Source organism: Streptomyces sp. NPDC093591 (assembly GCF_044764885.1).
Lineage (GTDB): Bacteria > Actinomycetota > Actinomycetes > Streptomycetales > Streptomycetaceae > Streptomyces.
The window spans coordinates 8,187-65,857 of the sequence record NZ_JBIWIY010000011.1; the positions used below are offsets into that span (position 1 = coordinate 8,187).

General features: G+C 71.8%; 45 protein-coding genes and 1 riboswitch (1 of these 46 only partly in view). Of the genes, 20 read left to right on the top strand and 25 right to left on the bottom strand.

From position 1 onward, the window contains the following. Nucleotides 1-172: 172 nt before the first annotated feature. Nucleotides 173-1,339, bottom strand: coding sequence for an NlpC/P60 family protein (locus ACIREI_RS23450; protein ID WP_403335995.1), 1,167 nt, complete (start codon nt 1,337-1,339; stop codon nt 173-175). An 8-nt stretch (nt 1,340-1,347) separates the two neighbouring features. Further along, nucleotides 1,348-1,515: riboswitch (cyclic di-AMP (ydaO/yuaA leader) on the bottom strand. Between the two features lie 396 nt (nt 1,516-1,911). Here ACIREI_RS23450 and pcrA point away from each other — a divergent pair. Further along, nucleotides 1,912-4,398 (top strand): DNA helicase PcrA, encoded by a 2,487-nt coding sequence (gene pcrA, locus ACIREI_RS23455; protein WP_403335998.1) that lies wholly within the window; start codon nt 1,912-1,914, stop codon nt 4,396-4,398. Between the two features lie 78 nt (nt 4,399-4,476). Here pcrA and ACIREI_RS23460 read toward each other — a convergent pair whose 3' ends face one another. Both ACIREI_RS23460 and ACIREI_RS23465 read right to left on the bottom strand, forming a co-directional pair. Next, nucleotides 4,477-5,979 carry a M23 family metallopeptidase gene (locus ACIREI_RS23460; RefSeq protein ID WP_403336001.1) on the bottom strand — a complete coding sequence of 501 codons (1,503 nt, stop codon included), beginning with the start codon at nt 5,977-5,979 and terminating at the stop codon, nt 4,477-4,479. A 318-nt stretch (nt 5,980-6,297) separates the two neighbouring features. Next, nucleotides 6,298-7,158 (bottom strand): esterase/lipase family protein, encoded by an 861-nt coding sequence (locus ACIREI_RS23465; protein ID WP_403336004.1) that lies wholly within the window; start codon nt 7,156-7,158, stop codon nt 6,298-6,300. Nucleotides 7,159-7,805: 647 nt separating this feature from the next. On the opposite strand from ACIREI_RS23465, the gene ACIREI_RS23470 reads away from it, so the two are divergent. Beyond that, nucleotides 7,806-8,228, top strand: a complete 423-nt coding sequence (locus ACIREI_RS23470; RefSeq protein ID WP_403336007.1) for a cobalamin B12-binding domain-containing protein — start codon at nt 7,806-7,808, stop codon at nt 8,226-8,228. Nucleotides 8,229-8,317: 89 nt separating this feature from the next. Here ACIREI_RS23470 and ACIREI_RS23475 read toward each other — a convergent pair whose 3' ends face one another. Both ACIREI_RS23475 and ACIREI_RS23480 read right to left on the bottom strand, forming a co-directional pair. Beyond that, nucleotides 8,318-9,979: a DUF5691 domain-containing protein gene (locus ACIREI_RS23475; protein ID WP_403336010.1), complete on the bottom strand. Its 1,662-nt coding sequence runs from the start codon at nt 9,977-9,979 to the stop codon at nt 8,318-8,320. Nucleotides 9,980-10,052: 73 nt separating this feature from the next. Continuing rightward, entirely contained in the window at nt 10,053-11,408 is a 1,356-nt protein-coding gene (locus tag ACIREI_RS23480; protein WP_403336013.1) for an SWIM zinc finger family protein, read from the bottom strand. A gap of 166 nt (nt 11,409-11,574) precedes the next feature. Here ACIREI_RS23480 and ACIREI_RS23485 point away from each other — a divergent pair, with 166 nt between their 5' ends. From ACIREI_RS23485 to sucD, 7 genes are all read left to right on the top strand, one after another. Continuing rightward, nucleotides 11,575-12,705 (top strand): AAA family ATPase, encoded by a 1,131-nt coding sequence (locus ACIREI_RS23485; protein ID WP_403336016.1) that lies wholly within the window; start codon nt 11,575-11,577, stop codon nt 12,703-12,705. 302 nt (nt 12,706-13,007) lie between these two features. Beyond that, nucleotides 13,008-15,770, top strand: a complete 2,763-nt coding sequence (locus ACIREI_RS23490) for a DUF5682 family protein (RefSeq protein ID WP_403336018.1) — start codon at nt 13,008-13,010, stop codon at nt 15,768-15,770. A gap of 175 nt (nt 15,771-15,945) precedes the next feature. Then, nucleotides 15,946-17,109 (top strand): VWA domain-containing protein, encoded by a 1,164-nt coding sequence (locus tag ACIREI_RS23495; protein WP_403336021.1) that lies wholly within the window; start codon nt 15,946-15,948, stop codon nt 17,107-17,109. 297 nt (nt 17,110-17,406) lie between these two features. Further along, on the top strand, nt 17,407-18,516 hold the full coding sequence (locus tag ACIREI_RS23500) for a hypothetical protein (RefSeq protein ID WP_403336024.1): 1,110 nt from the start codon (nt 17,407-17,409) through the stop codon (nt 18,514-18,516). 273 nt (nt 18,517-18,789) lie between these two features. Beyond that, on the top strand, nt 18,790-20,925 hold the full coding sequence (locus ACIREI_RS23505) for a hypothetical protein (RefSeq protein ID WP_403336027.1): 2,136 nt from the start codon (nt 18,790-18,792) through the stop codon (nt 20,923-20,925). 606 nt (nt 20,926-21,531) lie between these two features. After that, nucleotides 21,532-22,713: an ADP-forming succinate--CoA ligase subunit beta gene (sucC, locus tag ACIREI_RS23510; protein WP_403336030.1), complete on the top strand. Its 1,182-nt coding sequence runs from the start codon at nt 21,532-21,534 to the stop codon at nt 22,711-22,713. A gap of 27 nt (nt 22,714-22,740) precedes the next feature. Beyond that, complete coding sequence (gene sucD / locus ACIREI_RS23515; RefSeq protein WP_403336033.1) at nt 22,741-23,625, top strand: succinate--CoA ligase subunit alpha; 885 nt, start codon at nt 22,741-22,743, stop codon at nt 23,623-23,625. Nucleotides 23,626-23,730: 105 nt separating this feature from the next. On the opposite strand, the gene ACIREI_RS23520 is transcribed toward sucD, so the two are convergent. Then, nucleotides 23,731-24,555: an RNA polymerase subunit sigma-70 gene (locus ACIREI_RS23520; protein ID WP_403336735.1), complete on the bottom strand. Its 825-nt coding sequence runs from the start codon at nt 24,553-24,555 to the stop codon at nt 23,731-23,733. Nucleotides 24,556-24,783: 228 nt separating this feature from the next. On the opposite strand from ACIREI_RS23520, the gene ACIREI_RS23525 reads away from it, so the two are divergent. Next, nucleotides 24,784-26,700: a DUF6350 family protein gene (locus ACIREI_RS23525; protein ID WP_403336035.1), complete on the top strand. Its 1,917-nt coding sequence runs from the start codon at nt 24,784-24,786 to the stop codon at nt 26,698-26,700. Between the two features lie 75 nt (nt 26,701-26,775). On the opposite strand, the gene ACIREI_RS23530 is transcribed toward ACIREI_RS23525, so the two are convergent. Next, entirely contained in the window at nt 26,776-27,558 is a 783-nt protein-coding gene (locus tag ACIREI_RS23530) for a hypothetical protein (protein WP_403336038.1), read from the bottom strand. Between the two features lie 336 nt (nt 27,559-27,894). On the opposite strand from ACIREI_RS23530, the gene purN reads away from it, so the two are divergent. Both purN and purH read left to right on the top strand, forming a co-directional pair. Then, a complete protein-coding gene (purN, locus tag ACIREI_RS23535; protein ID WP_403336041.1) occupies nt 27,895-28,533 on the top strand; it encodes a phosphoribosylglycinamide formyltransferase in 639 nt (212 codons plus the stop codon). Beyond that, complete coding sequence (purH, locus tag ACIREI_RS23540) at nt 28,530-30,095, top strand: bifunctional phosphoribosylaminoimidazolecarboxamide formyltransferase/IMP cyclohydrolase (RefSeq protein WP_403336044.1); 1,566 nt, start codon at nt 28,530-28,532, stop codon at nt 30,093-30,095. The genes purN and purH overlap by 4 nt, the downstream gene beginning before the upstream one ends. An 81-nt stretch (nt 30,096-30,176) precedes the next feature. Here the strand turns inward: purH and ACIREI_RS23545 are convergent, their stop codons facing one another. Both ACIREI_RS23545 and ACIREI_RS23550 read right to left on the bottom strand, forming a co-directional pair. After that, a complete protein-coding gene (locus tag ACIREI_RS23545) occupies nt 30,177-30,575 on the bottom strand; it encodes a peptidase inhibitor family I36 protein (RefSeq protein ID WP_403336047.1) in 399 nt (132 codons plus the stop codon). Between the two features lie 166 nt (nt 30,576-30,741). Continuing rightward, nucleotides 30,742-32,595 carry a protein kinase gene (locus tag ACIREI_RS23550; RefSeq protein WP_403336050.1) on the bottom strand — a complete coding sequence of 618 codons (1,854 nt, stop codon included), beginning with the start codon at nt 32,593-32,595 and terminating at the stop codon, nt 30,742-30,744. A gap of 357 nt (nt 32,596-32,952) precedes the next feature. Between ACIREI_RS23550 and ACIREI_RS23555 the strand changes: the two genes are divergently transcribed. Further along, nucleotides 32,953-34,377, top strand: a complete 1,425-nt coding sequence (locus ACIREI_RS23555) for a hypothetical protein (RefSeq protein ID WP_403336052.1) — start codon at nt 32,953-32,955, stop codon at nt 34,375-34,377. Between the two features lie 62 nt (nt 34,378-34,439). On the opposite strand, the gene ACIREI_RS23560 is transcribed toward ACIREI_RS23555, so the two are convergent. After that, the gene (locus tag ACIREI_RS23560) at nt 34,440-34,814 is read right to left on the bottom strand and encodes an ATP-binding protein (RefSeq protein WP_403336055.1); all 375 of its coding nucleotides are present in this window, start codon (nt 34,812-34,814) and stop codon (nt 34,440-34,442) included. After that, the gene (locus ACIREI_RS23565) at nt 34,811-35,017 is read right to left on the bottom strand and encodes a hypothetical protein (protein ID WP_403336057.1); all 207 of its coding nucleotides are present in this window, start codon (nt 35,015-35,017) and stop codon (nt 34,811-34,813) included. Before ACIREI_RS23565 ends, ACIREI_RS23560 begins: the two co-directional genes overlap by 4 nt. A 116-nt stretch (nt 35,018-35,133) precedes the next feature. On the opposite strand from ACIREI_RS23565, the gene ACIREI_RS23570 reads away from it, so the two are divergent. Further along, nucleotides 35,134-36,000 (top strand): helix-turn-helix domain-containing protein, encoded by an 867-nt coding sequence (locus ACIREI_RS23570; protein ID WP_403336737.1) that lies wholly within the window; start codon nt 35,134-35,136, stop codon nt 35,998-36,000. Then, complete coding sequence (locus tag ACIREI_RS23575; protein ID WP_403336059.1) at nt 35,963-36,160, top strand: DUF397 domain-containing protein; 198 nt, start codon at nt 35,963-35,965, stop codon at nt 36,158-36,160. Before ACIREI_RS23570 ends, ACIREI_RS23575 begins: the two co-directional genes overlap by 38 nt. Nucleotide 36,161: 1 nt before the next feature. Here the strand turns inward: ACIREI_RS23575 and ACIREI_RS23580 are convergent, their stop codons facing one another. From ACIREI_RS23580 to ACIREI_RS23615, 8 genes are all read right to left on the bottom strand, one after another. Next, nucleotides 36,162-36,767: an ALF repeat-containing protein gene (locus ACIREI_RS23580; protein ID WP_403336062.1), complete on the bottom strand. Its 606-nt coding sequence runs from the start codon at nt 36,765-36,767 to the stop codon at nt 36,162-36,164. A 138-nt stretch (nt 36,768-36,905) separates the two neighbouring features. Continuing rightward, nucleotides 36,906-37,541: a M23 family metallopeptidase gene (locus tag ACIREI_RS23585; RefSeq protein WP_403336065.1), complete on the bottom strand. Its 636-nt coding sequence runs from the start codon at nt 37,539-37,541 to the stop codon at nt 36,906-36,908. Between the two features lie 82 nt (nt 37,542-37,623). Continuing rightward, nucleotides 37,624-39,036, bottom strand: coding sequence for a protein kinase (locus ACIREI_RS23590; RefSeq protein WP_403336068.1), 1,413 nt, complete (start codon nt 39,034-39,036; stop codon nt 37,624-37,626). Beyond that, nucleotides 39,033-39,776, bottom strand: a complete 744-nt coding sequence (locus ACIREI_RS23595) for an FHA domain-containing protein (RefSeq protein WP_403336071.1) — start codon at nt 39,774-39,776, stop codon at nt 39,033-39,035. The genes ACIREI_RS23590 and ACIREI_RS23595 overlap by 4 nt, the downstream gene beginning before the upstream one ends. 178 nt (nt 39,777-39,954) lie before the next feature. After that, nucleotides 39,955-40,368, bottom strand: a complete 414-nt coding sequence (locus tag ACIREI_RS23600; protein ID WP_403336074.1) for a hypothetical protein — start codon at nt 40,366-40,368, stop codon at nt 39,955-39,957. A 92-nt stretch (nt 40,369-40,460) separates the two neighbouring features. Then, complete coding sequence (locus ACIREI_RS23605) at nt 40,461-42,035, bottom strand: protein kinase (protein WP_403336076.1); 1,575 nt, start codon at nt 42,033-42,035, stop codon at nt 40,461-40,463. Beyond that, nucleotides 42,032-42,808, bottom strand: a complete 777-nt coding sequence (locus tag ACIREI_RS23610; RefSeq protein ID WP_403336079.1) for an FHA domain-containing protein — start codon at nt 42,806-42,808, stop codon at nt 42,032-42,034. The genes ACIREI_RS23605 and ACIREI_RS23610 overlap by 4 nt, the downstream gene beginning before the upstream one ends. Nucleotides 42,809-42,963: 155 nt before the next feature. Continuing rightward, nucleotides 42,964-43,590, bottom strand: a complete 627-nt coding sequence (locus ACIREI_RS23615) for an RDD family protein (protein WP_403336082.1) — start codon at nt 43,588-43,590, stop codon at nt 42,964-42,966. A 277-nt stretch (nt 43,591-43,867) separates the two neighbouring features. Here ACIREI_RS23615 and ACIREI_RS23620 point away from each other — a divergent pair, with 277 nt between their 5' ends. The 5 genes from ACIREI_RS23620 (at nt 43,868) to ACIREI_RS23640 (ending at nt 48,943) form a co-directional block, all read left to right on the top strand. After that, complete coding sequence (locus ACIREI_RS23620; RefSeq protein WP_403336085.1) at nt 43,868-44,722, top strand: bifunctional methylenetetrahydrofolate dehydrogenase/methenyltetrahydrofolate cyclohydrolase; 855 nt, start codon at nt 43,868-43,870, stop codon at nt 44,720-44,722. Further along, nucleotides 44,712-45,206, top strand: a complete 495-nt coding sequence (locus ACIREI_RS23625) for a DUF3017 domain-containing protein (RefSeq protein ID WP_403336087.1) — start codon at nt 44,712-44,714, stop codon at nt 45,204-45,206. Before ACIREI_RS23620 ends, ACIREI_RS23625 begins: the two co-directional genes overlap by 11 nt. 159 nt (nt 45,207-45,365) lie before the next feature. Further along, nucleotides 45,366-45,821 (top strand): helix-turn-helix domain-containing protein, encoded by a 456-nt coding sequence (locus ACIREI_RS23630; protein WP_403336090.1) that lies wholly within the window; start codon nt 45,366-45,368, stop codon nt 45,819-45,821. Between the two features lie 391 nt (nt 45,822-46,212). After that, nucleotides 46,213-47,391, top strand: coding sequence for a helix-turn-helix domain-containing protein (locus ACIREI_RS23635; protein WP_403336093.1), 1,179 nt, complete (start codon nt 46,213-46,215; stop codon nt 47,389-47,391). Between the two features lie 562 nt (nt 47,392-47,953). Further along, nucleotides 47,954-48,943 carry a malate dehydrogenase gene (locus ACIREI_RS23640; RefSeq protein ID WP_301997485.1) on the top strand — a complete coding sequence of 330 codons (990 nt, stop codon included), beginning with the start codon at nt 47,954-47,956 and terminating at the stop codon, nt 48,941-48,943. 88 nt (nt 48,944-49,031) lie between these two features. Here ACIREI_RS23640 and ACIREI_RS23645 read toward each other — a convergent pair whose 3' ends face one another. The 6 genes from ACIREI_RS23645 to ACIREI_RS23670 form a co-directional block, all read right to left on the bottom strand. Beyond that, on the bottom strand, nt 49,032-52,424 hold the full coding sequence (locus tag ACIREI_RS23645; RefSeq protein WP_403336096.1) for an SAV_2336 N-terminal domain-related protein: 3,393 nt from the start codon (nt 52,422-52,424) through the stop codon (nt 49,032-49,034). Further along, nucleotides 52,421-53,371, bottom strand: coding sequence for an AAA family ATPase (locus tag ACIREI_RS23650; RefSeq protein WP_403336098.1), 951 nt, complete (start codon nt 53,369-53,371; stop codon nt 52,421-52,423). Before ACIREI_RS23650 ends, ACIREI_RS23645 begins: the two co-directional genes overlap by 4 nt. Continuing rightward, a complete protein-coding gene (locus ACIREI_RS23655; protein ID WP_403336101.1) occupies nt 53,368-55,530 on the bottom strand; it encodes a trypsin-like peptidase domain-containing protein in 2,163 nt (720 codons plus the stop codon). The genes ACIREI_RS23650 and ACIREI_RS23655 overlap by 4 nt, the downstream gene beginning before the upstream one ends. Nucleotides 55,531-55,532: 2 nt before the next feature. Beyond that, nucleotides 55,533-55,904, bottom strand: a complete 372-nt coding sequence (locus tag ACIREI_RS23660; RefSeq protein ID WP_403336103.1) for a CU044_2847 family protein — start codon at nt 55,902-55,904, stop codon at nt 55,533-55,535. An 88-nt stretch (nt 55,905-55,992) separates the two neighbouring features. Next, nucleotides 55,993-56,925: a GNAT family N-acetyltransferase gene (locus tag ACIREI_RS23665; RefSeq protein ID WP_403336105.1), complete on the bottom strand. Its 933-nt coding sequence runs from the start codon at nt 56,923-56,925 to the stop codon at nt 55,993-55,995. 12 nt (nt 56,926-56,937) lie between these two features. Next, nucleotides 56,938-57,671, bottom strand: partial view of a helix-turn-helix transcriptional regulator gene (locus tag ACIREI_RS23670; protein ID WP_403336107.1) — the 3' portion only. The gene runs 247 nt beyond the window's last position; only the last 734 of its 981 coding nucleotides appear in the window; its start codon lies off the right edge, out of view — the gene reads right to left on this strand; the stop codon is at nt 56,938-56,940.

Below are 57,671 nucleotides of genomic sequence, written 5' to 3' on the forward strand. Positions count from 1 at the left end.
GGTGTCCGTCCTCGGTCCGGTGGTGGGCGTTGGGCTGGAGGTGCCGTTTGTTGACACCGGACTCTGCGGGCGGACACCCCCCGGCACGTCCCCTTCCCGCCGTACGCGGCTGCGGCGACGTGGGGCTGCTCTCACGCGTGCGTGTCGGGAAGTGCGCCACGCGTGTGCGGTGTCAGGCCGGGCGGACCACGCTGTGGATCGACGACTCTCCGTCGTAGTAGATCGACTCCTCGCGGACGTAGGCGCCGGGCTTCGGGGCGTGGATCATCATGCCGTTGCCGATGTAGATGCCCACGTGGGTGACGTCGTCGTAGAAGAAGATCAGGTCGCCGGGCTGGGCGTTGGAGAGGGAGACCGTGGTGCCGGCGTTGACCTGGTCGTAGGTGACGCGGGGGATGTCGACGCCTGCGGCCTTCCAGGCGGCCTGGGTGAGGCCGGAGCAGTCGTAGGAGTCGGGGCCGGTGGCGCCCCAGACGTACGGCTTGCCTATCTGGGAGCGGGCGAAGGCCAGGGCTTTGTCGGCCTTCGTGGCGTACGAGGAGTCCGAGGTGGACGAGTCCGAGGTGCTGGAGTCGGACGAGGACTCGCTGCTCTCCTGCTGCTGGGCCGCCTCCTGGCGTTGGCGCTCCGCCTCGGCCTGTTGGCGGGCCAGTTCCGCCGCCTTGCGTGCGGCCTCCTCCTGCTTGCGCTTCTCGATCGCGGCGAGGCGTGCCTTCTCCTCCGCCGTCAGCTTCGAGAGGAGCTCGCGTGCGTCGGCGAGCTTCCTCTGGACGGTGGTCTTGGCGGTCTGCAGGTCGTTCTGCGACTCGGTGAGCGTCTCGAGGCTCTGGGTGGCCTCCTGGCGCTTCGTCATCGTCGCGGACTGCTGCGTGAAGTAGTCGTCGACCGCTTCCTTCTGACGGCCGGTCATACGGTCCATCAGCTGGGTCTGGTCGAAGTAGTCCTGCGGGGTGTCCGCGAGGAGGAAGGTCGCCGTGTCGGGGGCTGCGGCGCCGGTGCGGTACTGGGCGGCGGCGTTGCGGCCGAGTTCCTCGCGCGCGTCGTTCAGCTTCTGGGTGCGCTTGGCCACGTCGTCGAGGAGGGTGTCGACGCGCTTGCGCTGCTTCGCGGTCTTCTCCTTGGCCGCGTTGTACTTCTCGGTGGCCGACTCCGCCTGGCGGTAGAGGTCGTCGACCTTCTTCTCGACCTCTTCGAGGCTCGGCTTGTCGTCCGCCGAGGGGCTCGCGTTGGCCGTCTGGGACAGCAGGGCCACGGAGGTGAGGGCCGCCGTGGCGAGGGCGGGGGTCCGTATGCCTGCTACGCGCGTACCCGCGGGACGCGACTTGCGGTGCGACGCCAAGGGAGGCGACTCCTTCCGTACTCCGCCTACCGAGTTAGCTGTCGGGTTCGGGCGGGTGGTCCGGAAGGGTTGCCCTACGGCCTGTCCCTGGACGGGATCGGGCCGATTCACCCCAAGTTCGGTGGGTCCCCGGCTCCGGCAGCGCGGCGGCGTACCGGACTCGGCGGAGGCCGTGCGGCCCGGCGACGTTCGCCGGTGGGGGTCGTACGGCCTGCCCGGCACGGTAGCCAACTCGTGTGGCCCCTGTGAAGGTTGATGTTCGATATGCCCGATACATTTTCGTGACCTTGGGTCAGGGCGTTGGGGGCGGGGGGTGGTGGGGGTGGGTGTGGGGTGGTGTGTGACTGGTTGGGTGGAGTGTGGACTTTTAGTCGTCTTTGGTCGTCGGTGAGGGGTCAGGGGCTTGGCGGGTAGTGCGGGTTCGGGTTGGTTTCGGACCGTGACGGGGTGGGTGTGGAGGGTGAGGGGGGTGTCGGCGGTGGTCGGGCCTGGAAGATCATCTGGTTGTGAAACCGACGATGTTCTCGGGGTGGCCGCGGGCTGTCAGTGGGGCGCCCTAGACTCGGAGAGCGATGAGCAGCCTCTTTGATGACAGCTTCCTGGCGGACCTCCAGGCCCCTCGCGGCCACGAGGAAGAACTTCCGCCGCCGCCCGAGGACGATCACACTCCGGAGCCGGTTCCGGACGATCTGTTCGGCGGGAAGTTCGACGTGCCTCCGGACCGGGACGCCTACTACCGCGACGGCGCCCCGCGCCCGGCCATCGACGCGGCCGCGCTGCTGGAGGGGCTGAACGAGAACCAGCGTGCGGCCGTCGTCCACGCCGGCGGCCCGCTGCTCATCGTGGCCGGTGCCGGGTCCGGCAAGACGCGGGTGCTCACCCACCGCATCGCCCATCTGCTCGCCGAGCGGAATGTGCACCCGGGGCAGATCCTCGCGATCACCTTCACCAACAAGGCCGCGGGCGAGATGAAGGAGCGTGTCGAGCAGCTCGTCGGCCCGCGCGCGAACGCGATGTGGGTGATGACCTTCCACAGTGCGTGCGTGCGCATCCTGCGCAGAGAGAGCAAGAAGCTCGGGTTCACGTCTTCCTTCTCGATCTACGACGCCGCCGACAGCAAGCGGCTCATGGCGCTCGTCTGCCGGGATCTGGATCTTGACCCGAAGAGGTTCCCGCCCAAGTCCTTCAGCGCCAAGATCAGCAACCTGAAGAACGAGCTGATCGACGAGGAGGACTTCGCCGCTCAGGCGACGGACGGCTTCGAGAAGACCCTCGCCCAGGCCTACGCCATGTACCAGTCGCGGTTGCGGGAGGCCAACGCCCTCGACTTCGACGACCTGATCATGACGACGGTCAACCTGCTGCGCGCCTTCCCGGACGTCGCCGAGCACTACCGCCGTCGCTTCCGCCATGTGCTGGTGGACGAGTACCAGGACACCAACCACGCGCAGTACGCCCTCGTGCGCGAGCTCGTCGGGACCAGCGAGCACCCGGTCGACGTACCGCCCAGCGAGGACGACATCCCGCCCGCCGAGCTGTGTGTCGTGGGCGACGCCGACCAGTCGATCTACGCCTTCCGCGGCGCGACCATCCGCAACATCCTCCAGTTCGAGGAGGACTACCCGGACGCGACGACCATCCTGCTGGAGCAGAACTACCGTTCCACGCAGACGATCCTGACCGCCGCCAACGCGGTCATCGAGCGCAACGAGTCGCGCCGCCCCAAGAACCTGTGGACCAACGCGGGCGCGGGCGCCCGCATCACCGGCTATGTCGCCGACACCGAGCACGACGAGGCACAGTTCGTCGCCGACGAGATAGACCGACTGACCGATGCGGGGGAGGCGAAGGCCGGCGACGTCGCGGTCTTCTACCGTACGAACGCCCAGTCCCGTGTCTTCGAAGAAGTCTTCATCCGCGTCGGCCTGCCCTACAAGGTCGTCGGCGGGGTGCGGTTCTACGAGCGCAAGGAGGTCCGGGACGTCCTGGCCTACCTGCGGGTGCTGGCCAATCCCGAGGACTCCGTGCCACTGCGGCGGATTCTGAACGTGCCCAAGCGGGGCATCGGCGAGCGTGCCGAGGCGATGATCGACGCCCTGTCCCAGCGCGAGAAGATCAGCTTCCCGCAGGCGCTCAAGCGCGTCGACGAGGCGTACGGCATGGCCGCGCGCTCGACCAACGCCGTCAAGCGGTTCAACACGCTGATGGAGGAGCTCCGTACGATCGTCGAGTCCGGCGTGGGACCGGCGACCGTCCTGGAAGCGGTGCTCGAACGCACCGGCTATCTCGCCGAGTTGCAGGCCTCCACCGACCCGCAGGACGAGACCCGGATCGAAAACCTCCAGGAACTCGCCGCCGTGGCGCTGGAGTTCGAGCAGGAGTCGGAGGAGGGGGAGGCGTCAGCCGGCCTCGCCGCCTTCCTGGAGCGGGTTGCACTGGTCGCCGACTCCGACCAGATCCCCGACGAGGACGAGGACGGCTCCGGCGTCATCACCCTGATGACCCTGCACACCGCCAAGGGCCTGGAGTTCCCGGTCGTCTTCCTCACCGGCATGGAGGACGGCGTCTTCCCGCACATGCGTGCCCTCGGCCAGACCAAGGAGCTGGAGGAGGAGCGGCGGCTCGCCTACGTGGGCATCACGCGCGCGCGTGAGCGGCTTTATCTGACGCGGTCGTCGATGCGGAGCGCGTGGGGGCAGCCGTCGTACAACCCGCCGTCCCGCTTCCTGGAGGAGATCCCGGCGCAGCACGTCGACTGGAAGCGCACGGGCGCGTCCGCGCTGGTCTCCTCCGGCCCGGCGTCCGGTGTGGCCGCCTCACTGTCCTCGTCCCGCTCGCGCTCCGCGGCCTCGGGCGCGTCCGGTTTCGCCACGCGCCGTACCTCGGAGAAGCCGGTCGCCCAATTGGCGGTCGGGGACCGGGTCACGCACGACCAGTTCGGGCTGGGCACCGTGATGGCGGTCAAGGGCACCGGCGCGAACGCCGAGGCGACGATCGACTTCGGGGACACCAAGCCGAAGCGGTTGCTGTTGCGGTACGCGCCGGTGGAGAAGCTCTAGCAGCGCTGACAAGTGTGCGCCCCCGTTGTAGATCGGGGGCGCACATCGAAGTCGATGAAGTCGTCGGCCGTCGGCCGGTTACGACGGGTCGAGGCCGTGGCTGCGCAGCCAGGGAAGCGGGTCTATGGCCGAGCTGCCACCCGGCCGTACCTCGAAGTGCAGGTGCGGGCCGGTCGAGTTGCCGGAGTTGCCGGAGTACGCGATCGGGTCGCCGGCCTTCACCGTCGTACCGGAGGCGACGCGGTAGCTGGAGAGGTGGCAGTACCACGTCTCCGTGCCGTCCTTCGCGGTCACGATCATCATGTTGCCGTAGGCGCTGTTCCACTGCGTCCGGACGGTGCCGTCGGTCGCGGCCATCACCGTCGTGCCGTACGAGACGGGGAAGTCGATGCCGGTGTGAACCGACATCCAGTTGATGCCGGCCTGGCCGTAGTAGGCGCTGAGGCCGTGCTGCGCCACCGGGAGGGCGAATTTGGGGCGCAGCCGCTCCTTGCGGGCCGCTTCCTCCGCCGCCTTCTTCTTCTCGGCCACCTGCTGGGCCTTGAGGTCGATGCGCTCCTGCGTGCGGCTGGCCCGGTCGGCGAAGTCGTCGGCGCCGGCGGAGAGGCTCTCGAGCTGGGTGTCCAGCTTGTTGTTCGCGGTGGACGGCTTCACGGCCTGGGCGTCCGAGGCCGTCGTCGCCGTGTCCTTGTCGTCGGTCGTCAGGGTGCCGACGGAGGCGGCGGCGATCCCCGCGACGCCCATCACACACGCCGAGGGCACGGCGACCGTCAGCAGCGCGGAGCGCTTGGGAGGCGTACGGCGGCGGGAGCGGGACCCGCTGCGGGAGGCGGCGCGTGGGGAGGGGGCAGCAGTGGACTCCTCCTGGCCGTCGAGGAGCGGGGACGCGGCGGGGAGATCGCCGGTGGCGCTCAACTCGGCGTCGTGCTGGGCGGGATCGCCGTACGCGGCGGGGTCGTCGTACGACGTGGGGGCGGCGTGGTCGATCTGCTCGAAGTGCGCGGTCGCCTGCTGATCGAAGGATTCTGCTGACTGCTCGTACTCGTCGGCTGCCTGCGCGGTGGTGCCGGTGCCGCCGTCGGAGTTCCACTGGGTGGCGTCGTACGTCCCGGTGTCGAAGGTCTGCGTGCCCCATTCCCACTGCTGGGTCTGGTCGGCCGGGGCGCCGGACTGGTCGGGCTGGAGCCAAGCGCTCGCGTCCCAGTGACCGGAGGTGTCGTGGCCGGTGGCCTGCTGCGGGACGAAGGCGAGCCGCTCGTGTTCGGCCGTCCAGGCCGTGGTGTCGTACGCGCCGGTGTCGTAGGCGGCGTGGTGCTGGGCCGCGTAGGCGTCGTAGTTCACGGTGTGGTGGTTGCCGGTGGACCACTGAGTGGTGTCGTACGCGCCTGTGTTCTCGCCGGGAAGGCTGCCGAACAGGGGGTCCGCGTCGAAGGTCGGGGCCGCGTGGGCGTGGTCGGCGGCGCCGAATTGAGTGGCGTCGTAGGTGCCGTAGGTGGTGGAGTCACCGTAGTGGGCTTCCTGGGCGCCGTACGACGCGTAGTGCGCCGAGGCGGCATCGGAAGCCGTAGCCGGGGAGGTCATGGTCCCCGACGGGTGACGATCGTTCACCAACTTCTCTCTCGCCTCGACAACAGGGGCTGCCAGAGCAGTGCGGCGACTGTACCCGGCGGTACGCGGGCACGACAATCTTCGGCAGGTTTCGCGCGCGAAGGAAACGGGCATTCGGCCGTGTTTTGGCGGACTGTGGGCGCGAGTTTGGCCTTGTGTTCGAAGATTGTTCGATGTCGGTGGGCTGTCCTGAGGCTGTGTGCCGAGTGTGAGTCGGGTGTTGGGCTGCTGTCGGGGCGTCGTGGGAGCCGTGTCGCGGGAGCTGTTGTGGGAGCTGTTGAGGGGCGGCTGTCACGCCACTGTCAGGCCGTCGGCCTGTGCGGTGGTCTCCGTTCCTGTCCGCGCGGTGTCGAGGGCCTGCCGTATCCCGGTCGCCACGGCGGGGTGCACGGGCAGGGCGAGGTGACCGATGCCGGTCACGCGGACGTTCTGCGCCATCAGGTCCGGGTGGTCGATGCAGGCCGTCTCCAGCGGGTCCATCAGATGGTCGAGGTCGCTCCAGAAGCTCACGAAGTGGGTGCGGCAGCCGGGCGCGGGCCTGGCCAGTTCCTCGAGGACCGGTGAGCCGGGGCGCATCTGACGCACGATGGGATGCGCGTTCGCCAGGGGGGCGACGAGCGTGCCGGAGTGCGGCGTGCCGAGCGTGACGAGCGTGCGGACCCTGAGGTCGCCGCCGAGGCGCTGCACGTAGTAACGCGCTATCAGCCCGCCGAGGCTGTGTCCGACGATGTCGACCTGGCTGCTGCCGGTGCGCTCGCAGATCCCCTCTATATGCCGGCCGAGCAGTTCGGCGGCGGTGCGGATGTCGCAGGTCAGCGGGGAGTAGTTGAGCGACTCGACCTGGTGCCTGCCGTGCTGGGCGAGGCTGCGGCGCAGCAGGACGAAGACCGAGCGGTTGTCTATGAAGCCGTGCAGCAGGACGACCGGGGGTTTCGACTCCGTCGGCAGCTGGGCGGTGTCCCGGGTGGGGAGTGCGGGGGTGGTCCGGCGCTCCTGGGTGATGCCGGAGGGGTACAGGAGCAGGTGTCCGGCGAGGATCGCGATCTCCAGCGCGGTCGCCTTCAGCAGGGCCAGGGAGAGGCCGGCGAGTCTGCTCGGGAGCAGGCGCTGGCAGAGCGGAAGAAAGGGGAGTGCTGCCCCGGTGACCTTCATGGCCGACCTCCTTGCGGCACGCGGGAGGACGGCTTCGGCCCCCGTGTGCCCTCGTGGGAAGTCGCGGCGGAGGTGGCCGGCGGGGCATGAGGGAAGCGCGTGGGGTGAGTGAGGCGCGTGGCATGAGCCAGTGCTGTCGGCCAGGGTGCGCCGAAGACCTGGCGGGGCTCCCTGCCGGTGTGACGACGAGGCCCCCCGCTGTCGTGCCTTACCTGCCCTGCGTGCCCTTCGTGCGACCGTCGATGCGCCGCGCCGCCACGGCGCGCGGTCTGCGGCGCGGTGGTGCGGCGACCTCGTTGCGGCTCCCGTTGCGCGTGGTTCCGCTGCGACGCGGGTGCCGCAGACTGCTGCGGCCCGTGTGCCGCAGAGATGTGGAACGGTGCGCGGCGAACGTGTCCCACCGTGTGATTTCCCCCTCGGTCTGCACCGCGAAACTGCCGGTTGCGGGATGCTGGAGATAACGTTCGTTCACCTCTTCGGGCAGCGTGGCCCGGGGCGTCCGTACCGTGGCGGCATGTCCGATGCGGTGAGCAGCGGAAAAGTGCCATACGCGCACCATGTATGGGATGTGCCGTGTGTGCGGCATAACTCATACATGAGCGGTACTTGTCGGTACGGATGGATCTAGTCGCTTCATGGAGGCAGTGATGGGTGTGGCAGCCGGTCCGATCCGCGTGGTGGTGGCCAAGCCGGGACTCGACGGCCACGATCGGGGCGCCAAGGTCATCGCGCGGGCACTGCGCGACGCCGGTATGGAGGTCATCTACACCGGCCTTCACCAGACTCCCGAGCAGATCGTCGACACCGCGATCCAGGAGGACGCCGACGCGATCGGCCTGTCCATCCTCTCCGGCGCCCACAACACCCTGTTCGCCGCAGTGATCGAACTCCTCAAGGAGCGCGACGCGGAGGACATCCTGGTCTTCGGCGGCGGGATCATCCCCGAGGCGGACATCGCCCCGCTGAAGGAGCAGGGCGTCGCGGAGATCTTCACGCCCGGGGCAACGACGCAGGCGATCGTGGACTGGGTGCGGGCGAACGTGCGTCAGCCGGCTGCCTCCGGCGGTTGAGCCGACTTCCCGTGCGGGCCGGTGGGGGTGACCGTCCCTGAGGGCTGCCGCCCCCCGACCCCCGCTTCGGCCTTGAACGGGCCTCGTCCTCAAGCGCCGGACGGGCCGAGTGGTTCCAGCTCCTCGATCATGGCCGCCCGCAGCCGCAGCGTCGTGGCCAGCCGCTGGAACGCCTCCGCCCAGTACCCCCCGGCCCCCGGCGACGAGTCCTCCGACTCGTCCGGCACCGCCTGCAGACCGTCGAGGCGGCCGGCCTCGGCCGGGTCGAGGCAGCGCTCGGCCAGGCCCATCACTCCACTGAAACTCCATGGATAACTCCCTGCGTCCCGCGCGATGTTGAGCGCGTCGACCACCGCCCGCCCGAGCGGCGCGGCCCACGGCACCGCACACACCCCGAGCAGCTGAAACGCCTCGGACAGACCGTGCGTCGCGATGAACCCGGCGACCCACTCGGCCCGCTCGGCGGAGCCCAGCGTGCCGAGGAGCTTCGCCCGCTCGGCCAACGACACCGCTCCCGGCCCGCCCGCTTCCGGAGCCGAGGGCGACCCGAGGAGCGCCCTCGCCCACTCACCGTCCCGCTGCCGTACCGCCGCCCGGCACCACGCCGCGTGCAGCTCACCCTGCCAGTCGTCCGCCACCGGCAGCGCCACGATCTCCTGAGGCGTACGCCCCCCGAGCCGCCCCGGCCATGTGCCGAGCGGCGCCGCCTCCACCAACTGGCCGAACCACCACGACCGTTCACCCCGCCCGGCCGGAGCCTTGGCCACGACCCCGTCGCGCTCCATGCCCGCGTCGCACTCGTGCGGCGCCTCGACACTGATCGTCGGCGCCTTCCGCGTGTGGTCCAGCGCCACGCACGCCCCGGCGCGCACCGCCATCCGCGCGGCGAGCGCCGAACCCGGCAGTGCCGAGAGCAACTCGGCTGCCGTCGCCCGGACATTGCGGCTCCGGTCGGTCAGTGCCTGCTCCAGGAACGGCTCGTCCTGCGGACCCAGCCCGGTCCGCAGCGAGTCGAGGAACATCAGCCGGTCCTCGGCCCGCTCCGTGGCCCATGTCGCGGTCAGCAGCTCGCGGGCGGCGGCGGGCTCACGGGCGCGTATCACGGAGAGAAGGGAGACCCGCTCGGCGAACAACCCCTCCTGCCACAGCTGTCGGATCCTGGCAGAGTCCTCCAGGTGCGGCACCGCCGCGCCGCCGCCGGGCGCCGCGCGCAGGGCGAACCGCCAGTCCGGGTTCAGCCGGGCCAGCCACACCGCCCTCGGGCCCGCGAACGCCAGCGCCGCCGGCCGTAGATCCGTACGCCCCCGTGCCGCGTCCAGCAGTGCGGGCAGCGACTGAGGGGGTGGAGCGAAACCGCGCTCGTTCGCCGTCGCGAGCCACTGGGGCAGCAGCTCCATGAGGTCCGGTGCCGTGCCTCTGCGGCCGCCGCCCGCCGCGCCGGGGCGGTCGGCCAGCAGCATCGCCAGCCTGCGCGCCGCCGCCGGAGGCAGCTTCGGCCGCAGGTCCTCCGGGGCAGGCTGCGGACGCTGCGCCGCTCGCGCCGGCCGCAGTCCCGCCCGCCGCCGTACGGTCTCCACGGCCGCCGCGTCCAGCAGCGCCGCCGGCGCCTCCCGGCCCGGTGCGCAGCCGGGGGGTGTACGCCGGTCCGTGCCGAGCAGTGCCGCTGTGACGAGCTCCTCCCAGGCGCCGGGCGGGGACGACTCCACGGCTCCCGGCGCGGGTGAATCCACGGGAACGGAGGGCCTGTTCATACGGTTCCTTCCTGGATTCCTGGTTGGTGGGTGCCGTGGAGGTTCGTCCCACGGTCGGTGCGAGAGGTGCCGCTCAGCACAGCTGCACCGCCTCTCCCTCCCCCTCCGGCCAGGCCGTCAACGGGGTGAAGCCACGGTGGCCGCACTCGCCGAAGACCTTGACCGGTGCGCCGCCCGACAGTGCGACCAGGCGCCACAGGCCGGGGCGGGCGCGGGCGGCCGGGGTCAGCGGCAGTGCCGTGTCCGCGTCGGCGTCCGCCAACTGCCACGAACCCTCGTCCGGAGTCGGTATGACCCGCTCCAGGGTCACCGGAACGGAGTCCAGCCACGGGTCGTCGCGGAGCGCCTCGCCGTAACGGGCGGTCGCCTCGGTCGTCGTCACACCCGGCGGCCGGGTCGCCGTCGGCGCGGGCGGTGCGAACTGCTCGCCCAGAGCCGCGCGCAGCTGCCCGGCGCCCGGGTACGCGGCCACCTCCGCCTCCAGGGCCAGCCCCACCGGCAGCGCCAGCTCCGGGGCACGGCCGGCGGCACCGTAAGAGAGGAGCAGTGCCGTGCGGTGCGAGTCGGCGCCGTACAGCCATATCCGGCGCGTCGTCAGTTTGGTGTCCGCCGTGTCGTACTGGGCGAGCACCAGCCAGCGGTCCCGCACCGGAGGGCTATCCGCCGATGCGGGCAGGCCGACGCGGGAGCGGACCGTGGCCGCCAGGCCGTCGGGCAGCCGCTCGCGGCCGAGCCAGCCCTGGTCGAGAAGGTACAGAAGGGCGCACTCCTCCAGCAGGCGTACCGGCCAGCCCGGACCGGACGCGGGGATCGCCCCCAGATCCCGCACTCGCGCGGCCAGCCCGGGGGCCTGGGCGTCGACCATGCGGGCCGCCGTCTCCTCCCACGGCCCGTACCCCGCCTGTTCCGCGCCGGCCAGGCCGCCGCGCAGCAGGTCCGCCAGGCGCTGCTCCAGCTCTGTCGCGCCCGCCGTGACCCGCACGGCCCGGCGCTCCGCCCTGCGCCGCGCCGCCTCCGGATCACCGGACCCGGAATCGGAACCGGACACGCCCCCTGCCCGCTTCTCTTCCGCGCGCTGCCTTCTCCCCTTTATCCACTGCTCCGCCCAGTCCGGCGGCGATCCGGGCGGCACCGCGCCGTCGCCCTCCGCCCAGAGCAGCAGCAGCCCGAGCGCGTGCTTGCACGGGAACTTCCGGCTCGGGCAACTGCACTTGTACGCGGGCCCGGACGCGTCCGCGATGTCGATGACCGTCTGATACGGCTTGCTGCCACTGCCCTTGCACAGCCCCCACACCGTCCCCTCGCCGGAACTCCCCGCCTCGGACCACGGCCCCGCCGAGCCGAGTTTGCTTCCCGCTTTGCGTGACGCGGTGTCAGGCGCAAGTGCCAGCACCTGGTCCGCGGTCCAGCGCACCCCCTGCTGAGTCATGCCATCGAAGGTAGATCCCACCACTGACAATCGGCCGGGGCCGAGATCCCAGCAGCGGGCTCACGAGCGCGTTTGCGCAGGTCGGAACGCATTGTCAGTGGCGTGGTGCAACGTGGATGCCGGATCCGAAACGGCTGAACCGGCCGAGCTGGAGGGGGACTTTGCCATGCCTGTGTCCGTAGAACCGACATCCGTCGAAGCGGGGGAGACGGAACCGGCCGAGGCGTTGCGGCCGCACGCCGAGGACGCCTTCGCCCATGAACTCGCCGCGCTGGCGGCGCAGGACGACCGCCCGCGCCCGGCCCGCTGGAAGTTGTCGCCGTGGGCGGTGGCCACGTATCTGCTCGGCGGCACGCTGCCGGACGGCACGGTGATCTCACCGAAGTACGTGGGGCCGCGCCGCCTGGTCGAGGTTGCCGTCACCACGCTCGCCACGGACCGCGCCCTGCTCCTGCTCGGCGTGCCCGGCACCGCCAAGACCTGGGTCTCCGAGCACCTGGCCGCGGCGGTCAGCGGCGACTCGACATTGCTGGTGCAGGGCACGGCGGGCACGCCGGAGGAGGCGATCCGGTACGGCTGGAACTACGCGCAGCTGCTCGCGCACGGGCCGAGCCGGAACGCCCTCGTGCCCAGCCCCGTCATGCGGGCCATGGCGGAGGGGATGACGGCGCGGGTCGAGGAGCTGACCCGGATTCCGGCGGATGTGCAGGACACGTTGATCACGATCCTGTCGGAGAAGACGCTGCCGATACCGGAGTTGGGTCAGGAGGTGCAGGCGGTCCGCGGCTTCAACGTCATCGCCACGGCCAACGACCGCGACCGTGGGGTCAACGATCTCTCCAGTGCCCTGCGCCGTCGCTTCAACACGGTGGTGCTGCCATTGCCGGAGAGCGTCGAGGCCGAGGTGGACATCGTCTCCCGCCGGGTCGACCAGATCGGCCGCTCCCTCGACCTGCCCGCCGCGCCCGACGGCATCGACGAGATCCGCCGCGTCGTGACGGTCTTCCGCGAGCTGCGGGACGGGGTGACGTCCGACGGCCGCACGAAGCTGAAGTCGCCGAGCGGCACGCTGTCGACGGCCGAGGCGATCTCCGTCGTCACCAACGGCCTCGCACTGGCCGCCCACTTCGGCGACGGCGTGCTGCGGTCCGGCGACGTGGCCGCGGGCATTCTCGGCGCCGTCGTCCGCGATCCGGCGGCGGACCGGACGATCTGGCAGGAGTACCTGGAGGCGGTCGTGCGTGAGCGGGACGGCTGGACGGACTTCTACCGGGCGTGCCGGGAGGTGAGCGCGTGAACGACGACCTTGGGTGGGGTCGGCCTGGTGGCGGACCGAAGGCAGGTGGTGGATCGAAGGCAGGTGGTGGGTCGACGGCGGGCGGCTCGTGAGGGGCGTGACCGGCGGTCCGGCTGGACGCGGCTCGGAGCACGCGGTGCGGGGTGCGACCGGGGCGGTGGCTGAGAGGCGCGCGTGGCGGTCGCGGGGGTGAGTGGGTGTGCGGCGGTGTGGTGATGGCGGTTCCGTGCCCGTGCGGCACTGCGAGGTCGGGAGGGCGTCCGGTGAGGGCATGCGGTGGCAGCGGAGGCGAGGGGGACGGTGTGACAGGCGTTGACGAGGTAGGGAGCGGGGGCTTGGAGACCGGCGTCCACGGGGCGGGCGGCGTGCCGACGGCGTGCTCGGACACCTCGACTGCACCCGCTCCGGTGTCGAAGCCGCCGGGACCCTTGCTGCTCGGTGTGCGGCACCACGGGCCGGGCTCGGCGCGGGCCGTGCGGGCGGCCCTGGACGCGGCCCGGCCGCGGGTCCTGCTGATCGAGGGGCCGCCGGAGGCAGACGCACTGATCCCGCTCGCCGCCGACGAGGACATGCGACCGCCCGTCGCGCTCCTCGCTCACGCCGTCGATGAGCCCGGCCGCTCGGCCTTCTGGCCGCTGGCCGAGTTCTCCCCGGAGTGGGTCGCGATCCGCTGGGCCCTGGAGCACCAGGTCCCGGCCCGCTTCATCGACCTGCCGGCCACGCACACGCTGGCCTGGGGCAGGCAGGACGAGACCGCGCTCGATACGGGCGCCGAAGCCCGGCCAGGCACCGAGAGCGGAGGCCAGGAGGGCGGGGTGGCTGACGCCGGTGGAGCGGGGGGCCGTACGCCGGTGCCCGACTCGGCCGACGGCGCGGCAGACGGGGCCGACCCTCGTGCCGATGTCCGGGTGGATCCGCTCGCCGTGCTCGCCGATGTGGCCGGCTACGACGATCCCGAGCGGTGGTGGGAGGACGTCGTCGAGCACCGGGGAGTTGGGGACGGGGACGCGTTCGCGCCGTTTCTCGGGCTCGAAGAGGCCATGGGGGCGTTGCGGGAGGCGTACGGCAGCGGAGGGCATGAGCGGGACCTCGTGCGGGAGGCGTATATGCGGCTCCAAGTGCGCTCTGCTCAGCGGGAATTCGGCGACGAGGTGGCCGTGGTGTGCGGGGCCTGGCATGTGCCCGCGCTGCGGCGGAAGAGCACTGTGGCCGCCGACAAGGCGCTGCTGAAGGGGTTGCCCAAGGTCAAGGCCGACATGACGTGGGTGCCGTGGACGTACCGCCGGCTGGCTCGGGTCAGTGGGTACGGGGCGGGGATCGACTCGCCGGGGTGGTACGGGCACCTCTTCGGCGCGCCGGACCGGCCCGTCGAGCGGTGGATGACCAAGGTGGCGGGGCTGCTGCGGGACGAGGACCGGATCGTGTCGTCGGCGCACGTCATCGAGGCGGTGCGGCTGGCGGAGACGCTCGCGGTGATGCGCGGGCGGCCGTTGCCGGGGCTGAGCGAGACGACCGACGCGGTGCGGGCGGTGATGTGCGAGGGCTCGGACGTGCCGTTGGCGCTGGTGCACGACCGGCTCGTGGTGGGGGACGTGCTGGGGGAGGTGCCGCCGTCGGCGCCGGCGGTGCCGTTGCAGCGGGACCTCGACCGGATCCAGCGCCGACTGCGGCTCAAGCCGGAGGCGCTCCAGCGGGAGTTGGAGCTCGACCTGCGCAAGGAGAACGACGCCGAGCGCAGCAGGCTGCTGCACCGGCTGCGGCTGCTCGGCGTGGCGTGGGGAGAGCCGGTCACGTCGCGGGGCAGTACGGGGACGTTCCGGGAGACGTGGCGGCTGCGGTGGGAGCCCGAGCTGTCCGTGCGGGTCGCGGAGGCCGGGGTGTGGGGGACCACCGTGTTCGCCGCGGCGACCGCCAAGGCGGAGGCGGACGCCGTCGCCGCGCAGAGCCTGGCGGACGTCACCGCCCTCGCCGAGCACTGCCTGCTGGCCGAACTGCCGGACGCGTTGCCCGTGGTGATGCGGATCCTCGCGGACCGGGCCGCCCTCGACGCGGACGTCGGCCATCTCGCCCAGGCCCTGCCCGCACTGGTTCGTTCCCTGCGATACGGCGATGTGCGCGGCACGGACACCGGAGCGCTCACGGAGGTCGCCGCGGGGCTCGCCGAGCGCATCTTCGTCGGCCTGCCCCCGGCCTGCGCGGCCCTGGACGCGGACGCGGCCGAGGAGATGCGGCGCCATGTGGACGCCGTGCACGGGGCGGTGGGGTTGCTGGGCGACGCGGTGGCTTCGGAACAGGTCACGGGGCGCGGGGCATCCGCGTCGGATGGGGACATGCTGGGTGAGGTGTCCGCGTCGGATGGGGGCACGGTGGGTGAGGTGTCCGCGTCGGATGGGGGCACGGTGGGTGAGGTGTCCGCGTCGGATCAGGACACGCTGGATGAGGTGTCCGCCGGCCTGCCGCCTACCGCACCGGACCGGGGTGCCCGGGACGAGGCCGCCGTACCGGTCCACGGTGACCTGCGCAAGCGGTGGCACAGGGTGCTTCGGGTGCTGTCCGTGCGGGACGCCGTGCCCGGTGTCGTTCGGGGGCGTGCAGTACGACTGCTGCTGGACGGAGGGGAGTTGGCGCAGGACGAGGCGGCGCGGCTGATGGGGCTCGCGTTGTCGCCGGGTACGCCGCCGGGGGACGCGGCCGCGTGGATCGAGGGGTTCGTCGGGGGCGGGTCCGGTGGCGGGATGCTGCTCGTCCATGACGAGCGGCTGCTCGGGTTGGTCGATGCGTGGCTGACGGGAGTACCGGTGGAGGCGTTCACGGACGTACTGCCGTTGCTGAGGCGCACGTTCTCGGCGTATGAGCCGGGGGTGCGGCGGACCTTGGGCGAGCTGGTTCGGCGCGGGCCGGGGCAGCGGGGGAGTACGAGGGCCGGCGGCTCCGGCATACCCGGCTTCGCCGCCGAGCTCGACCTGGAGCGGGCGGATGCCGTGGTGCCGGTGGTGCGGTTGCTGCTGGGGCTGGACCGTGTGGAAGAGGACGTCGAGAACGACCTTGTGGGGGCGACGGGATGACGACCGACTGTGTGACGGAGCCGAGGGAATGGGTCGGCGTGCTGGGCGCCGGCGGGCAAGCGCATGAGTTCCTGGTGCGGGGCGGGCCAACGGTGACGACCGTCCCGGTGACCGCGGTGAACCCGGTAACTCCGGTGATCCCGTTGTGGGAGCGGCCTCGCCAGGGAGCGTGCCGATGACGAGCGAGGCGATGGATCCGGGCCGGGAGCGGCTGCGGCGGTGGCGGATGGTGCTGGGCGGGGACGACGCCGACGGCACCGGGTGCGCGCTTTCCGGGCGGGACGCCGCGATGGACGGGGCGCTGTCCGCCCTGTACGGCAAGGGGGACAAGGCGCAGTCGGGGAGAGACCGTTCCGCGGGGCTCGGGGCGTCGGCGCCGTCCGTGGCGCGATGGCTCGGGGACATCCGGAGGTACTTCCCGTCGTCCGTGGTCCAGGTCATGCAGCGGGACGCCATCGACCGGCTCGGGCTGAACACTTTGCTGCTGGAGCCGGAGATGCTGGAGGCCGTGGAGGCGGACGTCCATCTCGTCGGCACGCTGCTGTCGCTCAACAAGGCGATGCCGGAGACCACCAAGGAGACGGCAAGAGCCGTCGTGCGCAAGGTCGTCCAGGACCTGGAGAAGCGGCTCGCCACCCGCACCCGGGCCACGCTCACCGGCGCCCTGGACCGCAGCGCCCGTATCAATCGGCCACGTCACCACGACATCGACTGGAACCGGACGATCGCGGCCAACCTCAAGCACTACCTGCCGGAGTACCGGACGGTCGTGCCGGAGCGGCTCATCGGGTACGGGCGGGCCTCGCAGTCAGTGAAGAAGGAGGTCGTCCTCTGCATCGACCAGTCGGGGTCGATGGCGGCGTCCGTCGTGTACGCCTCGGTCTTCGGGGCCGTGCTGGCCTCCATGCGGTCCATCAGCACGCGGCTCGTCGTCTTCGACACATCCGTCGTCGACCTCACCGACCAGCTCGACGATCCGGTCGACGTCCTGTTCGGCACCCAGCTCGGCGGCGGCACGGACATCAACCGGGCGCTGGCGTACTGCCAGTCGCAGATCACCCGGCCTGCGGAGACGGTGGTCGTGCTGATCAGCGACCTGTACGAGGGAGGGATACGGAACGAGATGCTGAAGCGGGTCGCCGCGATGAAGGCGTCGGGGGTGCAGTTCGTGGCGCTGCTGGCGCTGTCGGACGAGGGAGCGCCGGCCTACGACCGGGAGCACGCTGCCGCGCTCGCGGCGCTCGGCGCACCGGCCTTCGCCTGTACGCCCGACCTGTTCCCGGACGTGATGGCGGCGGCCATCGAGAAGCGGCCGATTCCGGTGCCGGACACGGTGTGAGGCGGCGACGTGCGGAGGCGGTGCGAGGAGATCGCCGGCGTGGCGCAATGGCGCGGAATGGCTGGTGATTTGTCGACCTGGTGACGTCCGACTTGGGCCAGCAAAAGGGACATGAGGCGCATCGGGAACGGGGGGCTTGCGCAACCTCGGGAGGGCCGTGCGAGTATCGGACACCTGTTCAGCGGTGCGCCGCGCTCCGCTCGTCCGTACCGCGTCGCATCGACTCGCCGCTCATCACGCGTACTTCGCTGCACCCCACGCGTACTTCGTTCCGTCGCACGGGAGGACCGTCGCCCCTTGACCTGGCCAGCCGCTCTGCCGGGTGCCGCTCTGCGCGTCGTGCGCACGGCGGCCGGGCGGCGTGCGCTGCAGGCGCTGCTGGTGGTGGGCGGTCTGTTCGTGCTCGGGTTCCTGTTCGGAGAGCGGGCGTACGCGGCTGACGGGGCGTCGGTGGGCGCTGGGGCCGTGTCATCCGTGTCCTCCGAGTCATCCGTCTCCTCCGAGTCACCTGCGTCGTCCGGGTCGCCGACCTCGTCTGTGTCGCCGACCTCGTCCGCGTCGTCAACCTCGTCCGCAACCTCCGCCGATCTCCGGTCGGCGACGGAGAGTGCCGTCGAGGGGCTCGTGGCCGGACCGGCCAAGCCCAGCGTTCACGACGGGTCGACCGCTCCGGCCAAGCCGGCGGCTCCCCGGCATCCGGCGCCTCAGGACCAGGCACCCCTGGGCCGGCCGGCCGGCGACGTCGTGCGGACGGTGACCGAGGACCTGACCGGAGGGCTGACCGAGGGGCTGGCCGACGTGCAGGCGAAGGTGCCGCCGCTGGCGTCGCTGCCCAAGTTGCCCGCGCTGCCCGTCCTGCCCACCGCACCCGAGTCGCCCGAGTGGCCGAGCATGCCGGGGCTGGAATTCCCCGGTCTGCCAGAGCTTCCGGGCACGGAGCTTCCCGGCGCCGACCTCCCCGGCGCCGACGTTCCCGCTCTGCCCGCCGTGCCCGGGCAGACGTTGCCCGCTCCCGTCACCGGGGCTCCGCAGCCGGGGTCCCCGGCGCCCGCCGCGGGAGCAGGGCGCGACGGCGAGGGGCGGCGTACCGGCAAGGAGGCGGCGGGCGTCGTCTTCGGGCCTCGGTTCGGTGCCGAGGCCGCCGCGTCCCATGCCCCCGTCGCCGACGGCGCGCACCGCGACGCGACCTCCGGCTACGCCCCCGCCCGATCGGCGCCGGTCGATCACCCGGGCGGTGCGCTGGGCAACCGTTCGGCGGGCGACAGCGGTACGTCGCGGCACGGTGACGCGCACGCCGTCTCGCTGAGCCAGCGGGCTCCGCTGCGGCTGGTGCCCGGCGCCGCCGCCCGCGTCGACGCGGACGAGATCCAGGACAGGCACCGGGACATTCCGGTTTCCCCCGCCTAGGCCAGTAGGCCGACCCTCCCCGCCGTAGACCTGCCGCGCGGGGGCGGAAACAGGTCTGCCCGCCCGTCCGGACACCCCCCAACTCCCGGATGTCCCCCGACATCCCCCGGACGGAAGCCGCTGGAGCCGTACCCGGTCCCGCTGGTCCTCAACTCCCCGGACCGCGACCGCAACCGGCGCCGCAATCTCCCAACCGTCCGAAGCCCGGAGCTCATCGCAACTCCGTTCCTCCGGGACCTTCGGAGCCCCAAGATCTAGGGATCCGACGCACGCATGAACAAGAACATCCGCCGTTCGATCGTCATAGCCGCCGGTGTCACCGGCGCCTGGGCGCTCGGTTCGACCGCCGCCAGCGCGGACGAGCTGCCCGCCTCCACCCTCTCGGTACCGGACACCACCACCGACGCGACCGCCGCGGCCGACAGCGCTGACGACCCCGGCCTGCTCGGCGCCGTCACCGGCACCGTCAACGGCGTCGTCTCCGACGTGACCGACACCGTCTCCGGCGCCACCGGCACGGTCACCGAAACGGTCGACGACACCGCCGGTACGGCCCGGACGGCGCCCGCGAGCGCCGCCGAGCAGGCCCGCCGTTACGTCGACGCCAAGGTCACCGTCCCGTCCGCGCCCCAGGCCGCCAAGGCCACCAAGGCGAAGGGCACCGCCCAGGTCATCCAGGGCGCCAAGGCCGCCCGCGCGGACAAGGCGGCCGCGCACGCCGAGGCACACCTCTCCGCGGGCGCCGCCGATGCCGTCACCGACATCCGGAACGCCCCCCAGGACGCGCCGGACGCCCCGGACGTCCCCAGCTCCATCGACTACCTCTTCGGCCCCCTCTCCGCCTTCGCCCCCGAGTTGGAGAAGGCGCTCGCCGCGGCCCAGACGAGGCTTCAGGGCACGCAGGCGGCGGCCCGTTCGCAGGCGCAGGGCGTCGAGGGCGTCGTACGGACGAAGGCGCAGTACGCCGTCGCGGGCGCGGGCCGCACCGCGGCGGGGGTGCAGGGCGCCGGACAGGCTGCCGTCGCCTACGCCGACAGCAGGACCGCGGGCGCGGCAACGACCGCAAAGTCCACCGCCACCGGCAAGGCCACCGCCGCCAAGACGGCCGCCCAGGCCTCCGTCTCCGCCGTCCCCAGCCATGTCACCGGCACGGTCGGCGGCGTCGAGCAGCGGGTCGTCGGCACGGTCAGCACCGTCCCCGGCACGGTCACCCCGGTCGTCGAGCAGACCGCCGACGCGGTCGTCCCGCCCATCGCCACCGAGGCAGTGCACGGTGTGCTCCCGGTTGCCGGGTACGCCGTCGCGGGCGTGGCCCCCGCGGCCCAGCACGCCGTCGCCGGTGTCGCCCCCACCGCCACCCACGCCGTGGCCGGGGTGACCCCGGTCGCCGGGAACGCGGTGGCCGGCGTCCAGCCGGTGGCCGTCGGCGCGGTGGCCGGGGCCACCCCGGTCGTCGGTCAGGCGGTGGACGGCGTCGTGCCGGTCGCCCAGGGTGCCGTGGCCGGAATCGCCCGGACCGCCGGGCACACGGTCGACGCCGCGACGGCGCTGGCGTACGGCGTCGTCGCCGACGTGCAGCCCGTGGCCGGCCAGGCCGTCGCCGGCGTCCAGCCGGTCGCCGCCGGTGCCGTTCAGGGGGTCCAGCCGGTCGTCGGCGGGGCCGTCCAGGGCGTGCAGCCGGTGGCCCACGGCGCGGTCGCCGACGTGAACGGCTTCGCCACCGGCACCGTCGCCGACGTACAGCCCCTCGCCTACGGCGCCGTCTCCGACGTGCAGCCGGTCGTCCAGGGCGTCACCGCGGACGTGCCCCCGTACGCCACCGGCCTGGTCGGCCAGGTCACCGGCGACGGCACCGGTGCCGTCCTGCCGCCGGTCGCGGAGACGGCCGTGCACGGTGTCGCGCCGGTCGCCGGGCAGGCCGTCCGGGACGCGGGCGCGCTGGCGTACGGCGTGAGCGGCGACGTCCGGCCCTTCGCGGGCGGTGTCGCCGGCCAGGTCGACCCCTTCGCACACGGCGTGGCCGGGCAGGCCGTGCCCTTCGCGGAGGGCGTCACCGAGCACGTGCAGCCGTTCGCGTACGGCGTCACCGGCGCCGTCCAGCCCGTCGTCGACACGGTCATGGACACCGTCCAGCCGGTCGCGCAGGGCGTCGGAGGCAGCGCCACGACGTTCGCGTACGGCGTGGCGGGCGACGTACAGCCCTTCGCGGGCGGTGTCGTCGGCGAGGCCGACCCCTTCGCCCACGGCGTCGCGGGCCAGGTCGCGCCCTTCGCCGGGGACCTGACGGGAACGGTCCAGTACTCGGCGGACCCGCTGGCCGGCAACGCCGTCACCGGCGCGCAGGGCGTCGCCCAGTCGATCACCCCGGGTTACGCGCAGGACCTCCACCACGGCGCGCCCGGCATCTGACCGCACCACCCAGCACCACCCAGCACCATCCCGCACCACCGCCGCCACGGCGAGCGCGACCGCCGCGGTCTCACGCACCGCATGCGACCGCGGCCCGCGCTTGCCGAGGCGACCGACCGACTCCGCAGGGGCGGACGGACCCGGACGGCCGAACACCGTCGGCCGATCCGGCCGGAACCCCGCGGAAGGGCCGGTGACCCCCATTGGGGTGGGGGTCACCGGCCCAGAGCCCACAGGGGCGGCCCATTCGTGCCCCTTCGGGCTGTTCAGGGGACCTCACCGGGTCAACCCCAGCCCGGTGGGGTCCTTTCTCTTCGCGCTGCCGGACGCCGCCGTGCGCTACCGGTGCGCTACCGAAACCTCACATGCGGCACGCCGTGCCAGAGATCTTTGCTGATGGCGGCATCATGTGACAGGTATCACCGCTCAGGTGTGACCCTCGATTTAGGGGCCTCCTGCAAGCAGCGATAACCTGCGAGACGGACATGCCGCGCGCTCGGACACCGTGTGCGCCTCCCTTGTGACAGACGGCGGACGTCACGTTGCCCTTCGCGGCACGCCCACGCATCCAACGAACCGCGAGATCACTGATAGGGACGGAAGCGCGTGGACCTGTTCGAGTACCAGGCGAGGGACCTCTTCGCCAAGCACGATGTACCGGTGCTGGCCGGTGAAGTCATCGACACGCCTGAGGCGGCCCGCGCAGCCACTGAGCGCCTCGGTGGCAAGTCCGTCGTCAAGGCACAGGTGAAGGTCGGCGGCCGTGGCAAGGCCGGTGGCGTCAAGCTCGCCGCGAACGCGGACGAGGCCGTCGCCCGTGCGACGGACATCCTCGGCATGGACATCAAGGGCCACACGGTCCACAAGGTGATGATCGCCGAGACGGCCCCGGAGATCCTGGAGGAGTACTACGTCTCCTTCCTCCTCGACCGTGCCAACCGCACCTTCCTCTCCATCGCCTCCGTCGAGGGCGGCATGGAGATCGAGGAGGTGGCGGCTACCCGTCCGGAGGCCGTCGCCAAGATCGCCATCGACGCCATCGACGGCGTGGACGAGGCCAAGGCCCGCGAGATCGTCGAGGCCGCCAAGTTCCCGGCCGAGGTCGCGGACAAGGTCGCCAACGTCCTGATCAAGCTGTGGGACACCTTCATCAAGTCGGACGCCCTCCTCGTCGAGGTCAACCCGCTCGCGAAGGTCGCCTCCGGTGACGTCATCGCCCTCGACGGCAAGGTGTCGCTCGACGAGAACGCCGAGTTCCGCCACCCCGAGTACGAAGAGCTCCACGACAAGGACGCGGCCAACCCGCTCGAGGCCGCCGCCAAGGCGAAGGGCCTCAACTACGTCAAGCTCGAGGGCGAGGTCGGCATCATCGGCAACGGCGCGGGTCTCGTCATGAGCACCCTGGACGTCGTCGCGTACGCCGGTGAGAAGCACGGCAACGTCAAGCCGGCCAACTTCCTGGACATCGGCGGTGGCGCCTCCGCCCAGGTCATGGCCAACGGTCTGGAGATCATCCTCGGCGACCCGGACGTCAAGTCCGTCTTCGTCAACGTCTTCGGTGGCATCACCGCCTGTGACGAGGTCGCCAACGGCATCGTCCAGGCCCTGAAGCTCCTCGAGGACCGCGGCGAGGAGGTCACCAAGCCCCTCGTCGTCCGTCTCGACGGCAACAACGCCGAGCTCGGCCGACAGATCCTCACCGACGCCAACCACCCGCTGGTCCAGCGCGTCGACACCATGGACGGCGCGGCCGACAAGGCCGCCGAGCTGGCCCACGCCGCCAAGTAAGCACTCAGGACGAGGACACAACACACCATGGCTATCTGGCTCAACAAGGACAGCAAGGTCATCGTCCAGGGCATGACCGGCTCCACCGGCATGAAGCACACCAAGCTCATGCTCGGTGACGGCACCGAGGTCGTGGGCGGCGTGAACCCGCGCAAGGCGGGCACCTCCGTGGACTTCGACGGCACCGACGTACCGGTCTTCGGTACCGTCAAGGAGGCCATCGAGAAGACCGGCGCCAACGTCTCCGTCATCTTCGTGCCGGAGAAGTTCACCAAGGACGCGGTCGTCGAGGCCATCGACGCCGAGATCCCGCTGGCCGTCGTGATCACCGAGGGCATCGCCGTGCACGACACGGCCGCCTTCTGGGCGTACGCCGGCAAGAAGGGCAACAAGACCCGCATCATCGGCCCGAACTGCCCCGGCATCATCACCCCGGGTCAGTCGAACGTCGGCATCATCCCGGGCGACATCACCAAGCCGGGCCGTATCGGCCTGGTCTCGAAGTCCGGCACGCTGACGTACCAGATGATGTACGAGCTGCGTGACATCGGCTTCTCGACCGCCGTCGGCATCGGTGGCGACCCGATCATCGGCACCACGCACATCGACGCGCTCGCCGCGTTCCAGGCCGACCCCGAGACCGACCTGATCGTCATGATCGGTGAGATCGGTGGCGACGCCGAGGAGCGGGCCGCGGCCTTCATCAAGGACAACGTGACCAAGCCGGTCGTCGGCTACGTCGCGGGCTTCACCGCGCCCGAGGGCAAGACCATGGGTCACGCGGGTGCCATCGTCTCCGGTTCGTCGGGCACCGCCCAGGCGAAGAAGGAGGCCCTGGAGGCCGCCGGCGTCAAGGTCGGCAAGACGCCGACCGAGACGGCCAAGCTCGCGCGCGAGATCCTGGGCGGCTGAAGGTAGTCACGGCTGTCGGCTGAACGCCGGTGGGCCCGTTCCCTGCGTGGGGGCGGGCCCACCGGCGTTTACGCTCGCCCGCGCCGGCGGGGTGCCGCCGCCCTCTCATCTGGTCTCCGGTACGAGCCTCACTGGGCCGCTTGCCGTTGCCTTCCGCAGCTTCTCCCGCAGTTTCACTTCCTTCTCCGACAACGGCCCCGGCGCCACCCTCGGCGGTACGCCGAGCACCGTCTGCCCCGGCGGCACCGGCGGCTCGTACTGTGTCGGAGCCGTCCGCAGCGTGAGCGCCGTCGTGCCGATGAGCGCCACCGTGAACGCGATCGCCGCCCGCGTCCAGAAGCGGGCCCGGCGTTCGCTGCCCTCGCGTACCGTCATCGGCTTGGCCGCGCGCAGGCGCTCCGCGGAGGCCAGTTCGGCCAGGCGCCGGTTGAGTTCGACGGGGTCGGACAGGTCCGGCAGACGGGCGGCGACCGCGGCGCGGGCATGGAGCAGACGGTTCGCGGTCGCCGGAGTGCTCGCCTCCGTCTCCGCCGCGGTATCGGGCAGGTCGAGGCCCACACCGTCGTAGAGGAGAAGCGTGCGGCGCTGGGGTGCCGGGAGTTCGAGGAGTACGTCCAGCAGGGCGCGGTCGGACGCGTCCGGCGGCGGGGGTTCGGGGTGCCGGTAGCGGGGGCGGAACCGGTGCCAGGGGGAGAGGGCGCAGTCGTACGCCGTCGCCCGCACCCAGCCCGCCGGGTCCCGGTCGCGGGCCACCTCCGGCCAGCGCTGCCAGGCGAGTTGGAAGGCCCACTCGACCGATTCACGGGCGAGTTCACGGCGCCCGGTGAGCAGGTACGTCTGCCGTACGAGGGCGGGGGCGCAGAAGGCGTAGAGCGCGTCGAAGGCCTGAGCGGGGGTCAGGGCAGACCTCGGCCGGGGCTGATCTGCCATCACCTCGTGCTCTGCCGCACTCTCCTGATTCCCCGTCTCCTGATTCCCCGTCTCCTGACCCTGCGTCCCCTGACCCTCCGTCTTCTCCGCGAGCGAGCTGAGCAGTTCCGCGTACGCGTCCCTCTGCGTCACAGCACGCCCTTTCGTGGGAAAAAGTACATAAACATATATTGAGCGACACATCGGAGCTTCGCCTGTTACGACGGAAAAGCGCGTGTCGTTGGGAGCATGGCGGGCGTGATTGACATGACCGCTCGCAGAACGCCCCCGTCGTCCCTGCTCACGAGGCTGCGTGGCCGAACGCCCGGGCTGGGCGCCAGCCTTATGTCCGGCGCCGTGGCGGCGGGGCTGGGGCTGGGTGTGTTCGCCGTACTGGTGATGGTGCTCTGGGTCAGTTCGCCGTATCCGGACAGCGGGCCGGGGGGCGCCCTGCGGATCGCCGCCGTGCTGTGGTTGCTGGCGCACGGCGCCGAACTGGTCCGCACCGACACCCTCTCCGGCGTGCCCGCGCCCGTGGGGGTCACGCCGTTGCTGCTGTTCGTCCTGCCGGTGCTGCTGGTGCACCGGGCGGCGCGGGACACGGCGGCGGACGGGGGCGAGGGGGCGCCGCTGGTGGCGGGGCGCACGGCATGGGCGGGTGTCGTGCTCGGCTACCTCGGGATCGGGGCGGCGGCCGCGCTGTACGCGGCCGGGGGCGAGCTGCGGCCGGCGTGGTGGTGGACCGCGCTGTGGGTGCCGGCGGTCGTGATGGGGGCGGCGGGGGCGGGGGTGTGGACGGCGTGCGGTCGGCCGCCCGAGGTGGTGGAGCGGGTGCTGGCCGGCCTGCCGAGGTGGGTGCGGCGGCTGGTGCCCGGGGTGCGGGCCCGCGCCCGTTTCGGTGCGGCGGCGCGCGCGGCCACGGCCGGGGCGGCTGCCCTTGTCGGGGGCGGGGCCCTGCTGGTGGGCGGGTCGCTGGTGTGGCACGGCAGGGCGACGCAGGCGTCCTTCCTGCAGCTGACGGAGGGGTGGTCCGGGCGGTTCGCGGTGCTGCTGCTGTGCCTGGCGCTCGTGCCGAACGCGGCGGTGTGGGCGGCGGCGTACGCGCTGGGACCGGGCTTCGTGCTCGGGGCGGGGCATGTGGTGGCGCCGGCGTCCTCGGCCCCCGCGCCCCTGCTGCCGCCGCTCCCCTTGCTGGAGGCGGTGCCGGGCGCGGGGGGTGCGGGGCCGGTGCAGTGGGCGGTCGGGGCGTTGCCTGTGGTGGCGGGGGTGGTGGTCGGGTGGTTCGTGGCGGGGGCGGCGGTGCGCGGTGGGGGAGCTGGATCCGCGGGGGTGGGGACGCAGGGCGGTCGGGCCGCCGAGGTCTGGTCGGCCGGGCGGACCGCCGCGATCGCGGTGCTGGCCGCCGTGCTCTGCGCGGTGGTGGTCGCGATGCTGGCCGCTCAGTCGGGCGGACCGCTGGGGGTCGGGATGCTCGCGGACTTCGGGCCGGTGTGGTGGCAGGTGGGGGCGGCGACGCTGGCGTGGGTCGCGGTGGTGGCCGTGCCCGTGGCGGTGCTCGCGCGGGCGTGGCGGTGTCGGGCCGGCGCGGTGCGCCGGGCGGAGCGGGTGAGCGAGACGCAGGGGGCGCGGATCGGCAAGCCGCGGGTGGAGACGTCGGGGGAACGTGGTTCGCGGGACAGCGGCTCGGGGGAGGACGGCTCGGAGGCGGGTGGACGCCGGTTCCGGGAGCGGCTGCCGCTGGTCGGAGGCTGGTTGTCGCGGGCGTCGGAGCCGGGGGAACGCGAGGGGGCGCCGACGGACTCGAAGACGGGCGCGACGACTGGCTCGCAGGCGGACTCGAAGACGGGCGCGAAGGCAGATTCAAAGGCGGACTCGAAGACGCGGCACAAGGCCTACGGGCAGGACGCCCCGCTCACGGTCCCGGTACCGGCGCCGGACCAGCCCGTCCCGCATCAGGGCAAGGACCACAACGCCCGGTCCGCGCAGTACGCCGAGGACGCTCCGTACGAGGGCTCCGACCAGGAGATCCCGCACGTGGAGTACGACCACGACACGACCTTCGAGCCGTACGACTACCCGCCCGCCGAGCCGTCCCCGGAGCCGCCGGCGAAGCAGTCGCCGGAACCGTCACCGGAGGCGTCGGATCCACCGGAGCCCGCACCCTGAGCGCACTCCGAAGCCGGACCCGGAGCGAGCCCGAACCGAACCGGCTGAACCCGAACGAAACCCGAACCGAACCCCTCAGTCCGTCGTCCCCAGAACCCCCCGCAGCTCCTTCGGCAGAAGCTCATTGCACGCCTGCTTCGCCTCGTTCGTCAGCGCGTCATTGGTGCAGGTGTAGTAGTCGCTGTAGACCACCTGCGCCGTGAACCCGGCCGCGACCACCGCTATGGCGAGGGACGCCGTGACCAGGCCGCTCACCGCCGCCGTCGCCTGGGGTCGGCCGCCCGGCCGGGGGGCCGGGGTGTCCGGGTCGGGGGTGCGGGGCTTGGTGCGGAGGCTGGTGATGCCCCAGTAGAGGGCCAGCGCGCCGAGCAGCAGGGCGACGTACGGCCAGCTGAAGAGGGCGAAGAAGAAGGCCCACATGCCGCAGAGCAGCGCGTAGCGAGCGCGGCGCTGGGCGGGGTCCGTGGGGTCCCAGCGCATGCCCGAGCCCGGGCCGCCGTTTCCGGGGCCCTCGGATCCGCCGCGGGGACGCTCTCCGAAGCCGTCGGGAGAGCGGCCCGGCTGGCGGTCGCTCCACTGGCTGCCCCACGGCGAGTGCCCGCCGCCCTGGCCCGACCCCTGCGCGCCGTCCTCGTCCGAGGGGCGCCGCGGCTGCCACGGGCGGTCCGGTGTGCCCTCCGGCGGGGGGGCGAAGGGGTTGTCGTCCCGGGCGCCGCCGCTCTGTTCGTCGCCGGGCTTCTTGCCCGAGGGCGCGTCGGGAGGCGAGGCGGGCCGCTCTCGCAGCAGGACGGCGCCACGCTTCCCTCCCTGCGCGGACTGCGGAGGGAGAGTGAGGAGTCGCAGGCTGCGGTCCGACATCAAGTGAGCGTCTTCCCCTTGGTGAACAACTGATCTTGCTGAACGGCGGGTCTTGCTGGCTACTGATCTTGGTGAACGACTGATCCGGCATGAGCTGTCACTTCGTGAACGCACCGCACCACCACCGCGTTCCCGAGCCGGCTCCCCCAGACGCTACCTTCCGGCCACGCCCCCGTCCCGTGGGGGCTGTCCGTAGTGCCGGTATCGTTGCTGACGGTCGGCCGCTTCGTAGACTTCCCCGTATCCCGGGGCGTGATGCATTCGTACGAATATACAAAGCGAAGATACGAAGCACCGCCCGCACGAAGAACGCACCCCCGAGAAAGGGCCTCCACTGTGGCCGCCAAGCCCGTGGCCGAGCGTGCCAAGCGCCTCGTCGTGCTGGTCTCCGGATCCGGCACCAATCTGCAGGCGCTCCTCGACGAGATCGCCGCCGTCGGGCCCGAGGCTTATGGCGCCGAGATCGTGGCCGTCGGTGCCGACCGCGAGAACATCGAGGGGCTCGCGCGGGCCGAGCGCGCCGGACTGCCGACCTTCGTGCGGAAGGTCAGGGACTACGGCAGCCGGGAGGAGTGGGACGCGGCTCTCGCCGAGGCCGTCGCCTCCTACGAGCCCGACCTCGTCGTCTCCGCCGGGTTCATGAAGATCGTGGGCAAGGAGTTCCTCGCGCGCTTCGGCGGGCGGTTCGTGAACACCCACCCGGCCCTTCTGCCGAGTTTTCCCGGCGCCCACGGCGTCCGTGACGCCCTCGCGTACGGCGCCCGGGTCACCGGCTGCACCGTCCACTTCGTCGACGACGGCGTCGACACCGGGCCGATCATCGCGCAGGGCGTGGTGGAGGTCCGGGACGAGGACGACGAGAGCGCTCTGCACGAGCGCATCAAGGAAGTCGAGCGAAGGCTGCTCGTCGAGGTCGTGGGGCGGCTCGCCCGCAACGGCTATCGCATTGAGGGACGAAAGGTAGTTATCCAGTGACCGCCACCGCCGAGAGCAACAAGCGGCCCCTTCGCCGGGCGCTCGTCAGCGTCTACGACAAGACCGGGCTGGAGGAGCTCGCGCGCGGGCTGCACGAGGCCGGTGTCGAGCTCGTCTCCACCGGTTCCACGGCCGCGAAGATCGCCGCGGCGGGCGTCCCCGTCACCAAGGTCGAGGAGCTCACCGGCTTCCCCGAGTGCCTGGACGGCCGCGTCAAGACGCTGCACCCGCGCGTGCACGCGGGCATCCTCGCCGACCTGCGCCTGGAGGACCACCAGCGGCAGCTGGCCGAGCTGGGCGTCGAGCCGTTCGACCTGGTTGTCGTCAACCTCTACCCGTTCGAGGAGACCGTCGCTTCCGGCGCGAGCCACGACGAGTGTGTGGAGCAGATCGACATCGGCGGGCCGTCGATGGTGCGCGCCGCCGCCAAGAACCACCCGTCCGTCGCCGTGGTCACCAGCCCGGACCGGTACGGCGACATTCTCCAGGCGGTCAAGGAGGGCGGCTTCACACTGGCGATGCGCAAGCGGCTGGCCGCGGAGGCGTTCCGGCACACCGCCGAGTACGACGTGGCCGTCGCCGGCTGGTTCGCATCCGACTACGCCGGCGAGGGTGAGGAGTTCCCGGACTTCATCGGCGTGACGTACCGGCGCAAGCAGGTGCTGCGCTACGGCGAGAACCCGCACCAGCCCGCCGCTCTCTACACCGGCGGCTGCGGCGGCCTCGCCGAGGCCGAGCAGCTGCACGGCAAGGAGATGTCGTACAACAACTACACGGACACGGACGCCGCCCGCCGTGCCGCGTACGACCACGACGAGCCGGCCGTCGCGATCATCAAGCACGCCAACCCGTGCGGCATCGCGATCGGCGCGGACGTCGCCGAGGCGCACCGCAAGGCGCACGCCTGCGACCCGCTGTCGGCCTTCGGCGGTGTGATCGCCGTCAACCGGCCGGTCAGCAAGGCGATGGCCGAGCAGGTCGCCGAGATCTTCACCGAGGTCATCGTCGCGCCCGACTACGAGGAGGGCGCCCTCGAAGCCCTCACCAAGAAGAAGAACATCCGCGTGCTGCGCTGCCCGCAGGCACCGGAGCTCGTGGCGGAGTTCAAGCCGATCGACGGCGGCGGACTCGCGCAGATGACGGACGTCTTCCAGGCCGAGGGCGACGACCCCGCCAACTGGACCCTCGCGACGGGCGACGCCCTCAGCGCCGAGGAGCTCTCCGAACTCGCCTTCGCCTGGAAGGCCTGCCGGGCCGTCAAGTCCAACGCCATCCTGCTCGCCAAGGACGGCGCGTCGGTGGGCGTCGGCATGGGGCAGGTCAACCGGGTCGACTCCGCGAAGCTGGCCGTCGAGCGGGCCGGCGCCGAGCGCGCGCAGGGTTCGTACGCCGCCTCCGACGCCTTCTTCCCCTTCCCCGACGGTCTGGAGATCCTGACCGAGGCCGGGGTCAAGGCCGTGGTCCAGCCCGGCGGTTCGGTCCGTGACGAGCTGGTGGTGGAGGCCGCGAAGAAGGCCGGCGTCACGATGTACTTCACGGGGACGCGGCACTTCTTCCACTGAGGCCGTCGGGCCGGGGCCGGTGCTGCCAAAGGCCTGGGCCCCACCGATGCCGCATCGGTGGGGCCCAGGCCTATGTCCGGTTCAGCAGCTGTTGACCCACTTGTGGGAGCGGAGCTTGTAGGTGCCGGCCAGGTTGCCCTTCACACCCTTCTTGGTGCAGCCCTTGCGCGTCTCGTAGTTGGCGCCGGAGTAGTAGACGACCGACATGCCGCTGGTGCCGTTGTTGTAGACGGACCTCACGTTGTTGTCCGCGGCCCAGGAACACTGGACGGCCCCGTTGCGCCAGTCGCTGTCGTTGCCGTCCCAGGCACACATCTTGCCCGTGCCGTTGTCGCCCGTGTAGAAGCAGATCTCTCCGCTCTCGCAGTCGGAGTAGGCGGCGTGCGCGGGAGTCGCGGCGATGCCGAGGCCGACGCCGGCGAGCAGTGTGGAACCCGCGATGACGGCTGCCTTGCTGCGGAGCGCCCGTACTCGCTTCATGTGGTGTTTCCTCCTGGTCAGGGATGGCTGAGGGCGGTGAACCGCTGATTCGTCCTCGCCCCGTTTCGTGACGCCGTATGGCGCCTGATCACTCTCCCGGGAGGAGTGGATGAGCGGAACCTGAAAGATTCCAGGGTGCGCATCGAAGCGTTCGGTGCATGCGGCCTTACGTGGAACTGCGCAGCGCCGACCAGGTGTTGGGGCCCACGACGCCGTCGGCATCCAGGCCCTTGGCGCTTTGGAACTCCTTGACCGCGGCCAGGGTGGCGTCGCCGAACTGGCCGTCCACGCCGGCGCTGCCGACGCTGTAGCCGCGCTTTTCCAGCATGCACTGCACCTGTGTGACGCGCCGGTTCTTGTCGCCGTACCGCGTCAGTTCGGTGCCGGAGTAGTGCGTGCACTGGGTGTTCCAAGGCGGTTCAGCGGGCGTCGTGGCGGTCTCGGTCGGAGATGTGCCGGCGCCGCCGCTGCTTCCGCTGCCGGAGGTGGCGGTGACGGTGACCGTGGGCTGCGCACCGCCAGTGCCGCCGCCGGCCCCGGACGCATCGCCGCTGCCGTCGGCTGCTCCGCCCGTGGCCTGCTCGTCCTCGCCTTGCTTCTCGCCCTTCTCCTTGTCCGTCTCCGTCTCCGTCTCCTTCTCTTTCTCCTCGACGGAGGGGGAGGCGGAGGGGCTGGGAGAAGCTGACGCCGGCTCATTGTCGGAGGCAGTGCTGCTGGAGGTGCTGGAGTTCGTCGGGGAGGCGGAGGCTCTTTCATCGAGTTCGGGGCGGGTGAGCAGGAAGGCGCCGACGGCCACGGCGACCACGGCGATGCCTGTGACGACTGCGAGATACGGCTTCCGTCGTGATCGTCGCGTGTGCGCCAGGGACGTGGCCGTGCCGTACGCGCCCTGTGGGGTGGATGGAGCGCCGTACTGACCGGGAGGCGTGGGCGGGGTGCCGTATCCGCCCGGAGGCGTCGCAGATCCGAAGGCGGGGCCGGGGGCGGGGAAGGCCACGCGTTCCGTGGGGGCTCGGAAATGACCGGTCTGCTGGGCGGAGGCGCGGTCCAGTACCTCGCTGGCCTGTTGCCGGGAGAGCAGCCGGCCGTGCAGTGGCTCCCGCCAGGAGGGCGCGTGGCCGTGCCCGGCGGCTGTGGCCGCGTCGATCAACTGCCGCGGGGTGGGCCGTGCGGCCGGGTCCTTGGCGAGGCAGGCCGACAGGAGCGTGGCCAACGCGGGGGCCGCCCTCACGAGTTCGGCCATGACCTCCGGCTTGGGCTCCTCGAATGCGACCCGGTGCATCACGTCCACGCCCGTTCCGTCACCGAAGGGGGCGCTGCCGGTGGCGGCGTAGGTAAGGCTCCCTGCGAGCGAGAAGACGTCGGAGGCGGTTTCGCAGCGGCCCTCGCGCAAGTACTCGGGCGCCATGTAGGCGGGCGTGCCGACCCTGCTCCCGGTCGAGGTGATCGCGCTGCTGTCGGCGGCCTGCGCGATGCCGAAGTCGATGACGTGCGCGCCCTGCGGGGACAGGATCACGTTGGACGGCTTGAGATCCCGGTGTACGACATCGGCGGCGGCCATCGCCGACAGGACCTGCCCGAGGTCGGCGACCAGCCGCCACACCCCGGCCGGCTCCAGTACGCCGTACTCGCGTACGGCGTCGGCGAGGTTGAGGCCGGGCACGTACTGCGTGGCCATCCACAGCAGCGTGTCGTCGAACCCGGTGCCGAGCAGCTGCGGCGCGCGCGGGGTGTGCACGCGGGCGTGCAGCGAGGCCTCCCGCTCGAAGCGCCGCCGGAACCTCGGATCTTCGGCGTACTCCGGGCGGATCACCTTGACGGCGGCGAGGCCGGGGGAGTTGTCGGCGGGGCGGGCGAGATAGACGCGGCCCATGCCGCCGCTGCCGAGGAGGCCGAGGGGGACGTAGGGTCCGATGCGGCCGGGATCGGTCGGCTGCAGCGGTGTCGCGCCCGCCTCCTGCAGGGCGGCGTCACCGGACGCCGGGGTGTGGGGCGGCACGGGCTGCCGCTGGTCTGTCATCGATCCCCCGAGGGCTGTTCTGCCTGCCTCCCCAACGTGCGCTTGTGTCACGCCAGTTGAAGCGAGGCTATCGCGTGGGGGCGGGGGAGTGGCCCCGAGGCGCCGGGAAAACCGGAATTCCCGGGGCAGGGGTACGGCCCCAGGTGAAGGGAGCGGCGGGCGCGGCGGTGGCCAGGCTGAGACCGGCGCCGGACAGCGGGACGGCGGCGGAGCCCGGGAAGGACACGACCCTGCAACATCGCAGGGTCGTCGAGACCGCAGGGTCGTGGAGACACTGTGGACGGCCGCCTGAGCCGAGCGGCAACTGCTAGCGTTCGGGCCGATCAATACCGGGTCTACCAGGGGGAGTAACCCAAGATGAAGCGTCCGATGGCCGTTGTCGGCGTCGCCACCGCCGTCGTTCTACTCGCAGGTTGCGGCGGCGGCAACGACGACAAGTCCGACTCGAAACCTGACAGTGATGGCAGCACCGCAGCCGCCACACCGTCAGCTCCGGCAGCCGCTTCCTTCGACCCGCCCAAGGCATTCGCCGCGCTGTCGGCGTTCGGGATCGAGCGCACCGACAAGGACAACCAGTATTCGCTCCACGCCGGCATGGTGGGCCAGAGCTCCCTGATCGCGGGACGCACCGGCGTCACCGGCCGCAACATCGCGGCGCAGGGCGAGCCGTGGACCGTCCCGTCCGCCGGGGCACCCACCACCGAGACGCTGGACGTGACCGCACCGATGGGCGTCCAACTGGACGGCAAGGACGTCGTGGCGATCGCCTACGTTCAGAACGACAAGGGCAACGGCACCCAGAAGGCCAAGGGCCAGGTGGTGTTCCAGTGGCTCAACGCGACCGACGGCAAGAAGGTCGCCGAGGTCACCGCGGACCTCACCCCCGCCCTCGGCGCGGGTCAGGGCGGCGACAACGTGGTGAGCCAGGCATACGACGCCGCCACCGGGCAGATCGTCGTCGGTGTCGGAGCCGACGGCGAGGAGGCCGCCAAGAAGGGCGGCGAGGTGTTCACGGTCTATGCCGACCCGAAGACCAAGAAGTCGAACGTCATCCCGTTCGTCACCCCTGCGGGCGTGCTGAACGGTGTCGTCGCCGGCGCGAAGGGCAACAACCGGGAGGGTGCGGCCGACGGCACGATCGTGATCGCCGATGGCCCCACCGGCAAGATCACCAAGCAGACCCCGACCAAGCAGGACTACCTGAACCCGGCAGGCAGCGGCTCCAAGCGCGCCTACCTCGCCTCCAACTCGTACGTGGACGACGACAAATACAACAACGTCCTCTACTCGGTGGACATCGCCAGCGGCGCCGTCGTAGAGACCAAGTCGCAGGTCGTGGACGAGCGGGTGAGCACCTTCACCTGCTGGGGTGATCAGGCCAAGGCCGTGGTCTGCACCTCCGGCCAGTCCGGCGGCCCGGAGATCATCGGCTTCGACGACACCACCGGCAAGAAGACCTGGGGGTACACCGACGAGTCGGCGAGCCGGGTGGTCCCGACGGTCACCGCGGCGTACCACGGCATCGTCTACGCCCAGTCCGAGGTCCAGCCGGTGCTGATGAACGCGGCGACCGGCGAGGACGTCAGCACGCCGAGCGCGACCTCGAGGCCTTCGTACACCAAGGACCCGAGCACCACGAACGGTTCGGACATGTCGCTGTACGACGGCAAGCTGAAGTCGCCGACGGCGGTCACGCAGTACGGCGGCGCCTACCTGCAGGACCCGACCGGCAGCAACTACGACCTCGAGTCGGTCCTGATCGCGCTGGCACCCAGGGCCTGATCACCTGAGAGCGGGTCGGAGGGCCGGGTCGTCCGGCCCTCCGGTCAGCACCGGGACGGCGGCTAACAGCCGCCGGGCAGTTCGCACCACACGGTCTTGCCGGCCGGGGGCAGCCACACGCCCCAGCGCCGTGTGACGGCGTCGAGCAGGAGGAGGCCGCGGCCGGTCTCGTCGTCCTCGCCGGGGTTGCGTGCGATGAGCCAGGCGTGTGCGTCGGGGTCGGTGACCTCCAGGCGCGTACAGCCGTCCGGGGCGCGGAACAGGCTGACGCTCACCGGTGTCGCCTCGCCGACGTGGTCGATCACGTTCGTCAGCAACTCGGTGACACAGAGCAGGACTTCGGAACAGGGCGCGCCCAGGTGCTCGCGGACGGCGCGGCGTACCTCCGGTACGGCCTTCGGGAGCGCGAGTAGTTCGAGGGTGAGCGGTCCGGTCACTGGACGGCCGCCTTGCGCAGGGCGTCGACGAGGGCGCGGGCGGTGGCCTGGTTGCAGTTGCCGAGCGCGATGAGGGGCCGGGTGGGGAGGGTGCTCGCGAAGGACGGCAGGTCGACACCGAGGGAGGGGAGGGTGATGCCGTTCGCCTCCAGTGCGGCGCGGAGGTCTTCGACGCAGGCGTCGGTTTCGTGGTGGGGGTTCATGGGGGTGCGCCTCCGTGTGCGTTCTGTGATGAATCGCTCACAGCGTGGCGTCGGGTTGCGTAGCGTGAAAGGGGTTTTGGGTGCGCATGCAACAAGAGAAACGGCGGTGGTGGGTTGTGCCCGCGAAGAAGGACCCTGACGCGTCGACGAGTGTTCCCTGCTTCTACGGTGCCGAGTTGCGCTATCGGAGGGAGCAAGCTGGCCTGACGCTGGAGCAGTTGGCGGAGGGCAGCTTCCGGGGGATCTCGTTCCTCAGTCAGATCGAGCGGGGCGAGCGGGGGATGCCGATGGATCTGGCCCTGCATGTGGACAAGCGGCTGGGCACGGACGGCTTTTTCCAACGGCGTTGTGAAGACGCGGCCAAGGCACGGCGAGTGGGCATCGCCCCGCACTTCGCGGACGCCGCCGACCTGGAGAAGCAGGCGCGGAGCATCGAGGACTGGGCTCCCTTGCTGGTGCCCGGACTGCTCCAGACCAGGGCGTACGCGACGGTGATCGCTCGGTCGGCGATGCCGCGAGCCTCGGAGGCCAAGGTCGAGGAGGTCGTGAAAGCCCGTCTGGAACGGGCGACGCTCTTCGCGAGGGAGTCGCCGCCGAAGTTCTGGGCGATCCTCGACGAGTCGGTCATCCGGCGGCGGGCGCTGCCTCCTGCGGGGATGGCCGAACTGCTGGACCACATCGCCGCGGTGGTCAGGGCCACGCGGTCGCTTGTGCAGATCGTCCCGGAAACCTCGGTGCACCCGTTCATGATGGGGCTGACGCGGATCATGACCTTCCATGACGCACCACCGTTGGTGTACACGGAGGGCCTGCACAGCGGCCAAGTGATCGACTATCCGGCCCTCGTGATGGAGTACCGCGAGTCGTACGATCTGCTCAGGGCCGCCGCGCTGTCACCGGAGGCCTCCCTGGCCATGATTGAGGCAGCAGCAGAGGATTACCGGAATGAATCCGAACAGCAGGACCGACCTGAGCTCCGTTGAGTGGCGCAAGAGCAGCTACAGCAGCGGAACCGGCGGTGAGTGCCTCGAAGTAGCCCACAACCTCCCCGGCATCACCCCCGTCCGCGACTCCAAGAACCCCGAGGGCCCGGCCCTGGTGTTCCCCACCCGAGCCTGGGCCCTCTTCGTCAAGTCCCTCTAGCTCAGCCGTCCACCTCGTACTGCCCGACCTCCAGGAAGTACCGCATCTCCTCCGGCGTACCCTCGATGGCCTGCTCGGCCGCCGCGCGCAGGGCGTCGCTGATGGTCGGGTCGGCGAGGATGCGGGCGATGCGGACGCGGTCGTCCTCGGCCACGGCGAGGCGGTAGCCGGTCTCCAGGAAGGCGCGCAGGGCCTCCGGGGTGTTGGCGTCGAGGGCCTCGTTGGCCTCCCTGATGACCGCCTTGTCGGTCTTCGGGTCCGCGGAGGCGAGGATGCGGGCGATGGCCACGCGGTCGTCCTCGGCCTGGGCTATCCAGCGGCCCGTCTCCAGGAAGTACCGCTGGTCCTCGATGGTGCCGTCCAGGGCCGCCTGTGCGGCGGCGTAGACGGCCCTGCCGGTGTCCGGGTCGGCGATGATGCGCGCGATCGCGACGCGGACGTCGTCGTCGGACATCTCGTCGACGCCGGGGTCGTCCGTCGTGGACGCGGTCGCCACGGTGGTGGGCGACGACGCGGTCGACTCGACGGCGAAGGCCGGCGTGGTGAGCAGGACGGCCGACGTCAGGGCGGTGGCCGCCACGGTCAGGGCGGCGCGGGTCAATCTCACGGTGAACCTTCCTCGTGTGCCTGGGCAACAGGGATGGAGCGAAGAACCGGCGGATGACGCGCAGGCCCCCGAAACGTCCCCAAGCCCCGTGCGTCATCTGCCGGTACGGACATTCTCGCTTCGGCCCGCCGCGGTCGCCTAGCAGTTCTTGCTGACGACGTCCTTCCACATCTGCCCCGTGCCCGTGTACTCCGTGCCGTTGAAGTGCACGGACTCGCGGTCGGCCTCCGTGGGGATGCCGGTGAGCTTGTAGCGCTGCTCGTAGTGCAGGTGTGCCCAGTTGCCGCTGTTGCTGCCGGTCGCGCCGATGCTGCCGATCCTGGTCTTCGCGGTGACCACGTCGCCCACCTGGACGTATGTGTCGTGCTTTTCCTTGAGGTGGTAGTACGCCGTGTACCAGCCGGCACCGTGGTTGATGACGATGACGTTGCCGGCGCCCCGGTCCCAGAAGGTGCGGGCCACCGTGCCCAGGTAGCCGGGGTACACCGCCTTGCCCGACGACCCCGTGTTGTCCTTCACCACGATGTCCACCGCCGGGTTGTGGCCGCTGTCGTAGGTGTCGATCCGCCAGTGCGTGTCGCAGGCGAACGGCATCTGGAACCTGGGCTTGGTCAGATCCGCGACCACGTCGGTCACCTGGTCCGTGGCCGGAGCCGCCGTTGCCGTGGTGATGGCGGTGAGCTGGAAGCCGAGTGCGAGTGCGAGGGCGCCGGCCGCGAGGGCGGCGGGCGTCCTGCGGTGCCGGGTCAGGGCGGTCGTCTTCAGCGTCTTCATGTGCGTCTCCCCGTTTTCTCGTTCTCGTTCTTCTTCGTCGTTCTTCGTGTTGGTGGGGCGGACCGGCGCGACGGCCGGTGGCTCAGCAGGACTTCACCCACTCGTGCGAGCGGATCACCAGGCCGCCCGGGTCTGGGAAGTTGACCTTCTGGAGCTCCTGGATGCAGCCGAAAGGCTCCTTCCACTGGGCCTCGCGGAAGAGCTTGACGTCGTGGTGCGGATCCCCGACGTAGCCGTTGTTGAAGGCCGACCTCGGCCTGACGGTCTTCGCCCAGTCGCAGACGATGACGCCGCCGATCCAGTCGTGGTCCCGCTCGTACCAGGCACACATCTCGCCCTGCCCGTCCGGCTTCGTGAAGAAGCAGACGTCGCCCTGGTCGCAGCGGGCGTACCCCTGCGGCGCCGGTTCGCGCAGGGAGAGGAGGCCGGCGGTGGCCAGCGACACCACCGCCACCGCCGCGAGCGAGATGAGGATGGCCGGATGCGGGCCGCGCCGCGGCTTCAGGCGGGGCAGTCGCGGGGAGCGTGCCGCCCCGGCGGCGGCCTCGACCCGGCGCAGCAGAGCCTGCGCGGTGTGCGGGGCCCGGGCGGCGTGGGTGGGGGCGAGGCAGTCGGCGACGATCTGCCGCCAGACGTCCGGGAGTTCGGGCGAGAGACGGAGCTCGTCGCGGCCCTTGGCGTAGCGCTGGACCGCTTCCCGGCGGGCCGTCGGGTTCGTCCCGGGGAACGGCAGACTGCCGGTCAGCACCAGGTGGGCGATGATGCCGAAGGCCCAGATGTCGGCGGTGGGACGGGTCTGGTGGCCGCGTTCGCCGACCTCGGCCCACAGCAGTTCGGGCGGGGTGTAGTCGGAGGTCGTGAACGCGGGGGAGTAGGCGTGGGTGCCGTCCAGTTCGGCGGCCAGGTTGAAGTCCGCGAGCCGGACCGAACCGTCCGCCATCAGCAGCACGTTGGCGGGCTTGAGGTCGCCGTGCACCCAGCCCGCGTGGTGGAGGTGGGCCACCCCTTCGCAGATCTGGGCGACCAGGGAGGGCCCGCCCGGGACGGCGACGGCATGGCCGGCGGGCGCGCTCCTGCGGCCCCGCAGCCGGGCCGACAACTGGTCGAGCAGCTGGTCGAGGGAGCCCTCGGCGCGTTCCAGTACGAGGACCGTGGCGCCGTCGAGGCCGGGGCGGGCGGGGTCGTCCACGGTCAGCGCCTCGTACATCCGGATCAGGCGCGGACGCTGCAGTCGGCGCAGCAACTCGGTCTCCCGCTCGGCGAGTTCCCGCAAGTGGTGCAGTTGGCGTGGCGTTTGGGTACCTGTGGGCAGGAACTTCAGTGCGACCTCGGACGGCAGGTCCTCGGCGGACTCGGCGGACTCGGCGGACTCGGCGCGCTGGGCGGCGTACACACTGCCGAAGCCCCCGGACGCGATGGGTTCGCGCACCTCCCAGGCACCGACGCGGTAACCCCGTGGGACCTCCACGGCGTGGGTCGACGACTCGCCGCTCATCGGACGAGGCTCCTGTCCCCGTTCAGCAGGACCAGGTCGTCCTCGCGTACGAGGTCGAAGCGCAGGGCCAGGGAGACCAGGCGCTCCTTCTTGCCGTTGAGGCGGGGGCCGCCGCAGGGCGTCGAGTCCGGAGCGGGTTTGAGGCGCAGCTTGACCGCCAGGTAGTCGATGTTCCACGCCACCGACGCGCGGGAGACCGACGGCCACAGGGGGCGCAGCCGCTCGACCAGTTCCTCGGCGGTGGGCAGCGGGGCGTGCGGCTCGCCGCGCAGGCGCTCGGCGCACAGGGCGACCAGGACCTGGAAGTACCGCTTGCCGCGGTCGAGTGGGAAGGCGCACGTCGTGGCCGCCCCGTCGCGCGGGCCGGGGCGGTCCAGGAAGTCGTGGCGCGGTGCCCAGACGTCGAAGCTCAGCAGGTCGCTCCCGGCGGGCAGGACCACGCGGGCGAACTCGAAGGGCACCGGGGCGTCGAGCCGGCCCGGCGCGACCTTGATGTGCTCACCCGCGCCCTCCGGGTTCTCGACCACGTACGTCTGCGCGCTGCTCAGGTTGCTGAGCCGCCAGTAGGCGCCCGCGGCGGTGATCTCTCCGGCCGTACGGGAGACGCCCTCGTGCGCGATGGTCAGGTGCGGGCCGTGCGGTGGTGCCATGCGGCCGAACGGCAAGGAGTCGCCCGGCTCCAGGTGAAGGTGATCGTCCGGGCACGCGCTGTGCATGGGCACGACGATGATGCTGTGCATGACTGTTTCCTCCCCCGACAGAAACTGGGGCCAGGGTAGGAAGAGAAAGCGCGGGCATTCCAAGAGCATGCAAAAACGGCGTGTCGTGCACAAAATATGCGAGGTTATGCGATAAAGGCGAACGGCCTCCGGCCCTCCCCCGAGGGAGCCGGAGGCCGCGGATCGGCCGGTCAGCAGGTCAGCAGACCGGCAGCCCCGGCACGGGCTCGTAGTTGTTGCCGCCCGAGACCTTGGTCGCCGGGAACCAGCCCCAGGCCTTGTGCTCGCTGCCGGTGTCGCCCTGGGTGTAGAGCCACCAGTCGTTACGGGCGTTGCCGACGGGCGGGTTCGGGAAGCTCGGGTCCTTCGTCTGGCAGACGAACCAGTTGTCGCCCGCGTACAGGTAGCCGATCTTGTTGCGGTACCAGATGATGTCGCCACCCTGGTAGTTGTGGCAGTAGCGGGCCGTGAACGTGCGCCCGTCGGGGTCGGTCTTCGTGCCGGCGTTCCCCCAGCAGCCGTTCGGTGCCGCGGACGCGCCCGTCGGTGTCAGGGCGACGGCGCCCGTGGCCAGTACGGCCGCCGCACCCAGCGAGGCGAGCATGCGCTTCATGGTCGGTGTCCTTCCGGTGTTGCCACCCCCGTTGGTGGACACGACCACCGTGCCGCCGGCCGCCCGCGGGCGGTACCTCAGACCTCTCAGGGTCACTTCTTGCCGGGCGGTGTGTACTCCTTGAGGTAGTGGGCGACGCGGGTGGCGTAGTCGCGGTACTGCGGGGGAACACCGCCCGCGTTGTTCACGACCTTGGTGGAGGTCCGGTATGCGGCGGCCAGCAGCACCTGGCGGTCGCCGGCCAAGCCGCTCTGGTTCAGGCGCGGTTCCATGAAGCAGAGGTAGCGGCCCACGGCGGGGATCGACTCGGCGGGCGAGAGAGGAGGCTTGGGGGTCTCCTTCGCGGGGACGCCGTCGGCGCGGATGTACCAGCGCAGGATGCTCGGCGTCCAGCGGGCGATGCCGTACTCGCCCTCCTCGCCCACGGACGGGTCGGAGAGGTCCGGGTCGAAGTTGCTCTCCGCCTTCAGCAGGGCGGCGATGAGCGCGGGCGTGACCTCCGGCTGGACGCAGTCGTGGGCGGCGTCGACGATGAGGCGGCGGTAGGCCACCGGGACACCTTTGTCCGTACGGAGTTCGGAGGCGCCGTAGGTGGCGGACGTGACCTTCGTGGTCTCGCCGCCCGACGCGCCGGCCCCCTCGGTCCCGCCGCCGGCCCAGCTGCTGATGCCGTAGCCGAGGGCGGACACCGCCACCACGGCGGTCGCGGCGGCCACCATCGCCGTACGGCGGGAGCGGCGGCGGGGGAGGAGGGAGCGCGGCAGGCGCGGTGAGCGGCCGGTGCCCACCGCGGCCTCCACCCGCCGCAGCAGGTCCTGGGTGCCGATCCGGTCGGCGTGCGTACGGGTCAGACAGTCCCGCACGATCTCCCGCCAGCTGTCCGGGAGTTCGGGCGACAGACGCAGCTCGTCGGTGCCGCGGGCGTAGGCGGCGGCCGCGTCACGGCGGGTCGTAGGGGTGGCACCGGGGAGCGGGAAGGAGCCGGTGAGGACCAGATGGGCCAGGACACCGAACGCCCAGACGTCGGCCGACGGGCGGATACGGCGGCCCCGCTCGCCGATCTCCGACCAGAGGAGTTCCGGCGGCGTGTAGTCGGGGGTCGAGAACGCGGGCGTGTACGCGTGCGTGCCCTCCAGCTCCGCCGCCATGTTGAAGTCGGCGAGCCGGGCCGAACCGTCCTTCATCAGCAGCACATTGGCCGGTTTGAGGTCCCCGTGCACCCAGCCCGCGTGGTGCAGCTGCGCCAGTCCCTCGCAGATCTGCGCGAGCAGCGCCGGTCCGCCCTGCGGCCTCGGTGTGTGCGCCAGCAACGCGGACAGCGACCCTTGCGCCTTCTCCAGTACGAGGACCGTGGCGCCGTCGAGGGCCGGCTGGTCCGCGTCGTCGACGACGAGGGTCTCGTACATCCGGATCAGCCGCGGCTGCTTCAGCCTGCGGTGCAACTCGACCTCGCGGTCGATGAGTTCGCGCAGGTGGGCGAGTTGGCGCGGGGTTCCGGTGCCGGTGGGCAGGAACTTCAGGGCCACCTCGGCCGGCCGGTCCGGGCCGGCTCCGACGCGCCTGCCCGCGTACACGCTCCCGAACGCCCCCGTGGCGATCGGCTCCCGCACCTCCCACTCGCCCACCCGGTACCCCTTCGGCACCGGCACGGCGTACGGCTCGGTCACCGGCCGGTCCGGCCGGGCGCCGGGGCCGTCGAGGACGCGGGCTCCCTCAGCACGATCAGGTCGTCCTCCCGGACGAGGTCGAAGCGCAGCGCCAGCGACACCAGGGACTCCTTCTTGCCGTTGAGGCGCGGGCCGGTGTCCGCCGTCTCCGGGCCGGGCTTGAGCCGCAGCTTCACGGCGAGGTAGTCGATGTTCCACTGGACCGAAGTGCGGGAGGCCGCAGGCCAGTTGGGGCGCAGCCGGTCCACGACCTGGTCGACCGTGGGCAGCGGGGCGTGCGGTTCGCCGCGCAGCCGGGGTTCGCACAGGGCGGCCAGGACCGCGAAGTACCGCTTGGTGCGGTCGACCGAGAACGCCGGGGCGGTCGTCGCGCCGTCCAGGCCGCCGTCGCAGCTGAGGTAGTCGTGGCGCGGCGCCCACACCTCGACCGCCAGCAGATCGCCGGCCGCGGGCAGCACGATCCGCGAGAACTCGAAGGGGACCGGCGCGTCAAGGCGTCCGGGCCCGACCTTGATGTGCTCGCCCGCGCCCTCCGGGTTCTCCACGACGTACGTCTGTTCCCGGCTGAGGTTGCTCAGTATCCAGAAGGCGCCCTGCGCGGTGATCTCACCCGCTCTGCGGGAGACCCCGTCGTGCGCGATGGTGAGGTCGTTGTCGGAAGCGGAACGCCCGAAGCTGAGCCGCTCGCCGGGAGCCAGCCGGAGCTGGGCGGTCCGGGTGCGGTCGGTCTCGTCCTCCGTGGTCGGCGGAGGTACCACGATGATGCTGTACAAGGTGCGTCTCCCCGTGCCTGACGGCTACCCACGTCAGAGTAGGGCGACGCAGCGGGGCCGTGTCCCCCTCATACGGGTGAGACACGGCCCTCGGCTGTGATTGGCGAGAAGACGTCGCTCGCCGTTTGGTGTTCAGACGCTCAGGCGTCCAACGCTTACTGGTTGCGGATGACGATGGACCCGCACACCTTGTCGGCGAAGGTCTGCCGCTTGGCGTCCCACGCCGGCCACAGCCAGCCGAGGTAGCAGGCGAGGCTGTCCAGGAAGTGGGCGAGGCGGCGCACGAACGCCATGCCGACGCCCAGGGGCTGGCCGGTCTCCTCCTTCACCAGGCGGATGCCGAGCGCCTTCTTGCCGAGGGTCTGGCCGTTCTTGCCCTCGAGGATCAGCTGCCAGATCGCGATGCCGATCATGATGACGTAGCCGATGCCCATCACGGCGAAGTTCTTGTTGGCCCCGCCGATGCCGATGATGATGTAGGGCGGCGCGAACACGAGCATGTCGACCAGGGTGCCGAGGAAGCGCTGGCCCCAGTTCGCGTACGACGGCGGCATGCCGTAGCCCGGCTGCTGCGGGTAGCCGTAGCCCGGGGCCTGCGGGTAACCCGGGGCCTGCGGATAGCCGGGCTGCTGCTGCGGGTAGCCGTAAGCCTGCTGCGGCGGGACTCCCTGCGGGGCCTGCGGGTAGCCGTAGCCGGGCTGGGCCGGGGGCTGCTGGGGCGGGTAGCCAGGCTGCTGACCCTGCGGGGCCCCGTACGGGTTGTTCGGGTCGCCGAAGCTCATGGCGGTGGTTCCTCCGTTGTCGCGTTAGTGCGGGGACGACGCGCGGCAAAGTTCGGAGGAATGTTCAACGTGGATGCGGTCCGTCCCCCCGGCACTGCCCGCGGCACTGCGCCGTTCATCGTTCTTTAGGGTCGGCTGATTTGTCCAGCCGCATTCGCTATGTGTTGTGCAAGTGCAACATCACTGATCATGGGCCGGTACGCGGCGTGCGGCGCTCCGACGGCCCAGTGGTACCCGGATTGGAACCGCGAGGGCGTCATCCGCGAGGATGGGGGGCATGACCGCCCAGATTCTCGATGGCAAGGCCACCGCAGCCGCGATCAAGTCCGATCTGACCGCCCGCGTGGCGGCGCTGAAGGAGAAGGGCGTCACGCCCGGCCTCGGCACGATCCTCGTCGGGGACGACCCCGGCAGCCAGAAGTACGTCGCCGGCAAGCACCGCGACTGCGCCCAGGTGGGCATCGCCTCCATCCAGCGCGAGCTGCCGGCCACGGCGACGCAGGAGGAGATCGAGGCGGTCGTCCGCGAGCTGAACGAGGACCCGGGCTGCACCGGTTACATCGTCCAGCTGCCGCTGCCCAAGGGCATCGACGAGAACCGCATCCTGGAGCTGATGGACCCGGCCAAGGACGCCGACGGCCTGCACCCGATGAACCTCGGCCGCCTGGTCCTGAACGAGCCGGCCCCGCTGCCCTGCACCCCCAACGGCGTCCTCACGCTCCTGCGCCAGTACGGCGTCGAGATCAAGGGCGCCGAGGTCGTCGTCGTCGGCCGCGGTGTCACCATCGGCCGGCCGATGCCGCTGCTGCTGACCCGGCGCAGTGAGAACGCGACCGTGACCCAGTGCCACACCGGCACGCGGGACCTGGCCGCGCACCTGCGCCGCGCGGACATCATCGTCGCGGCCGCGGGCTCCGCCCACCTGATCCGTCCCGAGGACGTGAAGCCGGGCGCCGCCGTCCTCGACGTCGGTGTCTCCCGCAACGCCGAGGGCAAGATCGTGGGCGACGTCCACCCCGGCGTCGCCGAGGTGGCCGGCTGGATCTCCCCGAACCCCGGCGGCGTGGGCCCGATGACCCGGGCACAGCTGCTGGTCAACGTGGTCGAGGCGGCGGAGCGCAGTGTCGGCTGAACCGGGCGCCGGAAAGGCGCAGGAGGTCCAGGACGTCGAGGAGATCGAGGTCCGGGACCCGGTGAGCGCGCCGGACGCCGACGGTGTACCCCGGCGGACCACCCGACGCTTCCCGCTGTTCACCAGGGACACGGCACGCCCCGAGGGCGGCGGCCGCGCCGCGGCCGGTGACGCCCCGGCGCCCGCCCGGCAGTGGCCGGTCCTCCTGGTCCTCGGCCTGGTCGGGGTGGGCCTGCTGATCACCGCGCTGGACGTGTTCCGGGCCGGCACGCTGGTGATCGGTGGCGCCCTGCTGACCGGCGCGGTGCTGCGCTGGCTCCTGCCGAGCGTCGGCATGCTCGCCGTGCGCTCGCGCTTCACGGACATAGTGACGTACGGCGTGCTGGGCCTCGTGATCGTGCTGCTGGCGTTGATGGCGCAGCCGGACCCGCTGCTGAGCATCCCGTTCCTGAAGGACGCGCTGCACTTCACGGTGGAGAACTGAAGCACCCGGAGAACTGCACGCGGCGAACTGAAGCGCTTCGCGTGACGGCGGCCCGTCCTCTCCTCCCGGGGAAGGACGGGCCGCTTCGCTGTGCCGGGGTCGGGAACCATGACGCCCCTTCGTGTCGTCACCCGATCGGATCTGGTTCGGAGGTGAGCGATGGGTGCCTGGCAGCCGCTGCCCGACGATCTGCCGCCGGAGGTGCGGCACTTCGTGGAGCAGTTGCGGCAGCTCAAGGACCGTACGGGCCTGAGCCTGGTCGCGCTGGGTGCGCGCACGGCGTACAGCAAGTCCTCCTGGCAGCGTTACCTCAACGCCACCCAGCCCCCGCCCCGGCAGGCGGTCGTCGCCCTGTGCCGGGTGGCCGGGGTCGGGAAGGAGGAGGCGGAGCGCTTCGGGGTGCGGTGGGAACTGGCGGCGCAGGCATGGCCGAAGCCGGCGGCGCCGGCGCAGGCGCCGGTACCCGAGGAGTACGAGGACGATCCCACCCTTCCCTGGTGGGAACCGCCCCCGAAGGAGCCGGAGGTGCCGTCGCGTCGATTGCTGGTGGTCGCGGTCGCGCTGGTCGTCGTTCTGGTGTTCATGGGAGTGATCGGGGCGCTTGCGCTGGGGTGAGTCCGATGGGACTGCGGGTGCCGGACTTGTCTGAATGCGGCGTATGTGGCGCAGGTGGTCATTTATGTGCGTTCTGTGTGGCGATGTGTTGACAAGTTCGCGCATTTGCAACGAAGCCGTTCAACTGTCGGGCTAGCGTGGTCGATTGGGACGGTCCGGGACGTCCTGAGTTGTCTGCAAGGGCTTACTGCCAGGGTTGTGTCCGCTGGAGTCGGGAGCCGGTGGAACACTGGACGCGGTCCCAATGCTCCCGTGCGCCCCCATCCCGGGAACTGAGATCCTTGTCCGGCGCATCCCTGTGGGTAGCCAGAACGGGGACTCGGCAGAGGGCGTCACGCGCGGGGGAACGCGAGAAACACCAGCACCAACCGGGGGGAAGAGGGGGGAAGCAATGCCTCGTTGGAGGGCCTTGCCGGATGAACTCGATCCGCAGGTCAGGGAGTTCGCGAGCCAGCTGCGCAGGCTCGTGGACCGCAGCGGTCTGAGCATCGCGGCGCTGGCCGACCGCACGGGATACAGCAAGACGTCCTGGGAGCGGTACCTGAACGGGCGGCTGCTCGCGCCCAAGGGCGCGATCGTGGCGCTCGCCGAGGTGACGGGCACCAATCCCGTTCACCTGACGACGATGTGGGAGCTCGCCGAACGGGCGTGGAGCCGTTCGGAGATGCGCCACGACATGACCATGGAGGCGATCCGGATCTCCCAGGCGCGCGCCGCGCTGAGCGAGTTCGGGGCGCCGCCGGCGAACGCCAAGGGGGGCGCCAAGGCGGCCAAGACCGCCCGCAAGGGCGGGAGCGCGACGGCGACGCCCGGGGTGGCGGGACCGGCGGGCGTGGCACCGACCGTGCCGCCCACGGTGCCGGCCCAGCCCTCGGCGCCGGAGGTCCGGGACTCGGTGGTGCGCGACGGCGCCTCCTCCGGGGAGAACTCCTGGGGCCTGGCGGGGTATCGGGGCCCGTCGCCGACCGGTGGCCGTACGGCGGGGGAGGCACCGTCGGACACGGCGGGCGCGCCGAGCCCGTACGGCGAGCCTCCGCAGCGGCCTCGGCCGGCGGGTGGATCCGCCGGCGGCGGTGGCGGCAAGCGGCGGCTGACGATGTTCCTCGCGGGGGTCGTCGGTGTGCTGGTCGTGATCGCGGCGGTGTTCTACCTCACCGACCCCGGCAGCGGGGACAACAACGAGGGCGCGGCCAAGTCGCCCTCGCCGTCCGTGACGACCGACCCCGATCTGCCGGCCGGGGTGAAGTGCAGCGGTGACTCCTGCACCGGCAAGGACGCGGAGAGCATGGGCTGCAGCGGCGACCTGGTGACGACCGCCAAGACGGCGACCGTCGGCACGGCCGTGGTCGAGGTCCGTTACAGCGACGCCTGCGGCGCGGCATGGGGACGTATCACGCAGGCCGCGCAGGGGGACGAGGTGGCGGTGACGGTCGGCAAGACGAAGCAGACCGGCTCGATCACCCTCGCCGGCGACACGATCGCGTACACGCCGATGGTGGCCGTGAAGGACGCGGGCGAGGCAACGGCCTGCGTGACGCTGGCCGCTGGGCAGGAGGGGTGCACGCAGTAACGGGGGCGCGGGCTGTGGGGCCGGAATCCTCGCCCCCGCCGCCCCTACCCGTCCCATCTCTGGGGGCTGCGCCCCCAGACCCCCGCTGTCGGCCCTTCGGGCCTCGTCCTCAAACGCCGGACGGGCTGAAATTCAGCCTCTCCGGCGTTTGAGGCGCGGGGGTCCAGGGGGCGGAGCCCCCTGGCCGGGGTCGAAGGGGCGGAGCCTCTGGGGGATGGGAAGGGGGCGAGAAAAAGAATCGGGGGGCAGGAATGGCCGCCCGCAAAATGGGCACGCGCACCGTACCCCCACGGGAGTCCGGCAATCGGTACCCCCACCCGGCGGCCGCCCCGGTTCCACCTCTCCCGGACCGGGCGGCCGCCCCCTTTTGCCGCAATGGGCCGCCCCTTTGCCGCAGTCATGGTCATTCTGTGGGGCGGGCCACACGGACCCGGCCGTGCGAGATCCCGGATGCGCGATAGCCTGACGGGTGGATCTCTTGACGCCAAGAGATCGATCATCTCTACGTCCCGCACCCCGGGGCAGGGATGCCCTCACCGCCAGCTGTCATACGGAGAACGCCATGACCCGCACTCCCGTGAACGTCACCGTCACCGGCGCGGCCGGCCAGATCGGTTACGCCCTGCTCTTCCGAATCGCCTCCGGCCAGCTGCTCGGCGCGGACGTGCCGGTCAAGCTGCGGCTTCTTGAGATCACCCCGGCGCTCAAGGCCGCCGAGGGCACCGCCATGGAGCTCGACGACTGCGCGTTCCCGCTCCTGCAGGGCATCGACATCTCGGACGACCCGAACGTCGCCTTCGACGGCGCCAACGTCGCGCTGCTCGTCGGCGCCCGCCCCCGTACCAAGGGCATGGAGCGCGGTGACCTCCTGGAGGCCAACGGCGGCATCTTCAAGCCGCAGGGCCAGGCCATCAACGCCCACGCCGCGGACGACATCAAGGTCCTGGTCGTCGGCAACCCGGCCAACACCAACGCGCTCATCGCGCAGGCCGCCGCGCCCGACGTACCGGCCGAGCGGTTCACCGCGATGACCCGCCTCGACCACAACCGCGCGTTGACCCAGCTGGCGAAGAAGACGGGCTCGACCGTCTCCGACATCAAGCGGCTCACCATCTGGGGCAACCACTCCGCCACCCAGTACCCGGACATCTTCCACGCCACCATCGCCGGCAAGAACGCCGCCGAGGTCGTGAACGACGAGAAGTGGCTGGCCGAGGACTTCATCCCGACCGTCGCCAAGCGCGGCGCCGCGATCATCGAGGCCCGTGGCGCCTCGTCCGCCGCGTCGGCCGCCAACGCCGCCATCGACCACGTCCACACCTGGGTCAACGGCACCGCCGACGGCGACTGGGTCTCCATGGGTATCCCGTCCGACGGTTCCTACGGCGTTCCCGAGGGGCTCATCTCCTCCTTCCCCGTCACCACCAAGGACGGCAAGTACGAGATCGTCCAGGGCCTGGAGATCAACGAGTTCTCCCGCACCCGTATCGACGCCTCCGTCCAGGAGCTCACCGAGGAGCGCGAGGCGGTCCGCTCCCTCGGCCTGATCTGAGCCGACCCGCACCTGTGATCCCCGGGCCGCGCGGCAGCGGTCCGGGGATCAGTGCGTTCACCCGCACCCACACGCCCTGCCGCTCCGCTCAGCCCGCCACGACCAGTGCCGCCAGGTCCAGAAAGGCGTTCAGCGCCGGGGCCCGCAACTGGTCCAACTGCCGGAAACCCGGGGACCACAGCGACCGGTCGTAAGGCACGGCGACCACCTGGTCGGCGCCGATGTCGAAACGGGCGTGAAGGTCGTCCGGCACGGCACGGACCGGACGTTGCTCGACCTCGGTCACCACGACGATCGCCCGGTCCGCCAACTGCCGGTGCCCGTCGACACGCAGCCGGTCGAGCACCCGCCACGCGGCGTCGAGATACCAGCCCGAGTTGCCGCAGCACAGGATCAGCCGGTCGGTCAGATCGAGGACGGCGTCGGCCGACCGGTCCAGTCGCTGCGGGGCCCAGTCGGTGAGGACGAACGAGTAGTAGGGCGCGGTCCTCGCCAGCACATGCGGATAGGCCTGGGCGTGGATGAGGTTCGGGGGGACATGGCCCCCGGGGTGCGCGGCGACCTCCAGCCCCGACGGCAGGCGGGTGGTGCGGGCGCGGACCTCCTGGTACGTCGGGTCGGCCGGCAGGTCGGCCAGGTCGCGAACGGTGGCCGGGTTCCGGTCGGTGAGGAAGGCGTCGAGCGCTCCCTCGTCGTCCGCTCCGTCGAGGGCCAGGACGGGCTCCCCCCGGACGGCGGCGAGCAGCGAGCCCAGCACCATCGTCGTGGTGGCCCGCCCGCTGTAGACCCGGCCGCCGTGGTGGTAGGCGCCGACCAGGGTGATGCGCCGGGCGTGGCGCAGGGGTGTCCGCAGCCGTTCCAGCCGGATCTGCCGTTCGCGGCGGGCGGCGCCGAGGCGGGGCGGGCGCAGGGGCAGGGAGCGGGGGTCCGAGGGCGCGGCGTTGGCCGGGGGCAGGTCGAGCGGTACGCGCGACGACGGCCGGGTGCGGGCCTGGGGCTGGGCCGCGGGCGCCGGAGGGCCGGTGCGTTCGGCGCGGGACTGGGCGATGTACTTGGCCAGGACGTCCGCGACCTCGCCCGCCGTGGGGCGCTCGGCCGGATCGGGGCTGAGACAGCGCAGCACGATCTGCCGCAGCCGCGCCCAGGTGTCGCCCTGCCACAGGTGCATGCCCTCGGGATGGCCGGGGACCCGCCAGTGCAGTTCCCGGCCCGCCTTGCTGCTGACGAGCTGGAGCAGGTCGCCCAGCGCGCGCACATTGTCCTCGGGGGTCGGCGCCGGGCCCGTACCCGCGTACCGGCCGTCCAGGGCGCAGTCGGACAGGTCGGCGAGGACCACCGAGCGCCGCAGCACGAAGATGTTCTCGGCACTGAGGTCCGAGGGCACGATCCCGTGGAGGTGGCACAGGGCCAGGGCGCTCGCCAGATGCCAGCCGACGAGCAGCCCGGTGAGCTTGTCGAAGGGGGCGCCACCCGTCGCGTGGGCCTGGTTGAAGAGCTCCGCCAGCCGGGGCGGGGCGGGCGCGGGGCCGTCCTCGATCGGCGCCGAGGCCACCCAGACCGGCCTACGCCCGATGCCGCTGCCGAGCAGGGCGGGCGCGTACTGTCCGCCGAGCCGGCGCAACGCCTCCGCCTCCACCGCGATCAACTCGGCACCGTCGGCGGGGACATCGGAGCGCGGGGTCCGCACCATGGCCCTGGTGTTGTCGACCACGTGGACGCCGTCGTACTCCACCACCCGTCGCAGCCGCCGTCGGCCGCGCAGCCGGTAGGGGCCCATCCGCCGCGGGTCGTCGCCCGTCAGGCGCCCCCAGCCGTCCCCCGACGTGCCGCCCTGTTCGCGCAGGCCCCGCTCCAGCCCGTGCACGCCGGAGTCGAAGGACACCCCGAACCGTGCCAGCAGCTTGCGCTCCACGCTCGTGAACGGCCGGTGCGAGCCGGGGAGCCGGGCGGAGCCGTCCGGGTGGGCGAGCCAGGCCGGGAAGTCGGGGGAGTTGCCCGCCAGTTGTTCGAGACGGAGCCCGATCGTGCGGCTGGTCCTGAGGAGCTCGGCCTGCGGGACGGCGTCCAGGAGCACGGACCTCGACGTGTCGGAGAAGTCGAACACCTGGTGCTTGGCGGGCAGCGGCCCCGGCACGGGCGCGGGGTGCGGCCGCATGAGCCCGCCGAGGAAGACCTCCGCGAGATGGGAGGTCCGCGCCTGCCACGGAACCGCCGTCTGGACGAGCCGCATCACCGGCACCGTGAGCGGTGACACGGCCGCCAGGTGCGCCGCGAGCCGGTACGCCTCCGGCGTGGCCGCGTCCCGGAAGTGCTGGGCGCCGCCCGGGCCCCGGGGCGCGGGGGCCGGGCAGGACGGGCGCGGCCGGGTCAGCAGCGGCAGCCGTACGGTGGCGCCCGGCGAGGCGAGCAGGTGGGCCCAGTTCCGCAGGGCGGCGGCCGTCGGCTCCAGGACCGGCACCGGCACACCGTCGAAGGCGGCCAGGCCGGGCGGCAGTACCGGGTCGGTGATCTCCCAGGAGGTGTTGGCGCCGCCGATCCTCCGGGTGGTGGCCTGCCAGCGTTCCGCGTGGATGCCGGAGCCCTCCCACAGGTCGGGCGGCAGGGTGTGCAGCAGGGCGGTCGGGCCCCGGGAGGCCCAGGTGGCCAGCAGGCCGTGCAGGACACCAGTGCGCCAGGCGGTGCCCATGCCGTCGCTGACGACGAGGACCAGGGTGCGGCCCGACGGGTCGCCCACCGTGCTCAGCGGTACGGGTGCGCTGTCGGGCCGGAACGGGTGGGTGCGCAGCCGGGGTTCGTCGGTGCCGCGCGTGTCGAGGCCGAGGACGCGGGTGGTGGCGAAGGCGCCCAGGCGTTCGAGCAGGGTGCGCAGTTCGGCGGCGAGGCGGTGCCACAGCAGCATCGACAGACCGTCGTCGACGAGCAGGACCAGATGGAGCCAGCGCTCCTGCACGGGCCGCTGCACCACGTCGGGCAGCCGGGTCTCGGCGAGTTCGGCGGCGGTGCGCTCCTCGTCGATCTCCAGGCGGTGCGGGCTGGCCAGGCGGCGCCGCAACGGCCGTAGCGCGCGCCCCAGTTCGAGTTCGCCCGTGAGGGCCTTGTCCTCGGGGACCCGGACGGGCATCGCCTTGTCCGGCTCGGGGCCCTGGCGCAGCCGTATCTCGGGCACCGGCGCGGCTTCGGGCTCCTGCCGGGCGTCCGAGTACAGCGGGTGCGCGGTCAGGTCGGGCAGGTCCGGGTCGTCGGGCCGGGGCGCTTTCGCCGGGTGCTCCGGGCCGGTCTCGTCCGGCTCGGCCGGGGCCGGCTCCGTGGGCGGCGCCGGTGCCGTGCGCGCGAGGCGCGCGAGGGGCGCCTCCGGTCCGCCGGGCACGCGCCGGGCCAGCCACAGCACGTCGAGCACCTGATCGGCGTCCAGCTCGTGCCCGCAAGCCGTCAGCACCCGCAACAGCTCGCCGAGCCGCCCGCCCCCGCCGGCCTCGGTCACAGCGCTCCGGTGAGCTGGTGCAGTACGGCGTCCAGCAGCTCTTCCGCGTTGAGGTTCACCCCGCCGTTGCGCAGGAACACGGCGTTGAGCAGCTGGTCCGTGGCGAGTTCGCCGGGGGCGCGGCGACGCAGGAACGTCTCGATCAGGTCGTCCGCGTCGCGCAGGGCCTCCTCGCCCAGGTGCGCGGTGACGATGGCGCGCAGCCGGGCCTCGTCCGGTATGGGCAGGGCGAGGCGGACGCAGCGGCGCAGGAAGGCGGGCGGGAACTCGCGCTCGCCGTTGCTGGTGATGACGACGACCGGGAACTCGGCGCACTGCACGCGGCCCTGATGGACCGTCACCGTCCCGCGATGGTCGGCGGTCTGCACCTCCACGTCCGCCATGTCCTCGGGGAGCCGGGTCAGCTCCGGGATGTCGAAGTAGCCTTCCTCGAAGACGGTGAGCAGGTCGTTGGGCAGGTCGACGTCGCCCTTGTCCATCTCGTCGATGAGCAGCGCACGCGGCGTCGGCGACGGCACCAGGGCCGTGCCCAGCGGGCCGAGCCGGATGAACGTCCCGATCGACGGCTCGCGTTCGCCCCGGTCGCGGCTCAGCGTCGTCTCGCGCAGCCGGCCGATCGCGTCGTACTGGTACAGCGCCTCCCGTACCGTCGACCGGCTGTTGATGGACCAGCGCAGCAGCTCGCCCAGCCGCAGCTCGTGCGCGACGGCCCGGGCGAGCGACGACTTGCCGGTGCCGGCCGGCCCGGTGACCAGCAGCGGGCGGCGCAGATGCAGGGCGGCGTTGACGACGTCGGCATGCTCCTGCTGGATCAGATAGGGAAGTTCGGGGCGGACGGCCGGCGTCGGGCTGAAACGGCGCCACGGCGGGGCCGGGGGCAGCGTCACCTGGCGCGGGAGACCGTCGCCGCGGAAGAGGCGCCAGTCGGCCTCGGAAGGGGACGTCATGCGCTCTCCTGTGGGTCGGTCAGCTGCAGTCGGGGCACCGTGCGGTCGGCGTCCGCCCAGGCGAGGACGGGGCGGCCGGGGAACTCGGGGGCGCGGGTGCCCCGGGCGTTGGCCCGGTAGACCCGCACCCCGTCGGGCAGTTCACGGGTGGCGAGTTCCGCCATGTGCTTGGCGGCGTGCGAGGGAGTGTCCCGGCCGCGGTCCCACACCACCACCGGTATGCCCACGGCGAGGCAGATCTGAACGATCCGGTCGCGTGGGCCCGGCGGCACGTCGACGGACACCCGGACCGTGTCGAGCCGGCCCATCAGTTCGTAGTACACCTGGTGCGGATCCTGGGCCGGATCCGACACGACCAGCGTCTCCCCGGAGTCGAGCTGTCTCCACCGCTCCCGCCAGTCGGGAAGGAAACGCTCGTGCCGGCGCAGGAGTTCCGGACAGTGCACGACCAGCGGGAACTCCGCGCCCAGCATGCCCGGGATGATCTCGCCGGGCGCCTGGGCCGCCCATTCGTCGACCGGCAGGTTCAGGTTGTCGCTGTCCACGAGCACCTCCACCAGCGGCCGCCCGCCGTCCGCGGCCGAGGGCGTGAGGGACTCCATGACGCGCAGCAGTTCGCGCGCCGCCTCGGAGGCCGAGTACGCGGCGGAGCTGTCGGCCGACACCTGCCGGGGCCCGGAGCCCTCGTCGCACCAGATGCGCAGCCGGTGCCGGCCCCGGGCGGCCTGTGTCACCTGGACCAGGACCCGCACCCGCCCGGTCCTCGCGCGCACCATGCGGGCCCAGTCCTCGGCGTCCGAACGCCGCTCCCGCAGCGCCGCGGCGGGGATGCCGAGCCGCACCGCCACACTGTCCGACCACAGCCGCAGCACCCCCTTCTGCGGTGCCGGGCACAGTACGGCGACGTACTCGACGACTCGCAGCAGCGCCGGCACCCGGGGCCCGCCGCCGTCGGAGTGGCCGTCGCCCGCCAGCCTCTCCAGGCTGAGCAGCTGGGCGTCCGGCGTGTCCCCGTCGGAGCGGACGTCGACCCGCTTCGCGGCCTCGCGCACCACCTCGGGGAGCCGCCCGAGCACCGGCCGGTCCACTTTGCGCAGCAGCTGGTGCAGTTGCAGGTGCTCGCGCGGCGAGAGCAGCAGCGCGGACTCGAAGAACTGTCCCGCCGCCAGTACGCGGTCGGCCGCCGCGGGGTTCGTGGGCCGCAGGATCTGGGTGAGCGCCGCCACCGCCCGCGGATGGCTGACCAGGAAGCCCGCGAACTCCTCCACCGACGGCGGGGCGACGGCGCTGCCCGGCTCGCGGCCGCACTCGACGGCCAGCTTGCGGGCGGTGTCGCCGAAGGAGTACGACGACGTCGGCAGGGCGTACCGGATCGTCTCCACGAGTTTGACGAAGGGCGGATCGCCGGGGTCGTAGGACTGCCCGGCCTCGGTGTCCTCGTCGGCCGGCGCCACCCCCAGCGTCCGCAGCTCGGCCTCGACCCGCTGCCAGGGGATGCCCCAGCTGCGCCGGATCATGTCCTGCGGGCCGGGCGGGGCGTCGCACGACGGCATGAAGTGCGCGGCCACGAGTCCTACGACGGCACCGTCCTCGTCGGACCACAGCGGGCCGCCGCTGTAGCCGCGGCCGACCGGCATGCCCGTGCTCTTGCCGTCGAGATAGCCGATTCCGTCGTCGAGGGCGGCGACCTCCATGTCGGCGAAGGTCGCGCTGTACCCGCTGCCGTGCCAGGCGCGTACCCGCCGGCCCGGCACCATGTGCGTGCGACGGTCGGGCGCGGGCACTCCGCGCGGCGGAGCGTCGATCCGCAGGACCGCGAGATCGCCGAGCCACTCCAGGTCGCCGTCCCGCACGGCCTGCCCGTCGCGGGTGCGCGGGGGAATCCAGTGCGCCACCCGCGCGGGGTACCGCTCGGTCCTCCGCGCCCCCTTCACCTCGACGTTCACTTCGACGAACAGCTCCTCCAGGCCGGGCGGCCGGGGGTCGAACTGCGCCCTGCCCAGGGCGTCGTTGACGACATGCGCGCAGGTCAGCACCGAGTCGGTGCCGAGTACGACCGCCGCGCCCGCCGTCTTGCCGTCGGCGGTCCGGCGCACGGACGCGGCACTCGGCCGCCACTTCTCGCCGGGCGCCGCACTGATCTCCTTGAACCAGCCCACGGCTACTCCGGACCGGCCGCCGGCTTCCAACTGGCGGTGACGGTGAGGTGCGCCTGCCCGTTGCCGCCGACGATCCCGAATTTGAGGTCCTGTCCGACCTGAACGCCGAAGGTCACGCTGAGCTCGTTGGGCGGCTCCGGTACGTCCTTCACAGCGTCGTGCACCCCTTGCAGCAGAGGCCCGAGGTGCTGCAGAGCGCCCCGCAGGGCACCGGTCGCGATGTTGGCGACGGCCCGGCCGCCGGTGGCGACGGGGACGGCTCTGCCCATGCCTTCGGGGAGGTCGTCCTCGCCCCGCGCGGGCGCGGGTGCGGGGGCGAGCAGGAACCTTACGGGCGTACCGTCGTCGAACTCTGATTCCGAGATGGTGGACACGACAATATTGTGGCTCAAGTCCCCTGATTGGACACTGAGTTCACCACTCCCGACCGCCTCGTGGCCGGGTCGGACCGGCCGAGGGCGGTCAGACGGTCGGCGACAGCCGCTTCTCGAACCAGTGGCTGGCGTAGACGTTGTCGTCGTAGGCCGGGATGTCCGTGTATCCGCACGCCCGGTACATCGCCTGCGCCTCGGTGAGCGCGGCATGCGTGTCGAGGCGTACGACGGTCAGGTGCCGGGCGGCGGCCTCCTGTTCGAGGGCTTCCAGCAGTCGGCGGGCGAGGCCGAGGCGGCGGGCGTCGGGGTGCACCCAGACGTGGCGGATCTCGCCGACGCCGGGCTCCAGGCGGCGCAGCGCACCGCAGCCCACGGGGCGTGACTCCTCGTAGGCCACGAAGAACGCGCCGGCGTCGCCGGACACCTCCCGCGGCCGTACGAGGGCGTCCTTGTCGAACCCTTCGGGGAACCGCTCCTCCAGGTCGGCCGCGTACGCGTCCAGACAGGCCCGGGCGTCCGGTGCGGCGCCGTCGACGAGGTCGACCGTGATGGACGCGAGGCGCAGCAGGCGCTGTGCCGTGGCCATCGCCTCGGTCAGTTCGGCGCGCTGCGGTGCGCTGAGACCTTGGAGGAGCCCGGCGGCGGCCGCGTGCGCGCGCCGGTTCTGCTCCTTGACCTCCACCCGTCCGGCCGGGGTCAGCTCGATCATCCGCAGCCGGCTGTCCTGCGGGTGCGCACTCAGCCGGACCATGCCCTGCGACTCCAGCGCCTTGGCCATCCGGCTCAGATACCCGGCGTCCAGACCGAGCCGGCTCCTGAGCTCACGCAGGGACGCGCCGGCCGGGCACTCGGAGATCTCGAACAGCAGCCGGGCCTCGCCGAGCGGGCGGTCCTGGCCGAGGTAGTGGTCGTCCAGGACGCCGATGCGGCGCGTGAAGTAGCGGTTGAAGCGGCGCAGGGCCGTCACGTCCCGCGTCGGGACCGGCTCCGTGCCGCTCACTGGATTGCTGACCTGCTCCATAATTCTTTGACTTTAGTCAAAGGTCGCGTCGGAGGCCATGCCTGCGGCCGCTTCCGTGAGGCGCCGGCCGAGCGCGCGGACCGCCTCCCGCAGTTCCGGTGGTCCGACGACGCGGAACGGGGCCCGGATCGCCGTGAGCTGTTCGGCGTACCAGTCCGGTTCGTCGGTGGTGGCGAGGAGGCGCGTGGTGCCGTCGTCGATCGGCTCGGGGCGGCCGAGGCTGCGGGGCAGCCACGCGGCCACGAGCGCGGCGGGCGCCTCGATCACGATCTCCACCTCATGGGTCCAGCCCTGGGAGAGGTGCTCCTCAAGGGTCTCGACGGGGCGCGGATCCGTCGGTGGCACGAAGGTCTCGGGGAGTGCTGTCACCGTGGTGACCCGGTCCACGCGCAGGACGCGTCGCGCGTCGCGCGTGTGCGACCAGCAGAGCAGATACCAGCGGCCGTGGTGGACGACGACCGCCCAGGGATCGACCTCCATGGTGCGCTCGCCGCGCGAGCCCAGCCGGTAGCCGAGGCGCAGACGGTGATGTGCGGCCGCGGCCTGGACGAGAGCGGCGGTGGTGTCAGGGTCGGGGCGCGAGGCGGCGCCGGGGCCGCCCCGGGTACTGACCCTGCGGACCGCCTCGGCCGGGTGTGCCACCGGTTCGGGCAGGGCGCGCAGGAGCTTGCCGAGCGCGCTGCCCACCGGTCCGGACGGGTCGGCCGCGTCGTGGTGGCCGTCCAGTACGGCCATGACCAGGCCGA

Coding starts and splice junctions, on each gene's coding strand:
- pcrA (WP_403335998.1), top strand. CDS start 1,912: ATGAGCAGCCTCTTTGATGACAGCTTCCTGGCGGACCTCCAGGCCCCT.
- ACIREI_RS23460 (WP_403336001.1), bottom strand. CDS start 5,979: ATGACCTCCCCGGCTACGGCTTCCGATGCCGCCTCGGCGCACTACGCG.
- ACIREI_RS23465 (WP_403336004.1), bottom strand. CDS start 7,158: ATGAAGGTCACCGGGGCAGCACTCCCCTTTCTTCCGCTCTGCCAGCGC.
- ACIREI_RS23470 (WP_403336007.1), top strand. CDS start 7,806: ATGGGTGTGGCAGCCGGTCCGATCCGCGTGGTGGTGGCCAAGCCGGGA.
- ACIREI_RS23475 (WP_403336010.1), bottom strand. CDS start 9,979: ATGAACAGGCCCTCCGTTCCCGTGGATTCACCCGCGCCGGGAGCCGTG.
- ACIREI_RS23480 (WP_403336013.1), bottom strand. CDS start 11,408: ATGACTCAGCAGGGGGTGCGCTGGACCGCGGACCAGGTGCTGGCACTT.
- ACIREI_RS23485 (WP_403336016.1), top strand. CDS start 11,575: ATGCCTGTGTCCGTAGAACCGACATCCGTCGAAGCGGGGGAGACGGAA.
- ACIREI_RS23495 (WP_403336021.1), top strand. CDS start 15,946: ATGACGAGCGAGGCGATGGATCCGGGCCGGGAGCGGCTGCGGCGGTGG.
- ACIREI_RS23505 (WP_403336027.1), top strand. CDS start 18,790: ATGAACAAGAACATCCGCCGTTCGATCGTCATAGCCGCCGGTGTCACC.
- sucD (WP_403336033.1), top strand. CDS start 22,741: ATGGCTATCTGGCTCAACAAGGACAGCAAGGTCATCGTCCAGGGCATG.
- ACIREI_RS23520 (WP_403336735.1), bottom strand. CDS start 24,555: ATGGCAGATCAGCCCCGGCCGAGGTCTGCCCTGACCCCCGCTCAGGCC.
- ACIREI_RS23525 (WP_403336035.1), top strand. CDS start 24,784: ATGGCGGGCGTGATTGACATGACCGCTCGCAGAACGCCCCCGTCGTCC.
- ACIREI_RS23530 (WP_403336038.1), bottom strand. CDS start 27,558: ATGTCGGACCGCAGCCTGCGACTCCTCACTCTCCCTCCGCAGTCCGCG.
- ACIREI_RS23545 (WP_403336047.1), bottom strand. CDS start 30,575: ATGAAGCGAGTACGGGCGCTCCGCAGCAAGGCAGCCGTCATCGCGGGT.
- ACIREI_RS23550 (WP_403336050.1), bottom strand. CDS start 32,595: ATGACAGACCAGCGGCAGCCCGTGCCGCCCCACACCCCGGCGTCCGGT.
- ACIREI_RS23555 (WP_403336052.1), top strand. CDS start 32,953: ATGAAGCGTCCGATGGCCGTTGTCGGCGTCGCCACCGCCGTCGTTCTA.
- ACIREI_RS23565 (WP_403336057.1), bottom strand. CDS start 35,017: ATGAACCCCCACCACGAAACCGACGCCTGCGTCGAAGACCTCCGCGCC.
- ACIREI_RS23575 (WP_403336059.1), top strand. CDS start 35,963: ATGAATCCGAACAGCAGGACCGACCTGAGCTCCGTTGAGTGGCGCAAG.
- ACIREI_RS23585 (WP_403336065.1), bottom strand. CDS start 37,541: ATGAAGACGCTGAAGACGACCGCCCTGACCCGGCACCGCAGGACGCCC.
- ACIREI_RS23590 (WP_403336068.1), bottom strand. CDS start 39,036: ATGAGCGGCGAGTCGTCGACCCACGCCGTGGAGGTCCCACGGGGTTAC.
- ACIREI_RS23595 (WP_403336071.1), bottom strand. CDS start 39,776: ATGCACAGCATCATCGTCGTGCCCATGCACAGCGCGTGCCCGGACGAT.
- ACIREI_RS23600 (WP_403336074.1), bottom strand. CDS start 40,368: ATGAAGCGCATGCTCGCCTCGCTGGGTGCGGCGGCCGTACTGGCCACG.
- ACIREI_RS23615 (WP_403336082.1), bottom strand. CDS start 43,590: ATGAGCTTCGGCGACCCGAACAACCCGTACGGGGCCCCGCAGGGTCAG.
- ACIREI_RS23620 (WP_403336085.1), top strand. CDS start 43,868: ATGACCGCCCAGATTCTCGATGGCAAGGCCACCGCAGCCGCGATCAAG.
- ACIREI_RS23630 (WP_403336090.1), top strand. CDS start 45,366: ATGGGTGCCTGGCAGCCGCTGCCCGACGATCTGCCGCCGGAGGTGCGG.
- ACIREI_RS23635 (WP_403336093.1), top strand. CDS start 46,213: ATGCCTCGTTGGAGGGCCTTGCCGGATGAACTCGATCCGCAGGTCAGG.
- ACIREI_RS23640 (WP_301997485.1), top strand. CDS start 47,954: ATGACCCGCACTCCCGTGAACGTCACCGTCACCGGCGCGGCCGGCCAG.
- ACIREI_RS23650 (WP_403336098.1), bottom strand. CDS start 53,371: ATGACGTCCCCTTCCGAGGCCGACTGGCGCCTCTTCCGCGGCGACGGT.
- ACIREI_RS23665 (WP_403336105.1), bottom strand. CDS start 56,925: ATGGAGCAGGTCAGCAATCCAGTGAGCGGCACGGAGCCGGTCCCGACG.